The organism is Flavihumibacter sp. (assembly GCF_036676075.1).
Classification (GTDB): Bacteria; Bacteroidota; Bacteroidia; order Chitinophagales; family Chitinophagaceae; genus Flavihumibacter.
On sequence record NZ_JAKFDQ010000009.1, the window covers coordinates 519,042 to 576,712 of the forward strand.

42 protein-coding genes and 1 tRNA gene (2 of these 43 cut by a window edge) are annotated in these 57,671 nt (G+C 43.7%); 16 read left to right on the top strand and 27 right to left on the bottom strand.

Going from position 1 to position 57,671, the window contains the following annotated elements; genetic code table 11:
- Nucleotides 1-724 carry the 3' portion of a C1 family peptidase gene (locus tag V6M43_RS11020; RefSeq protein ID WP_332735194.1) on the top strand. The gene continues 434 nt to the left of window position 1, outside the view, so only the last 724 of its 1,158 coding nucleotides appear in the window; its start codon lies off the left edge, out of view; it ends in the stop codon at nt 722-724.
- A gap of 55 nt (nt 725-779) precedes the next feature.
- Here the strand turns inward: V6M43_RS11020 and V6M43_RS11025 are convergent, their stop codons facing one another.
- Complete coding sequence (locus V6M43_RS11025; RefSeq protein WP_332735195.1) at nt 780-3,857, bottom strand: hypothetical protein; 3,078 nt, start codon at nt 3,855-3,857, stop codon at nt 780-782.
- A 1,086-nt stretch (nt 3,858-4,943) separates the two neighbouring features.
- Here V6M43_RS11025 and V6M43_RS11030 point away from each other — a divergent pair.
- Nucleotides 4,944-6,206 carry a C1 family peptidase gene (locus V6M43_RS11030; RefSeq protein WP_332735197.1) on the top strand — a complete coding sequence of 421 codons (1,263 nt, stop codon included), beginning with the start codon at nt 4,944-4,946 and terminating at the stop codon, nt 6,204-6,206.
- A 61-nt stretch (nt 6,207-6,267) separates the two neighbouring features.
- Here the strand turns inward: V6M43_RS11030 and V6M43_RS11035 are convergent, their stop codons facing one another.
- Nucleotides 6,268-9,024, bottom strand: coding sequence for an Ig-like domain-containing protein (locus tag V6M43_RS11035; protein ID WP_332735199.1), 2,757 nt, complete (start codon nt 9,022-9,024; stop codon nt 6,268-6,270).
- 587 nt (nt 9,025-9,611) lie between these two features.
- On the opposite strand from V6M43_RS11035, the gene V6M43_RS11040 reads away from it, so the two are divergent.
- Genes V6M43_RS11040 through V6M43_RS11050 form a run of 3 tightly spaced genes read left to right on the top strand, consistent with a single transcriptional unit; the run spans nt 9,612 to nt 14,115 of the window.
- On the top strand, nt 9,612-11,375 hold the full coding sequence (locus V6M43_RS11040) for a thiamine pyrophosphate-binding protein (RefSeq protein ID WP_332735201.1): 1,764 nt from the start codon (nt 9,612-9,614) through the stop codon (nt 11,373-11,375).
- A 9-nt stretch (nt 11,376-11,384) separates the two neighbouring features.
- Entirely contained in the window at nt 11,385-13,115 is a 1,731-nt protein-coding gene (locus tag V6M43_RS11045; RefSeq protein WP_332735203.1) for a flavin monoamine oxidase family protein, read from the top strand.
- The gene (locus tag V6M43_RS11050; protein ID WP_332735205.1) at nt 13,108-14,115 is read left to right on the top strand and encodes a 3-oxoacyl-ACP synthase III family protein; all 1,008 of its coding nucleotides are present in this window, start codon (nt 13,108-13,110) and stop codon (nt 14,113-14,115) included. The genes V6M43_RS11045 and V6M43_RS11050 overlap by 8 nt, the downstream gene beginning before the upstream one ends.
- On the opposite strand, the gene V6M43_RS11055 is transcribed toward V6M43_RS11050, so the two are convergent.
- Nucleotides 14,095-18,030: an AAA family ATPase gene (locus V6M43_RS11055; protein WP_332735207.1), complete on the bottom strand. Its 3,936-nt coding sequence runs from the start codon at nt 18,028-18,030 to the stop codon at nt 14,095-14,097. The genes V6M43_RS11050 and V6M43_RS11055 overlap by 21 nt on opposite strands.
- A 123-nt stretch (nt 18,031-18,153) precedes the next feature.
- On the opposite strand from V6M43_RS11055, the gene V6M43_RS11060 reads away from it, so the two are divergent.
- Both V6M43_RS11060 and V6M43_RS11065 read left to right on the top strand, forming a co-directional pair.
- Nucleotides 18,154-18,738, top strand: a complete 585-nt coding sequence (locus tag V6M43_RS11060) for a PhnA domain-containing protein (RefSeq protein WP_332735209.1) — start codon at nt 18,154-18,156, stop codon at nt 18,736-18,738.
- A 28-nt stretch (nt 18,739-18,766) separates the two neighbouring features.
- On the top strand, nt 18,767-20,281 hold the full coding sequence (locus V6M43_RS11065; RefSeq protein WP_332735211.1) for a serine hydrolase domain-containing protein: 1,515 nt from the start codon (nt 18,767-18,769) through the stop codon (nt 20,279-20,281).
- Nucleotides 20,282-20,351: 70 nt separating this feature from the next.
- Here V6M43_RS11065 and V6M43_RS11070 read toward each other — a convergent pair whose 3' ends face one another.
- Nucleotides 20,352-20,921 carry a hypothetical protein gene (locus tag V6M43_RS11070; protein WP_332735213.1) on the bottom strand — a complete coding sequence of 190 codons (570 nt, stop codon included), beginning with the start codon at nt 20,919-20,921 and terminating at the stop codon, nt 20,352-20,354.
- A 412-nt stretch (nt 20,922-21,333) separates the two neighbouring features.
- Between V6M43_RS11070 and V6M43_RS11075 the strand changes: the two genes are divergently transcribed.
- A complete protein-coding gene (locus tag V6M43_RS11075; RefSeq protein WP_332735215.1) occupies nt 21,334-21,708 on the top strand; it encodes a LytTR family DNA-binding domain-containing protein in 375 nt (124 codons plus the stop codon).
- Nucleotides 21,709-21,838: 130 nt separating this feature from the next.
- The gene (locus tag V6M43_RS11080) at nt 21,839-23,605 is read left to right on the top strand and encodes a hypothetical protein (protein WP_332735217.1); all 1,767 of its coding nucleotides are present in this window, start codon (nt 21,839-21,841) and stop codon (nt 23,603-23,605) included.
- A 2-nt stretch (nt 23,606-23,607) separates the two neighbouring features.
- Here V6M43_RS11080 and V6M43_RS11085 read toward each other — a convergent pair whose 3' ends face one another.
- The 9 genes from V6M43_RS11085 to V6M43_RS11125 all read right to left on the bottom strand — a co-directional run bounded on the left by V6M43_RS11085 (nt 23,608) and on the right by V6M43_RS11125 (nt 32,782).
- Nucleotides 23,608-24,057 (bottom strand): RES family NAD+ phosphorylase, encoded by a 450-nt coding sequence (locus V6M43_RS11085; RefSeq protein ID WP_332735218.1) that lies wholly within the window; start codon nt 24,055-24,057, stop codon nt 23,608-23,610.
- Complete coding sequence (gene parS, locus V6M43_RS11090; protein WP_332735220.1) at nt 24,054-24,485, bottom strand: type II RES/Xre toxin-antitoxin system antitoxin; 432 nt, start codon at nt 24,483-24,485, stop codon at nt 24,054-24,056. The genes V6M43_RS11085 and parS overlap by 4 nt, the downstream gene beginning before the upstream one ends.
- Nucleotides 24,486-24,652: 167 nt before the next feature.
- Nucleotides 24,653-24,726: transfer RNA gene (locus V6M43_RS11095), tRNA-Pro, on the bottom strand.
- An 86-nt stretch (nt 24,727-24,812) separates the two neighbouring features.
- Nucleotides 24,813-26,054: a glycoside hydrolase family 172 protein gene (locus V6M43_RS11100; RefSeq protein ID WP_332735222.1), complete on the bottom strand. Its 1,242-nt coding sequence runs from the start codon at nt 26,052-26,054 to the stop codon at nt 24,813-24,815.
- An 18-nt stretch (nt 26,055-26,072) separates the two neighbouring features.
- Nucleotides 26,073-27,086 carry a dipeptide epimerase gene (locus V6M43_RS11105; protein ID WP_332735224.1) on the bottom strand — a complete coding sequence of 338 codons (1,014 nt, stop codon included), beginning with the start codon at nt 27,084-27,086 and terminating at the stop codon, nt 26,073-26,075.
- A 17-nt stretch (nt 27,087-27,103) separates the two neighbouring features.
- Complete coding sequence (locus V6M43_RS11110; protein ID WP_332735226.1) at nt 27,104-29,794, bottom strand: 4-alpha-glucanotransferase; 2,691 nt, start codon at nt 29,792-29,794, stop codon at nt 27,104-27,106.
- A 127-nt stretch (nt 29,795-29,921) separates the two neighbouring features.
- Nucleotides 29,922-30,077: a hypothetical protein gene (locus tag V6M43_RS11115; protein ID WP_332735228.1), complete on the bottom strand. Its 156-nt coding sequence runs from the start codon at nt 30,075-30,077 to the stop codon at nt 29,922-29,924.
- A 135-nt stretch (nt 30,078-30,212) separates the two neighbouring features.
- Nucleotides 30,213-32,108 carry a molecular chaperone DnaK gene (gene dnaK, locus V6M43_RS11120; protein WP_332735230.1) on the bottom strand — a complete coding sequence of 632 codons (1,896 nt, stop codon included), beginning with the start codon at nt 32,106-32,108 and terminating at the stop codon, nt 30,213-30,215.
- Nucleotides 32,109-32,272: 164 nt separating this feature from the next.
- Entirely contained in the window at nt 32,273-32,782 is a 510-nt protein-coding gene (locus V6M43_RS11125; protein ID WP_332735232.1) for a GtrA family protein, read from the bottom strand.
- 17 nt (nt 32,783-32,799) lie between these two features.
- Between V6M43_RS11125 and argS the strand changes: the two genes are divergently transcribed.
- Nucleotides 32,800-34,617 carry an arginine--tRNA ligase gene (gene argS, locus V6M43_RS11130; RefSeq protein WP_332735234.1) on the top strand — a complete coding sequence of 606 codons (1,818 nt, stop codon included), beginning with the start codon at nt 32,800-32,802 and terminating at the stop codon, nt 34,615-34,617.
- A 23-nt stretch (nt 34,618-34,640) separates the two neighbouring features.
- Here the strand turns inward: argS and V6M43_RS11135 are convergent, their stop codons facing one another.
- Nucleotides 34,641-35,666: a tetratricopeptide repeat protein gene (locus V6M43_RS11135; RefSeq protein WP_332735236.1), complete on the bottom strand. Its 1,026-nt coding sequence runs from the start codon at nt 35,664-35,666 to the stop codon at nt 34,641-34,643.
- A 5-nt stretch (nt 35,667-35,671) separates the two neighbouring features.
- Nucleotides 35,672-37,627 (bottom strand): 1,4-alpha-glucan branching protein GlgB, encoded by a 1,956-nt coding sequence (gene glgB / locus V6M43_RS11140; RefSeq protein WP_332735238.1) that lies wholly within the window; start codon nt 37,625-37,627, stop codon nt 35,672-35,674.
- Nucleotides 37,628-37,769: 142 nt separating this feature from the next.
- Here glgB and V6M43_RS11145 point away from each other — a divergent pair, with 142 nt between their 5' ends.
- Entirely contained in the window at nt 37,770-40,535 is a 2,766-nt protein-coding gene (locus V6M43_RS11145) for an outer membrane beta-barrel family protein (RefSeq protein ID WP_332735240.1), read from the top strand.
- Nucleotides 40,536-40,571: 36 nt separating this feature from the next.
- The gene (locus tag V6M43_RS11150; protein WP_332735242.1) at nt 40,572-41,315 is read left to right on the top strand and encodes a GLPGLI family protein; all 744 of its coding nucleotides are present in this window, start codon (nt 40,572-40,574) and stop codon (nt 41,313-41,315) included.
- 32 nt (nt 41,316-41,347) lie between these two features.
- On the opposite strand, the gene V6M43_RS11155 is transcribed toward V6M43_RS11150, so the two are convergent.
- The 4 genes from V6M43_RS11155 to V6M43_RS11170 form a co-directional block, all read right to left on the bottom strand.
- Complete coding sequence (locus tag V6M43_RS11155) at nt 41,348-43,198, bottom strand: glycoside hydrolase family 13 protein (protein ID WP_332735244.1); 1,851 nt, start codon at nt 43,196-43,198, stop codon at nt 41,348-41,350.
- 1 nt (nt 43,199) lies between these two features.
- The gene (locus V6M43_RS11160) at nt 43,200-44,606 is read right to left on the bottom strand and encodes an MFS transporter (protein ID WP_332735246.1); all 1,407 of its coding nucleotides are present in this window, start codon (nt 44,604-44,606) and stop codon (nt 43,200-43,202) included.
- A gap of 169 nt (nt 44,607-44,775) precedes the next feature.
- Complete coding sequence (locus tag V6M43_RS11165; RefSeq protein ID WP_039129320.1) at nt 44,776-46,053, bottom strand: glucose-1-phosphate adenylyltransferase; 1,278 nt, start codon at nt 46,051-46,053, stop codon at nt 44,776-44,778.
- A 23-nt stretch (nt 46,054-46,076) separates the two neighbouring features.
- Entirely contained in the window at nt 46,077-47,495 is a 1,419-nt protein-coding gene (locus V6M43_RS11170; protein ID WP_332735248.1) for a glycogen synthase, read from the bottom strand.
- Nucleotides 47,496-47,644: 149 nt separating this feature from the next.
- Here V6M43_RS11170 and V6M43_RS11175 point away from each other — a divergent pair, with 149 nt between their 5' ends.
- Both V6M43_RS11175 and V6M43_RS11180 read left to right on the top strand, forming a co-directional pair.
- The gene (locus V6M43_RS11175) at nt 47,645-49,252 is read left to right on the top strand and encodes an MFS transporter (RefSeq protein ID WP_332735250.1); all 1,608 of its coding nucleotides are present in this window, start codon (nt 47,645-47,647) and stop codon (nt 49,250-49,252) included.
- A 21-nt stretch (nt 49,253-49,273) separates the two neighbouring features.
- Entirely contained in the window at nt 49,274-50,263 is a 990-nt protein-coding gene (locus V6M43_RS11180) for an ROK family protein (protein ID WP_039129313.1), read from the top strand.
- A 115-nt stretch (nt 50,264-50,378) separates the two neighbouring features.
- Here V6M43_RS11180 and lipA read toward each other — a convergent pair whose 3' ends face one another.
- Nucleotides 50,379-51,308, bottom strand: a complete 930-nt coding sequence (gene lipA / locus V6M43_RS11185) for a lipoyl synthase (RefSeq protein WP_332735253.1) — start codon at nt 51,306-51,308, stop codon at nt 50,379-50,381.
- A gap of 16 nt (nt 51,309-51,324) precedes the next feature.
- On the bottom strand, nt 51,325-52,128 hold the full coding sequence (locus V6M43_RS11190) for a hypothetical protein (protein ID WP_332735255.1): 804 nt from the start codon (nt 52,126-52,128) through the stop codon (nt 51,325-51,327).
- Between the two features lie 50 nt (nt 52,129-52,178).
- Between V6M43_RS11190 and V6M43_RS11195 the strand changes: the two genes are divergently transcribed.
- On the top strand, nt 52,179-52,589 hold the full coding sequence (locus V6M43_RS11195) for an OsmC family protein (RefSeq protein ID WP_332735257.1): 411 nt from the start codon (nt 52,179-52,181) through the stop codon (nt 52,587-52,589).
- 28 nt (nt 52,590-52,617) lie between these two features.
- Here the strand turns inward: V6M43_RS11195 and V6M43_RS11200 are convergent, their stop codons facing one another.
- Genes V6M43_RS11200 through V6M43_RS11225 form a run of 6 tightly spaced genes read right to left on the bottom strand, consistent with a single transcriptional unit; the run spans nt 52,618 to nt 56,631 of the window.
- Nucleotides 52,618-53,877, bottom strand: a complete 1,260-nt coding sequence (locus tag V6M43_RS11200) for a DUF2851 family protein (protein WP_332735258.1) — start codon at nt 53,875-53,877, stop codon at nt 52,618-52,620.
- Between the two features lie 49 nt (nt 53,878-53,926).
- Nucleotides 53,927-54,490: a Maf family protein gene (locus V6M43_RS11205; protein ID WP_332735260.1), complete on the bottom strand. Its 564-nt coding sequence runs from the start codon at nt 54,488-54,490 to the stop codon at nt 53,927-53,929.
- Complete coding sequence (locus tag V6M43_RS11210) at nt 54,490-55,449, bottom strand: geranylgeranylglycerol-phosphate geranylgeranyltransferase (RefSeq protein ID WP_332735262.1); 960 nt, start codon at nt 55,447-55,449, stop codon at nt 54,490-54,492. The genes V6M43_RS11205 and V6M43_RS11210 overlap by 1 nt, the downstream gene beginning before the upstream one ends.
- A 57-nt stretch (nt 55,450-55,506) precedes the next feature.
- Entirely contained in the window at nt 55,507-56,052 is a 546-nt protein-coding gene (locus V6M43_RS11215) for a KdsC family phosphatase (protein ID WP_332735264.1), read from the bottom strand.
- On the bottom strand, nt 56,024-56,266 hold the full coding sequence (iscX, locus tag V6M43_RS11220; protein WP_039129291.1) for a Fe-S cluster assembly protein IscX: 243 nt from the start codon (nt 56,264-56,266) through the stop codon (nt 56,024-56,026). Before iscX ends, V6M43_RS11215 begins: the two co-directional genes overlap by 29 nt.
- Nucleotides 56,267-56,292: 26 nt before the next feature.
- On the bottom strand, nt 56,293-56,631 hold the full coding sequence (locus V6M43_RS11225) for a 2Fe-2S iron-sulfur cluster-binding protein (RefSeq protein ID WP_332735266.1): 339 nt from the start codon (nt 56,629-56,631) through the stop codon (nt 56,293-56,295).
- A gap of 75 nt (nt 56,632-56,706) precedes the next feature.
- Here V6M43_RS11225 and V6M43_RS11230 point away from each other — a divergent pair, with 75 nt between their 5' ends.
- Nucleotides 56,707-57,671 carry the 5' portion of an SRPBCC family protein gene (locus V6M43_RS11230; protein ID WP_332735268.1) on the top strand. It continues 52 nt past the right edge of the window, so only the first 965 of its 1,017 coding nucleotides appear in the window; it begins with the start codon at nt 56,707-56,709; its stop codon lies beyond the right edge, outside the window.

The following is a 57,671-nucleotide window of genomic DNA, read 5'->3' on the forward strand; positions in this document are numbered from 1 at the left end:
TTTTAATGGATATAATGATTCTGATGGTTGTCCGGATACAGTTCCTGAACCAATTGTTACTCCCCCAACAAATAATCCTACAAGTTTTACACTTGCAACCCCCATTGTGAGAACACAAGGAACGGAAGGTTCATGTGTTTCATTCGCCGTTGGATATTATGCAAGATCAATTGAACAATTCTATCGTAGTGGTAGCAGCTCTTATAGTGATGCAATAAATGTATTTAGTCCTGAGTTTATCTTTAACCAGGTAAGTAATAATAATTGTGCCGCTTCAGCAGTTGTTTCTACCCTTGATCTTATTAAAAGTATCGGCGTTTGTACTTTCCAATCAATGCCTTATAGTTATTCAAATGGATGTTCTCTTGCTCCCACATCTCAAGCAAAAAGTGAAGCCACCGGATTTAAGATTTCCTCCTATTCAAAATTGATTGAAACCGATGAGCAGGCAATAAAATCCATGATTGCAAAAAACCATCCTGTGATTGTTTCTTTAACGATTGATCAGAATTTTTATAATGCCAAACCTGGCTTTATCTGGAAAACTTCCGCTGGAAATTCCGGATCTCACACAGTTGCAATTGTGGGATATGATGATGCCAAAAATGCTTACAAGATCGTGAATTCATGGGGTAGTGGATGGGGTGATGCCGGTTATTCATGGATTGATTATGATTTCATGCCAACCGTCTCTTCTTATTATTTATATGTAATGAATTATTAGAATGAAAATGGCACCTGAAGACCAGGTGCCATTATTTTTTGGTTAATAAAAAGAGTTACTTATTATCAGTACTTAGCAAAATACCACCCTTGAAGGACTTATCACCAATTGCCAGTTTGTAAATCATTGGAACTCGCATTGTTGATGGAACTTTATAGTTCAAAGTTCTAACGCTATTAGCTTCAATGTTACCCTGGAATACAATGGCCAATCTCCTTCCAATAAGATCATAAACTTCAAGTGATGCCTTACCTGCTGTTGGTGAAGCGATTCTGAAATTGATCTCATTACTATATGGATTTGGAAATGCGTTTACTGATAATTCAGCAATCACTCCTTCTCCAATTGACGGAATATTGTTAGATCTGGTTATCAATGCATCGCCATCGCGCAGACTTCCACAAAGAGAATGACTAGCATTGTTATAACCATCCAAAGTAGAAGCAAGAGATGAACAGTTACCACTAACCAATGCATTTCTTATTGCAGTATAAAGTTGTGCAAATGTTCCAGCATATGGATAGTCTTCAAAACCAGCTTCATTGAGCAACGCGGCTACACCAGCTCTTGCAAGTGCCTTACAACCGCCGCCGCCGATATTAACTGCATCAAGCATAGTAAGCGTATTCGGCCAACCATTTGGCTTACTAATGTTGAAATACGTATAGAAGCTCGTACTGGTTATGAATTTTTCACCCGGAACACCAAGCGTTCCTGGCATTTGTTGTACAACCTGGTCAAGTGTGCTATTCCATTGTTCAGCATGATTTCTCCAGTATCCTGGTGTGCAACCATGGCCGCAACTATTTACCGTAACGGTATATTCACAATATGATGGACAACCATCTCTGGTAATATCATCTCTTAATGTGAAAGAACCGATAGCACCGGCAGTTACGGTTACAGAAGCAAGATTAGTTGCACTTGTGATGGTACCATTACCTGATATGCTCCAGCTATGAGTTACAGTACCACCTGCAGGAAGAACAGTTGAAGTATAGGTTAATCCTGTTGTGGCTTCACAAACAGAATTTAATCCAGCAATTGAACAAGTTGGGATTGGATCTACTGTGACAGTGTATTCACAATATGATGGACAACCATCCCTTGTTATATCATCACGAAGTGTGAATGATCCTGCTGCTCCTGCTGTTACGGTAACGGATGCAAGATTTGTAGCACTGGTGATTGTACCGTTGCCGGAAATGCTCCAGCTATGGGTTACAGTACCACCTGCCGGAAGCACAGTGGATGTGTAAACATTACCGGTAGAACCACTGCACACCTCATCATCACCTGCAATTGAACAGGTTGGGATCGGATTAACAGTTACTTCGTATGTACATGGTATTGTTGGTTGAGAAGGATTATCCGGAACCATGTTAAGTGTTACGGTAAAACTGCTTGCACCTGCGTCTACAGTAATAGATTTTCCTGTATGCGGCGCTGAGCCCTGGATGGATGCTCCATTGTTTACTGACCATGAGTAACTGAAGTTTGCCGGTGGATCAGCTGTTACAGAAAATACTAATCCAGTTGTATTTGCACATGTTGTTGCTGTACCTGAAATTTCCGGACAAGTTGGTGAACTTGATGTAACTCTTACAATTACTGAGCTGGCACAAGTTAGTCCTTCATCCGTTGCTTGTACAGTAAATGTGTAATCACCAGTTTCTGTTGCAGTGAATACAGGATTGTATATATTATTTGCACTCAGTGAACCTCCACTTGGCGGATCCTGGCTCCATAAGAATGTATAATCACCTACAACTCCAGGCCATACTGTTACACCTAATTGGGAAGTTGGACTAGCTGAATTAAGGTCTATTTCAGCTGGAGATTCGGGATTTGCAGTTGCATCAATATTTACAATCGAAACCACGCCTCCATTTTCACCTTCACCACTCAGATAACAAGTAGTTGTAAGTCCAAATCGTGTCACATCCAATCTAACCTGGAATGTTCCACCTGCAATGAAATCTGTACCAGCTGGAATGACGTTAATTGAATATAAATCCACTCCTGATTTTGTAAGTGGAGGTGTGCCTGTTCCATTTTCAATTACAGCACCTGCACTAGGGTTGCCAGGAATTATCGTCCAGGCATAAGTAGCACCTGCTGCTCTGATTGCATTTGGAACCGTATATGCCAATGAACCAGTTTCGGGGCATGCCCTTCTTGGGCCATCAAAACCACATGGTGGTGGTGGCGGAGCAATTTCTATTGCACCAGCCATAAGTTGATTATCGCGTTCGCCTAAAATCTCCTGCCCCTCACCATTTAAGCTAACAAAAATGTTATGGAAATTACCTCCACTAATTGAACCAGCACCTTTTCCGGCACCATATCCTGATTGTGCGAGAGGATCTCCACAATACTCACCCTCACCAACTGCAGCCCTGCTTGCATAACGTACCATGATTTGTGAAGAAGTTGAGGTCCAGGTTACAGTGAAATATGCAAAATCATCGGTGTACCCATCAAATTCAATATCCGCGTCAGTTATGGCTGCATTTCCACGGATTTCAATTTCCCTGTCACCATATATCGATTCAAAACAATCAATTTCATCCTGCACATTATCACCCAAATATAAAGCAGGCATATCCGGGGCTTGAAGCCTTACAATTCTGGTATCGGGTGCTGCTATTGCCGCCAGAGTTGCACAGGGCGCAATATTATCACTACATCCTTGTGTGAGCAATTTAGAAAGTTCATTCACCGTTCCACCAATATTTTCAGCAACCGCGATTGCCTGTTCGTGAGACATCAGGAAATCATAAGCATGAGTTCCATTATTACCGCCTTTTGAAAAACCCGCTTGAAATTTGAATCTAAGAGTGTATGTGCCGCCAGCTAAATTGGTGAACATCAATCTTTGGGGGATTCCAAATCCTTCATAGTATTGAGTATGCGTGGCATTCAGTATACCATTTGTCCATTCTATATCAAATGTTTTGGCACCATTCAAATCATTCTGTGCCTGTTTAAAATCAATCGTCTGGCCAGTTGCGCCTGGAATATTTAACAGACAAAGCATTATTAAAAGTGTGAAACATGTACTAATGCTCCTTACTGGCTTTCCGCAAAGCTTTGGTGTAAGAGCATCGATAAGGTTAAATTTCGTATCCATAATCTTGAGTTTTAAGGGGAATAAAACTTGCCATCACCTTCATCAACAGGTGATTAAAGCTGCGCACTTTATGGGTGGCTACAGCTCAATTATTTATATGGATAATAATTGGGAGGTCCAGAGTCAGAAACGGGTGAATAAGTACTGGTAACGGTCGGGACAAGGTCGGGTTTCAAAGCAAAATCACAAAGAGAACGATCAACAATTACCCAATCCTTGCGCCCGGCCAATAGGAATGCTGGCCGAACTGTATGGGAGTTCATGTTCAAAGGTTTAGTGGTATGACGGGATCAGGAATTGAACTTTGTCAATTGTTTTCAGGAGGTGCGAGTGAATGTTAAACCATAAAAGGACGAATAATATCGCCTTAATTAAATTACATAGAAGAAGCGGTTGGTAGGAAACGGGTCGGGTAAGGGTCAAACTTCATTAGTGTTATTAAAGTTAATTTTTTCCTTAGGAAAATGGAAATTTTACTACAGATATTTTTAATAAAAATCAATAAAATCCTAAGCATATCGGTGGATTATGATATAATAGTTTAAAACGTAAAATGCATAACCTTTTAATATAGCTTTTCCTTGCGGAATAGGCAATCTAGGCAATTGGCTGCAGTTTATTGCTGGACTATCTCCAGCTCTGTTTCCTTATTTTGCGATATTTATAAAATGATTCGTTAACAATTCTTTGCTGATAACCATGTGATTGTGATTTTTTGAAAATTATGTGGTAAAAATAATAGTCGAACATCACTTCGTTGGCACTAAATTTGGTGTGTTGAAAGCAATTAAACATCTGTCAATAGGTAATTCTATTGGTTGGAGTAAGAATCGTAGAAGAAAGTTAATCAGACAGGACATAATGCATAGTGTTGAAGTTGTTTAGTGAGTTCGTACCAGCTGTACCTGTTTGAAATATGCAATTCCTTACTTACGAGGAAGTAATATCATTAAACTAAGTTGGTATCAATTAAGAACATCTATTGTTCATTACTGTATTTGCATTTGCTGCAAATAAGGTAATGAATGTTAAGATTTAAGGTTGTGGTCAGCAGACATTATTGAAACCAATAAACTTGAAAAACCGATGAAACGTTTTACGTTAAGAAGAGAGCTATTGCTTCTCTTATGCGGAGCTTTAATTTTTTCCGCTTGTCAAAAGGAAATGGGCCACAATGAAAATCAACAGGTTGATGGTGGCTTGATTGAGCAGCGGTTGACCATTGGCGGTGTGATTGAAGATTCTCCGGAGCGTATTGCAGAAGTTCCAAAATTGATTTTTAGCCAGTCGGGCATTATTGCTGCTCCTGCCGGTAAAGGGGGTGGCGGTGGAAAAATCAAAGACTCAGATGGTGATGGAATACCTGATTCATCTGATAGTTGCCCCACCTCTAAGGAAACTATGAATGGATACCAGGATACGGATGGTTGTCCAGATACTGCTCCAGCACCAGTATCAACCGATTCAGATAGCGATGGAATTCCTGATACCACCGATGCATGTGATACACAAAAGGAAACATTTAATGGATACCAAGACGGTGATGGTTGTCCCGATACCATACCAGATTCTGATAATGATGGAATTGATGATCTCAAAGATGCATGCCCTGCTTCCCCTGAAACAATTAATGGTTATGAAGATACGGATGGTTGCCCTGATACCGCCCCCGTTATAGTACCTCCTGTTACTTTGCCGGTTAGTTATCGTTTACAGATGCCCGCTGCCGGAAGCCAGGGTCCAGAAGGAAATTGTGTGACTTTTGCTTTGGTTTATGGGATGCGTTCAGCTGAACAATATTATAAGTCGTCAGCCAGTGCGTATAGTTATGCGACGAATATTTTCAGTCCCGAGTTTGTCTATAACCAGGTCAAAATGGAAGGCAGTTGTGCAGCTGGATCATCAGTGATCATGACACTGGAGTTTTTGAAAAATACAGGTGTTCCTACCTGGGATATCATGCCTTATTCATCTTCAAATGGTTGTAGTTTATTACCATCTGCATCACAAACGGCAGCAGCAGCACCTTATAAGATCAACTCCTATAGTCGGGTTGCATCAAATGATCTTACCAGTATAAAAACACTGATCGTTAATAAACATCCTATGATTGCGACTTTTTCAATAGATGGGAATTTTGAAAAAGCAAGTGCAACATATGTCTGGAATTCTTATGCAGCTCCTACATATGCAAAACATGCTGTTGCTATCTGTGGATATGATGATATCAAGAAAGCTTTTCTCGCCTTGAACTCATGGGGACCATCTTGGGGTGATAATGGTTATATCTGGATCGGCTATGAATATTTGCCACAGCTGACTAATGATCTTTACGTAATGGGATTATAAATTTAAAAAAGGGTACTGAGAAGTACCCTTTTTCTTTGTTGTTTTAATTCTAACTTTCTAATTAACGCAGGTTAATAAGTTTGCCTGTTATTTGCTGATCACCAACTCTGAACACATAAACCAGGTTGGTTCTTTGTGAAGATGGCACATGATAATCACGATAGAAAGATTTGTTTGCTTCCACGTATCCATCAAATACAGTATGAACTTTTTGTCCTAGCATATTAAACAATTCCAATGTACCTCTTCCGGATACCCCAGATTGCAGGTTGAACCTTACTCTGTCTGAGAATGGATTTGGTGCTGCTGATACTTTCGTATTCGAAGGCAGTTTTATATCGAAATTTTCTGCACGTTGTGTTGTTGAGCCGGCAACACTCCGCAAGGTTTCCCCTTCAGGCAATACCGGAGTACAGGCTTCAGGTTGAGTAACACAGCTACCTATGGTTCCGATAACGCTGTAACCCTTTCCAAGCGCTAATCCTGTAAAAATAACTTCTTCACCTTGGTTACCCTGATACGTGTAATCCTCATCGTATGCCGCATTATGAGGCTGCGTAGCAGTATATGTTGTTCCCGCTACAGGGTTAGTTACCTTAATGGAGAAAGTCACATCAAGGCAGGTAATTGGAACCAGTTCTACTTCTGGCTTAGCAGCCTGGGCTAATACAGTAACTCTAACGATATCATAGTCAGGAGGACAAGCAGGTGCTGTGAAGCTGCTTGTTACAGTCATACGCAAATCCATATAGCCTCCACCAGAACCACTTACTACTGTTACATTTGTGCTGGCACTGGTTGAATTGCTAAACGTAGGTGCTGGCCAGCCTTGAGGATTGCTTTCAACTGTCCATGCTACTGTTCCATTGGCAGCAGTACCGCTTAATGCGAAAGTATTTCCGGCAGCAATATAGCACTGGCTTGCAGGGTTAGCTCCTGCATCTGCTTCAGGATCAGGGTTAACAGTTACATCGTATGTGCATCCTGGGCAAGTCTGACCATATGGTCCTTTACTTTGTAAGGTCACTTTGATCTTAAATGATCCCGGATCTGTTACATCCACATTTATTGACTGAACATCAACATTTGCTCCATCAATGGTTGCATTAGTTGCAGGGCCATTGTCAGCTGCATTTCTTAGAGTCCATGTATATGTGAACAATGGATCCAGCGCATCTGCCAATGAATAAGTGATGTTCTGTGTATTCTCACAAGGCGTAGTGAGTCCAGAAATACTACATGGTTGTGGACAACTTGCACCTGGAGATACGCAAACAATATCCTCACCAATGCATCCATTCGCATCAGTACCAATAACCTTGAAACGATAGAGTTCACTTGGTGGGTTTACAATTGGGAAAGTTGCAGTTGCATTTCCAGTACTTGTTGAAGTGAGTGGTGATAATGTATAGTCTACAGGGTTTGATACTGTTGTAAGTGCAGACCATATATATGTTCCATTGGTTCCTGCCCCCGAAGCAACCAGGTCAGCAGTGTTTGTGATATTCTGGTTCATATCATATAGTCCACCAGGACAATCAGTTGCTGGTGAGCCACCTGTAATTCCAGACTTAATGGTTATATCTCCTGTTATAGTTGGATTTCCATTAATAGTTGCAACAATTGGTTCCTTATCTCCCTCACAACCCAGATCAGTTCTTGTGCATGAGAAATAATAAGTTGTGGTAGTTGAAATAGAAGGTGTAGTGAAATTCATACCTGTATGAACTAATGTATACACACCATTGCTTAAAGTATACCACTTACCAGTTGCATCTCCAAATCCACTGCAATTACCAGTAAGCTGCACAGTACCCGGTCCACACCGTGAATTACCGGTTTGTTCAGGAGTATTAGGAGCCACTTCAAAACTACCGAACACCATGTCTTTGAGTGTTGCACTAATTTCATGGGAAGCTCTTGTTTCCATCAGGAAATTTGTAAAACAGAAATTTGCATTAGGGTCAGCTGCTTCCATTGCTGCCAGGTCAACATAACCTTCATAAAATGCATTATCTGGGTATTGTGTAAGAATTGTACCCTTGCTATCTGTAGAATAATACCAATCTGTTCTCACTTGATTTCCTTGTGCATCAAGGATAAAAAATGGCCAGTCTGCAGCACTCAATGGTATAGAGTTTGGTGCTGTAACCGCTGCCGCATTTGTTTTACCTGTTCCCAATGTATTAAGGAAAGATTGAAAAGTTGGTGTTCCATTTGCAGATACAGAAATCACTTTATAAACATCCACATCAGCCTGAACACCTCCATTAGTAAATTCACACAAAACCAGAAGGTCACCAACTGTATGTATAGCTGCCCCTCCATTTTCATTCTCAAATTTATTGGTGGTTGGGTTAATTCTTACCGGGCTCAGGAAGAACCATAATCCGATTTGTGCTGAACCACTAACAGATTTGCGGTCACCAAAGAAAAGCAATTTTTTATCTGTTGGTGAATTGATTACCAGCATTGAACCAGCGTTCAGAATATCATCTTTTGGGGGGGTACTATTTCCTCCACTTAGCCATCCCGACATTGGAAGATCATCTTTTGAACCCCCTCCCGTAAAAATAGAAACATCAACACCAGCTGAATTGAGGTCATGCTGGAAGGATTTGGCAATTATGTTTGGTGAAGTACTTCTTAAATGCGTAAACCAATCACTTGGATTTCCATCAATAGTAAATATGATCTGGCCAATGGAACTGATTGATAATAGCATTAATTGAAGGGATAATAAAACAGGAAAGAGATACTTCCTGTTTTCTTTGTTTCGCTTGACGCGAATTTCAGCGTTCGTTAAAAATTCTTTCATGATAATTGGTTTATATAGACAATAAAGGGTCCTTACCAGGTGAATACCTGGTTTCAGAGAGTGTCAATGAATAGAATAATTAACTAACAGGCGGACCTGAATCATTAGCGGGACATAAATAATAAGGAAAGGACGGGACAAGGTTGGGCTTAGAGCTAATACCTAAAAGCGAACGATCAACAAGTACCCAACTCTTGTGCCCGGCCAATAGTAGTGCTGGCCGAACTGTATGGGAGTTCATGTTCAAAGGTTTAGTGGTATGACGGGATCAGGAATTGAACTTTGTCAATTGTTTTCAGGAGGTGCCCGGGCTGCTAATTAGATATAAATAGTTTGCCTTAACAAAAATCGCATAGAAGAAACGGTAGGTAGGAAACGGGTCGGGTAAGGATCAAACTTTGGAGCTGCTAATAAAGTTAATTTTTTACTTTAGAAAATGGAAATATTACTAAATGTTTTTTTTAGGAAAAATCAATAAAACACTTAGTCTATCGATGGTTTAATTATTAATCCCTATAAAAACGTATATTCAATAACGTAATAAAACCCCTACCGGTCCGTCATCTAATTGCGGACCTTTTTTATTTATGCCAAACCCAGTAACCGTAGCAGATGCCCTGCTTCACTACCTGAGCCTTGAAAAAGTTGATCATGTATTTGGTATCCCCGGTGGCGGGCTTGCCAATTTACTAACTGCGTTCAAGGACAATCGTGACCGTTTCAATTTTATTATCTGTCGACATGAAACAGGTGCTGCCTACATCGCCGACGGATATCATCGCGCAACAGGAAAACTCGGCGTGGTAATGGTCACCACCGGCCCCGGCGCCACCAATGCACTCACCGGCGTCATGAATGCACAGAATGACGGATCTGCCCTGCTACTTGTAACAGGCGAAGTAAATGAGAGCTATTTTGGGATGGGATACCTCCAGGAAGGTACCGACGCCAAACTTAATATTAACGGCATCTATGCAGCCAGTATAGGTTATACCGCCATGGTGTCTGATAGCAGCAATCTCGAGACCATCATACGCCAGGCACTTCGTGACGCACTTTCCATTCCGCATAATGCCGTGCATATCAGTATGCCTAATAATGTTACAACAGAACAGATCGCAAAGCCTCAATTATTAGGCAATACAAGTAGTTATCGCTCTTTACCAAAAGGTGCTCCCATCGATGAAGTGAAAAAAGCAATGAAGTCATTGCTCAGTGCTAAAAGACCCGTTATATTACTTGGTAATGGTTGCCGCAATGCCTTAATGGATCAGCTACCAGCATTGGATAAATTTGCTTCACGCTACGGCATACCCATCATGACAACAGCCGATGGGAAAGGAATCTTTCCCGAGTCTCATCACCTCTCCCTTCGCGTGTATGGCATCGCCGATTGCCTCTGGCCTTATTACTGGCTTAGCGGCAGCGAGGGCCAGGATCCCTATGATGGCATTCTCGTACTCGGATCTTCCCTCAATGAACTGGCAACAAACAAATGGCTTCCACTTCTTGTACCGAAAAAAGGACCATTCATCCAGGTTGATATGGACCAGGCAAGCATAGGAAGAGCTTTCCCTGTTACACAGGGTATTGTTGGTGAAGCAGGTGCATTTATTCAGGACATGGAAAAACTGATGGCATCCTTCCCGCCCGATAAAGAAATAGTGAAGAAGAGAAAGGCTGCACTCTCTGCTATCAAGAAAAAATATTCTCCTTTCGCCGAACCACTTCAATATAACTCAAACGCGAAGCCTATCGAACCCGCAGCCCTGATGCGTTGCCTTCAGGAGAACCTTCCCGCTGATGCTGAAACCAAAATTTTCCTGGATGCCGGTAACTGCGTTGGCTGGGGTGTACATTATCTCGAAGTAAGCAGTCCATGGGCCATTCACAGCGCACTGGCAATGGGTCCCATGGGATTTGGCGTTGGTGCCGTGCTGGGGGCTAAATTCGGACGCCCTAACGCCACTTGTATCGGTATTGTAGGCGACGGCGCATTCCTCATGCATAGCGGCGAAGTATCAACCGCCAGCCAGTACAATGCAGGGGCTATATGGATCGTATTGAACGATAACAATCTTAATATGGTAACACAGGGACAGGAACAATATTTCCCCGATAAAAAAGACCCCGATATCTGGGAGAAATTGTATTCACTGGGCAACCCTGATATTGCTAAGATCGCGGAAGGGTTGGGTGCAGATGCTTACACCATCAACAGCACCGCTGAATTGAAAAAGCTACTTCCCAGAATATTGAAAGCTGCCAATAAAGGCAGGAAGCCCCAGGTGATCGTCGCCAATATTAATACCACCCGTGTTCCTCCATATTATAATCCACTTTACAGTTAATCAACCGTCATGAAGAAAAAAACAAATACAACCCCTGAATATGATATCGCTGTAGTTGGAGGTGGTGTTGGTGGAGTATATACTGCGTGGAGACTTCTAACTGATCAGCAATCTTCTCCCCTGCTTAAAAAGTGGCGGGGTAAGAACAGCAATCTTAAAGTGGCGTTGTTTGAAGGCAGCGACCGTATTGGCGGGCGACTGCTCACTGCCCGACCTCCCGGCTTCCCCAATATGAATTGTGAGATCGGTGGTATGCGCTATGTTTCATCCCAACGAATTGTTGCCAGCCTGGTGGAGAATGAACTTAAACTCCCGCGACATGAACAAACCGTTGACCAACCTATCAATATTGTTTATACAAGGGGACATCGTTTGCGGAATTACCAGCTGTCTGACCCTGATCTTCTTCCCTATAAATTATCCGATAAAGAAAGAGCCTTCCTGCAGCAGGGAAATACTGCAAGCGATTTAATTGGCTGGGCCGTGGAGCAGCTGTTTCCCCAGGTAAAAAAACTCAGTGGTGAGAAGCTCGAGAAATTCCTCCAATCTGCTACCCTCGATGGAACTCCGCTCTATGAACACGGATTCTGGAATATCCTCGCAAAGGTTATGAGTGAAGAAGCTTACCAGATCGCAAAAACAACTGTTGGATATGATTCTCTTGGTATGAATGCCAACGCCGTTAATTCAATTGCCGAATATTTCAACTTTACCCCAGAAGTTAAATATTATCTGTTCGACCAGGGATATGATTCTGTGCCGTGGACGCTCCAGCAACAATTTGAAGCAGCCGGCGGTGAAGTGCATCTCAACAACTGGTTGCAATACTTTGATACAACTACCTTATCAGATGGCTCCCAGGGTGTATCGTTGCAATTTATGGATGGTGAATCATCATTCACTATCAACGCCCGCGCCATCGTTCTCGCGATGCCCCGTCGGTCACTGGAACTACTCCTGCCCAAAGGACCTGTCCTCGATCCTGAACAGGCCCCACAGTTTCGTTATATGATGAACGCCGTGGAACCGGTTGACCTTTATAAAATGTTCCTCGCATATAAAGAACCCTGGTGGGAAAAAGCTTTCGTTACACAGGGCAGGTCATTGACCGACATACCCGTGAGACAATGTTATTACTGGGGTGTGGAAGGAAGGCAGCCAGGCGCTGATCCTAAAAATACAAACGCACTCCTGATGGCCTATAATGATATGAGCAGTTCTGAATTCTGGGGTGGACTCCGGGGACTGCCACTTGGTCCGGGTAATGCCATCCACTGGTCTCTTCCCGGCAATAAACGCATGAAAGGTAAATCGTCATCCAATAATATATTCACAAGGAAAAAAATGCCCCATGCGCAGAAAGACGAGAAAAATGATTGGGCTCAACGGCTTCGCAATAACTGGGATGCGCATACTGCTCCCCGTAAGATGGTGGAAGAGATGCATCGCCAGATCATGGAAATGCACAATATCAAAGATGCCCCCGAACCTATGGAGGCAGCATTTGTGGATTGGTCGGATGATCCCTATGGTGGTGCAGTTCATTTCTGGAACTCGGGTTATAAATCATGGGAGATACTTCAGCAGATGACAAAGCCGGTAAACAGTTTCCCCTGCTATGTTTGCGGTGAGGCCTATTCAACCAACCAGACCTGGGTGGAAGGCGCCTTACAAACAGCAGAGATCGTATTGCAGCAGCATTTCAAATTAACCTCCCCTAAATGGTTAACCAATGGGTAAGCTATTGCCAAGGATCACCGGACTGGGATATGCACTACCTGAATCTATCAGACGTAACGATGATCCTATATTCGACTGGCTGAAAAAGCATATCACTGATAGTGAAAAATTATTCACCGGCTATCATACAAGACATGTTCTCAAGGATGAAGAAGAACTCGTTTCCATTATGGTACATGCTTCAAAAAAAGCAATGGATCATGCTGGTATTGTTGCGGCAGATGTTGATATATTAATAGGTACCGGCTCTATGGGACAATATACCAATCCCAATGAGCTGAACGCCCTGCATAAGGAACTGGGGTTGCCATCCTCCACCTGGGTAATACCTACCAATTGTGAATTCAGCCATTATAATGCAGCTCTTCTTTTTGCGGATTCGCTGTTAAAAGCCGGAAGGGTAAAAAATGTATTGATTTGTGTGGGCGGCAGCTGGACGCGAAACGTTAGTTATCACACCCAGCAATCAGTGAGTGCCGCAGACGGTGCGGGCGCTGCGGTTATGCGTATGAGTGAGGATGCAGCTTGCTGGTCGGTAACAGATTACAATACTATTACTGATTCAAAATATTATGGTACTATGTTCACTAAGAATGAAGCAGTATCATGGTACGATCCGCATTTAAGAGAGCAGCAGCTATGGACGGCACCTTATTTCCAGATCACAGATGAAGGTTTAGAGGGATTTAAAACATTCGGCTTGAATACCACGCCCCTGGCGGCAACAGCTCTAATGGAAAAGCATGGTCTGAAGGGATCAGATATATGCCTGATAAGTCACCAGGCTTCGGAATTTTTGATGGGTAACTGGAATAAGGTTATTGGTCCATCGCAATACATCAATACGATTGCAACATTTGCCAATATGGCTCCTGCCAATATCCCGGTTAATCTGGCATGGGCAACCGAACATGAGCATTTTTTGCATGATAGCCTGGTGCTGCTGGCTATTGGTCCCGACATGCATGCTAATGCCCTTCTATTGCAAAGAGGGTACTGAGGCTCCCCATCTTTCATATGCATTTTTCATTTCTTCCTCTTTGCCAGAAGCTGCACCGTTAGTGTTAGACAGCAGGTGACGGTATTTCTGGATCAATGCAATATCATGCAGGAAGGATGCTTTTTCTGCCAACGCCAGTGCACTTCTAAGCCTCTCTTCAGCCTGCATCTTATCTCCTGTAGCACCTGCCAGTATTCCTTCCAGTAATTGGGCTTTGTGTTCGAAATTGGTGGAACATAAACCAGCCCAATGACGCATGGTGCTGATGCCTGCAAGGCTCTTCTCCATCAACTCCGCCGATGAACCATTATTCAATAATCCGGTAAGCGCGGCAAGGGTCTCAAATTGAACCAGGTCAACTTCTGCAATTTGTCCCTCAATTGCCGGCCGCAGTGGTATTGCTTTTTCTGCCCAATCCAGAGCGCCTTTCCAATCGTTATTATGAAGATGCAGTTTAACCCTTGCCACCAGGTAATAGCCTATCTGGTTGCCCAGCTCAGTCTGGAAGATCGATGCGAGGTCTGTAGCTTCATTGTATTCTTCGTCTGTCAATGAAAGCGGATGCTCTGTTTCTCCCGCCAAAGCTTTTGCAAATTGAAGTTCCAGTATCAGGTGAAAGGCTGCATTCATGACTCTTCGCTGGTTGATTTCCATATGCTCTCTCGCTTTCTCCTTGATCTCCTGCAGCGGTCTTCCGCAGGCTGTCATATAAACAACATGACCCGATAAATTAAAACAGGCAAAGAGTATATCACCGGATGCAAATCCCTGCTGCGCTGCCTCCAAAGAAAGTGGAAGACTGTTATTGAATGGATGCGACCAATGATTATGGAACCAGGTATGCACGAATGCTACCCTTGCAAATAAACTCTGCTGATTTTTCTTGTCCATATCCAGTGCCAGCTGGCTCCATGCATAGGCCCCTGCCCTGTCGCCCGTCATGCCCCTGTAGATCGGGGAGTACATAGAATATACATCTGCGGCAGAACTACCACTACCATGCTCAAGTGTAATACGCAGGCAGGTCACCGATATCAGCGCAAAGAGTTCGATCTGCTGACTCTGGAAGGCAAGTGGCCCAATGCGTAACAGCTTCGATATGGTCATGTCAATTGCCGGGTCTTCCAATGATTTAAGGGAGATAAGATCCGAAGGCTTCCTGTCACCCATAAGCGCCATTATCTTTCCCATGTTCATGCCGATAGAGGGACCAATTACTGCCGGATCCCTTTCTATTTTCACTCCCAGAAGCTCCACTCCTTTCAACCCTACATCAACCGACTGCCGGGCAAAACCATTGCTGAATAAATGGATGGATTCTTTCTCGAGATAATCCGCTGCTTTCGCATTGTTGCCGGCTTTTTCCCAATGATAAGCTAATCGCGCATAGATCGCATTCAGGTTCTGGTGGAAATTTGTTTCATACCAGTTGGCTATTTCTTGGTGTAATTTTTTCTTCTGCTCCGAGAGTATCATTTCATAGGCAACCTCACGCGTAATGCCGTTATGAAATGAATATCCATTGCCACCATCAATGCGTTCATGTAATATCAATCCGGCCCTGTTGTTCTCTTTCAGAAAAGCAGGCACCATTGTTTTTTCCTGCGTTATCGGGAAGATATCCTGAACCAATTCTGTGGCAAATCGCATCCCGGTAACACTAGCCACCTTCAATGCAAGCTTAGGTCCCTGTTCAATAGTATCGAGTCGCATCCTGATCATGCCCTGTATGGTTTCAGGCAGGGGCAGGTTCTCGAGCGAGCCTGCATTTGTTGCAGTACAGGTTTTATCCTTGATAAGTATGGCACCTTCGTGATGAAGTGCCTGGATTATCTCAACACAATAAAACGGACTTCCCTTTGAAAGCTGCGCGATTATATTGGTAACAGAAGAATCTACATGGTCTACTGCAAGTATTGCTTTAATAAGTGCTTCCTGTTCCTCGGCGGTTAATGGTTCCAGCATGTGTATGATGGCTCCCGCATGATGAAACTTTTCTACCTGCTGACTTCGACCAGGTTCTAGGGCAAGGATCAGTAAACAGTTCTTTACCTGTTGCGAAACAGCAGATGCCAGTTGCCAGGAGGCCTCATCCATCCAGTGGGCATCATCAATGATCAGTACCATTGGTTTCTCCGAAGCCGCTCTCTGCAGTATGGTCAATAAAAGCTTACGTGTTTCTTCTTCCCTTTGCTGGGTGGTGAGTGAGCGGATAAAGTCACTGTCGTTAATGTCAAGCGCCAGCACAGCATTCAGCAGACCCGCTTTCTCTTTCATTTCTTCGTCCAGGTATTCACTCACTCTCTGCTGCATGGCCTCTTCGCCAATGATGGAGGCAGTACCTGTCATTTTACCAATGATAGATCGCCATGAATAATAAGGAGTTGTTTGTTCAACCGGGTCGCCGCTGCCGGAAAACTGTTGCACCTCAAGCCCTATCATCCTGCTCCTGAAATCGGATAGCAATCTCGATTTTCCGGAACCACTTTCACCCATCAGTGCAAGGGCTGCTGAGCCTCCGCTCATCGCCATATTGAACAGTTCTTCAAGCAAGAATTTTTCCTTGTGCCTGCCTACCAGGGGATGGCCCTCGATCTTATTGCCCGACCTGCTTTCAATAGAAACAGGATTCCATACTTTAACTTTATCACCATGCCCTTTTATAGGAAGCACCAGTGGATCGGCATAGAAAAAATCATCCCTTGTAGCCTTCATGGTTGCCTCATCACAAGTGATCTGTCCCAGTTGTAACTGTGCAAGTCTGGCCGCGAAATTCACCACATCGCCTATGACGGTATATTGTCGCAGATCATCATTTCCCAGTATTCCACAGAATGCTTTTCCTGTGGCAACACCAACGCAGGCATCAAATCCCGCAGCCGACAGAACCTCCTTGATCTGGAAGGCTGTGAGTACACCACGCTGTGGATTGTCTTTGTGCGCAGCGGGCGGCGGACCAAATACGATCAGTATATTGGCGGCCTTTTCATCAAACCAGGTTTGGCTGAGAATGCCGTTATGACGGATAAGTATAGGCGCAATACAGTTCACTGCTTTTTGCATGCTCTGTGATGCCAGCGCAGTATCAGGATCAATATGATAGAGCTGGGTAAAAACTATAGTAACCGGTCTTAATTCGTCTATCCATTGCAGGTGGGCGGCATCCAGGTTAAAGGATACCGGTAAGGGTATAAAAAGTTCCAGTGTTTTTTTCGCATTGCCATCAAACAGGATGGACGCCGGGTCATGAGAATGGTCATTTCCCGGCTGTACTCTGAGGATGCCGGCACTGCCGGTTATTTCGTCAATTTCATGATCATGCCGGAGTGATTCCATCACATTTGCCGATACAAGTAATTCTGCCGGCCTTCTTGTGCCAGCGCATGACCTGAGGTCGCGCAGCGCATCCCCCATAACCGTATAATGCCATCGGCCATGCATACCGGCGATCTCCAGCAACTGGCAGGCACCGGCGGCAGCCACTACATGTAATCGCAGTCGGTCTCCCCTGTCGTCAGTAGCACCGGGAGACTTGAGAATGGCATTTCCACAGGCCGTTGCCCGCAAAGCCGCCTCCCGAGAGGATCCCAGGCTGCAGGGCCAGGCTGCCAGCACACCATCACCCGCAAACAGAACCGGCTGACCCCCGAATTTCCTGATAAGCGCAAGGACAGGATCGTAATGGTTTTTAAGTATCGTGGAGATCTGTTCCACCCCGTTCTCATGATCCTGTAAGAGCCGGTTTGATAAAGGGGAAAAATCACAGATATCGATCCATAAAAGTGCAGCTTCTTCCCCCAGTAATTCACCCGGAATTCTGCCAGGCAACTGGCTGAATGCTTCCCGCAACATTTTGGGAACAAAACTGGCGATGATCAGTTCGGGCTGATCATCGGTAAGGATCTTATGCTGCATGTTCAGGGTTTGTTGTAAGAATCAGGTGCCTTGTAAAGCCGCATATAAGATACATATATTTTAAGCATAAAGGGAATACTTACCTTTCCGCTTTATTCACCCATTTTTCCACCAAACAATAATATGACAGGCGATAAAGAAATACTGGTTAGAAGTGATAACAAATGTGAGTTGTGTAAATCAACATCGGCTTTGAGTTTTTACAATGTTGCTCCCGAATCTGCTTCGGGTCACGACAGCCGCGTTTATCTCTGTGCCAAATGCCAGGCACAACTGGAGAAGAAAGAACCTTTGGATAGCGGATACTGGAAGTTTCTCCCTGAAGCCATGTGGAGTGAGGTGCCCGCCATCCAGGTGATTGCATGGCGTATGCTCAACAGGCTTCGCCAGGAAAGCTGGGCAGCAGAAAACCTTGATATGATGTACCTCGATGAGGATACCCTTGCCTGGGCCAAAGCAAGTGGTGATCATGATAACGACTCCGCTCCGGAATTTCATAAGGATGCCAATGGAAATATCCTCAGCGAAGGCGATTCAATTGTAATCACCAAATCATTGGATGTTAAGGGCAGTAACCTGAATGCAAAGATGGGAACCATCGTCAAAAATATCAGGCTGGTAAAAGATAATACAGAACAGATCGAGGGAAAGATCGAAGGACAAACCATCGTCATCCTCACCAAATATGTGCGTAAGCAGGGAAGCTGATCTTCTTCACTAATCATTGAATTCTTTTATGACAATAAAGGTTAACCGTTTCATTGTTGCATTGGTAATGATGCTATCCATCCATCATAACGCCAATGCCCAAACCCCCGATAAGAAACTGGAGCAGGTGTACCCCGTTGTGGATTCGATTTTCAGGGCGGCTGCACAGCGTAATCATTTTCCGGGATTGGTATATGGTATTGTTGCCAATGGTAAGCTGATCCATACAGGAAATATGGGATATGCCAATATTGAAACCAGATTGGCAGCATCGCCTCAATCCGCTTTCAGGATCGCTTCCATGACAAAAAGTTTCGCTTCCGTTGCCATCCTTATTTTACGCGATGAGGGCAAGCTGAAACTCGATGATCCTGTTGCTGATTATATAGTTGAAATGAAGCAGCAGAAGATGCTCACTACTGATGCCCCACCACCAACCATCCGGCATCTGCTTACGCATGCGGCGGGGTTTCCGGAAGACAATCCATGGGGCGACAGGCAGCTGGATATTTCAGAAGAGGAAATGCTGGCCATGTTTCGCAAAGGGATCTCGTTTTCAACCGTGCCGGGTACCAATTATGAATACAGCAATATGGGATTTGCCATGCTTGGTTATATCATTAAAAAAGTTTCGGGAATGCCTTACCAGCAGTTTATTAATACCCGGATCCTTCAACCGCTCGGTATGAATAATACCTACTGGGAATATGAAGAAGTGCCGGCAGGTAAATTGGCCATAGGCTATCGCTGGGTTAATGGAAACTGGGTGAAACAGCCTATGGAGCATGATGGCGCTTATGGTATCATGGGGGGAATGATCACTACCATGGACGACTATGCGAAATATGTTGCTTTTCAATTATCAGCATTGCCGGCGCGTGATGGAAAAGAAGATGGTCCGCTGAAAAGAAGCTCCCTCCGCGAGATGCAACAGCCCTGGAATTTCAGTTCGCTGCAGGCCAATTATCGCTACCCCTCGGGAAGGCCTTGTGCTTCGGTGTCGGCTTATGGGTATGGGCTGCGTTGGACAAATGATTGCAGTGGACGTATTTCGGTTGGGCATAGTGGTGGTTTACCCGGCTTTGGATCTAACTGGACAATGCTTCCCGAATATGGGATTGCTGTCATCAGCTTTATCAATCTCACCTATGCCCCTGCCTCCTCCTTGAACACGATGGTATTGGATACGATGCTGCAACTGACGGGAATGAAACCCCTTGCATTACCGGTTTCCGCGATACTTAAAACAAGACAGCAACAACTGGTTGAGATCCTCCCACACTGGAAAAAGGAAAAGATCGAGGGGGTGTTTGCAGAGAATTTTTTCCTGGATTATTTTATTGATTCACTCCGGAAAGAGTCAACCGAAATATTCTCTAAAGCAGGTAAAATAATAAGCGTGGAAGAGATGGTTCCGGATAATAACCTTCGTGGTCATTTCCTGATGAAGGGGGAAAAGGGAGATGTGAGGGTTTACTTCACTTTATCGCCCGAAAATCCTGCACTGGTACAGGAGTATAATATCCGGTTCCTGCCAAAATAATAAAGATCCCCCGGTAAAAACCGGGGGATGAAAAAGCGTCCCGCAGATTTATGCGGGGAACTTTTCTCTTTTAAATGATCATTTCGAGTCTCCCTTCATTTCCAGGGATATCCCGGGCTGAGGCTACGATTGTGCTACCGATCAGGGTAGGATTTTGCTGGACGGCAGTATAGATCCAGTTATTTCTATTGATCTGGTGCATCACTGCATTGCCTGATTCCAGTAGTTCCCCAGTGGGGCTGTAAATACTGACCGTAACATCGATTACCCTGAAATCATCTTTAGCGCTTATAACGATTAAAGATCCAGGTGTGCCGTTGTATTTTCCAGCCTCTACTTTTTTCACTACCGGAGCTTTCAGGAAATCCCTGAAAGCAAGGTTATAACCTGTTTTTCCCGAAGGAGCCTTTCGGTCGTACTCAAACTTCAGTTCAGGATTTTCAATGGCACCCTTTGCATAATTGGCTGCCATAGTAAATCGGTCACGGGCCAATTCCTGTCCCTCCGTTGGTACGAAGTCCTTGTTTTTTGAAGGCATACGGGCGATAATTGTGTCATCGCCTCTTTGCTTGTAGACAAACTGATTGCCTAATTTTCCTCTTGCGCCTTTTACAAGAAGATTGTTGGTGATTTTACTCATACAAAATGAAATTTAATTTTTTAAAAAATATTGGTTTATGTTTCACTGTTCCGGAAGAAAGCCTCTTGGGGCACTCCTCCCATTTGGCTTGAGTGGCGCTTCCGGATCAGATCAACAATACAAACATACTGTCAGAGATAGGGGTGTTTCCGGTAAATGTGATGGCGCTATAACTTTTGCTGGGACGGAGTATAACTAAAACTGGGACGAATGCACTCATATTTTTCTAATAAAGTGCTAGCCACCTTCTCTTCCCCAAGTCCAAACCATGTGTGAAACAAGTGCCTGACAAGCTAAAACAGGCCATTTTACACATGGTTGACACTATAACTGCACATCTATTGCACTTAGGCCGGACTTTCCTGACCCGAAAAATTCATTAATTTAATTCCCTAAACCAATACTAACTGCTATGAGTACCCCTTATTACTTTTACCGAACCAATGGCATCCTTATGCAAATGCACATGGAAGCGATTGATCTCATGGAAGTAAATAAAAATTATGTGCGATTCGTTAATAAGAATGGTTATGTAGATATCAGGACAACATTGGAAAATGCATTGGCACAATTCCCAAAAAACTATTTCATACAGGTGCATCGATCTTATGCAGTTGCTTTTAATCAAATCGACAAGCTCGGGAAGGATTCGCTTTTTATACTTTCTCGCCCTGAACTTGAAATTCCTGTATCAAGAAAGTATTATAAAGAATTGCTTAAGCATATCAAAATTATCGGTCCTGATTTACAGGAACCTGACCAGGAAGATAAAAAAATTGAATCATAGGTAATTTAAAGAGGCGGAATAATAAAAGACAATGTTGTCCTAATATATTATCTTTGCCGGAATTATTGTCTAAATAAGTTCCGCAAGCAACATGTATTCTTCCTCTTCCCACAGCTTCCATATCCCTGTAATGGGATTGGCATATACCATTGATAGTCCCATTAAAGTAGCCCGGTTTGGCATCTCCTCTGTCATCAGCATTGTAGAAGACCGCCTGATCGAGATGATGCGACAACACTACTATCCCACCATCGGAATTGATTATCAGCCCATCCCCGCTTCTGAACCTGATTATAAGGCGAAGCGGATCACTGATTATTTAAATCTGGTCAATACCATTGTTCAGCAACAGGTGGAAAAAATGAAGTCGGCAGCTTTTGAAGCAGGATCTGATATCGTGCAGTACTTTGAAATGCTGCCTGATAATCATGTTTTGAAACAGCTATACCAGCAGTTAATGCAAACAACAGATAATGCAGAGAAAGAAAAAATCGCATCCCGATTGAGATCGGCCATTCATCCCGGAAGTATTGACGTCAATATCATGACCAAGGTTGATCGCGAGGTTTATAAAGCGGATGGAACAACGGTGGAGAATGGCTCTGAAGCAATTTCATCCTTAAGAGGATATGCAAACAGTGACCTGAGAAATTCTTCTGTGGTATTCTCTGCAGGCATGAACCCGCGACTATATAATTTCCTTGAAAATTGTGATGCCTTTGATGTTAATGAGGATAATGATTTTACAAAAAAGGTCATCGTAAAAGTGAGTGATTACCGCTCGGCGCTGATACAGGGAAAATACCTTGCAAAAAAAGGGATCTGGGTAAGTGAGTACAGGATTGAATCGGGATTGAATTGCGGTGGACATGCATTCGCAACCGAAGGATATCTGCTGGGCCCCATCCTGGAAGAATTTAAAACAAAGCGGCAGGAACTTATCGATACGATTTTCGAAGTATATAATGCAACGCTTATTAAAAAGAATAAGAAACATTTTCTCTATCCCCCTAAATTGAAACTCTCCGTTCAGGGTGGCATCGGAACGCACGAGGAAGATGCGTTTTTAGTTAACTATTATAATCTGGATAGCACCGGTTGGGGTACTCCATTCCTCCTGGTTCCGGAAGCTACAACGGTTGATGACGATACATTGAAACAGCTTAGCAGTGCTACTGAAAAAGATCTTGAACTGAGTCACAATTCTCCCCTGGGTGTAAGGTTTCATTACCTGAAAGGCACCAGTTCCGACAAAGAAAAGGCAGGCAGAATTATGAATGGAAAACCCGGTAGTCCCTGTACTGAAAAGCATCTTGCTTTCAACACAGAGTTTACCAAAGAACCCATTTGTACAGCCTCCCATAAATACCAGAAACTAAAAATTGCAGAGCTGCAATCGCTTAACCTCCCGGAATCCCAATACAAAAAGCAATTGAAAAATGTGTTGGATAAAGAGTGCTTATGCGTGGGACTCAGTAATGCTGCTTCCATCAGTTATGAGCAGCCATTTATCAAAACGTTGAAAGCAGTTACCATTTGTCCCGGACCGAATATTGCCAATTTTTCTAAGATAGTATCACTAAAAACAATGACGGATCATATCTATGGCAGAACAAACATTTTAACCAATGCCGACCGTCCGCACATGTTTATTGCCGAGTTGCATTTGTATATCGATTACCTGAAAGAAGAACTGGAAAATGATTTCCAGAGTGATAATATTCTTCCACGGAAAAAATATTATACAAGTTTCTATAATAACCTGTTGAGCGGGATAGCATACTATAGAAATCTGGATCAGGTAGCCGCAGAACCAGGCCGGTCTGGGTTTTTAAAGGCACTTGACAATGCATTGCTGGAATTGAATGCATTGAATTATCACTTTGAGATAGTATAATTCTATTTCAACAATCTTTCATCAAAAGCGAATTTCTCAATAGAATGTGTTTTGATGCGTGCAAAATCGGGATGCCGGGGGTTGATCAGGTAGTTATGTTCTTCTGAAATGATGGCGGAAGGCACTTGTAAAACGGCGGTGTTATTTTCTTTTAACCACTCATCTCCAATGGCCTGGCAGGAAGTATAATTGATATAGTCTTGCCATCTGGCTGGCAGCTTGCTTTTAATAATCTTTTTTATTTTGACATCATCGGGAAATTGTATCAGCGTAACCCGGAAGAGATCATCAGATCCAATGCTGCGTCGGTGGACCATATTTTCAAGGCATGCCAATGCCCTGGTACTGGCAGCATACAGCATAAAATGCCCATTGCTGTTCCATCGGGCAGCACGACCCGACGCGGTAAGCTTACCTGCCCATTGTGCGAGGGTAATGCGATAAACGATCATGCCAGTGCACCGTATTCAATCCTGAGTAGTTCTTCCATCACGAGGTTGATACCGCCCTGGGTATAGAGAAGTTCAAAAGGAACAATGCCTCCTAATCCTGAAGCGGGTTGCTTCAGCCAGAGATTGAAATCTTCTGAATTACCAAAAATCTCCTGTCCCTTTTTGTAGAGTGCCATCAGCTGTAAAAGCTGTTCGCTCTCTGTGCGGCCCAGCTTATGTCGCCGTATGCGGTAATTGTCAATCGTTTTGGGTGTAACATCAATAAAGGCGGCTAACTGGTTTTTATTCAGGGCTGTGATCTGGATGATCTTATAAAATACGGATACAGCTAACCCCTCAGCAGCCCTCATTACCATCGCTACGGGATTTGATAGCTCTTTTTCGTATTGGCGAAAAAGAGAAGTCTTTGCATTTAGTGTTGCACCCATGGGAGAATTATTTCCTTACAAAGGTAAGGAATAATTACGTTAGGGGAAAGGTAAAAATTCTTAATGACTTTGAATATTAATGTCGGGCATTGCCCGACGAAGCCCGCCGGACTGAGTAATGGCTAAATTGATAAAGCCCGCCTGCGCTAAAGCTTCGGCGGGCGAAGTCGGGATGACTGGATTCGAACCAGCGGCCTCTTCGTCCCGAACGAAGCGCGCTACCGGGCTGCGCTACATCCCGAAATTTGTAGCAATAACTGTTGATCAAATGTAAAAATTGCTATTAATTCAGGCAAGTACAGCCTAAAAAATATCAGTGCAGTTTTCCTATCGCGAACCGGTAGTGCGAAGATTAACCGGTTGCAATGGTGGTAAATCATTGGATGGCCGGTCAAGATAAAAGTAGACTGTTGATGAATAATCATCGGAGCGATAGAAGTTTGTCCAGCTGTCCTTTCGCGTACTGTCCAATACAACCAGACTATCTTTTTTATAGAATCGATGAAAGCCATCAGGGGCATCGGTTGTTACAGGCAGCAAGGGTACACCGGCCGACTGGTAACCCGCCACCACATTGGTCATATCTCCCCCCATGGTTTGGATGGTTACCCTGCAATCGGTACTGAAATATATAGGATCGGGTATATGGTAGCGATAAAAGGCCCATTGCAATAATGAATCATCACTGATGGTGCATCCCGTATAATCATTGATGAATTTCCCCTGTCCCCATGCAGTGCCTATATAATCTTCAGTACCCGTTCCGTTAAGCGTGGGATAGTTGGTATCGCCATCAAGGTAGATCTTAACCTCACCTTCGCCAAACCATGATTTTTTATAAAGGGGATTGGCATTCACCCCGATATTAACCCCAAGAAACCTCCCCTTCCCTTCTACTCGTGGAAGCATTACAAAATCAACCGAAGGTGTTGTTGCTGTATCACGGGTGAAGAATGCATGGAAATAGAGATAATCATCGCTCCAGTTTTTTACGAGTGAATAATCAACGTCGAAAAATATATTCGGCTGCGACTTCGTCGATTCATTGGTCACGGTAATCCTGGCGCCTTTCCTGAATGGCATCGGTATAAAACAGTTAAATGACCTTCCTTCGGCATTGGCAAAAAGATGGTTTTGGAATACGGCTGTTTTACCTAGTCCCACACCAAAAAAATCACCGAATGGCACCGATACAGCAGGCTTCTCCTCTCCGTCCCAATACATTTCAATTTTAAGTGAGCGTAACATTTCTGGCGATCGGTCGCGCACGGTAACCCATATACGCTGAATGATCCCCTGCTCCTTTATATCCAGTAATGTAAGTGTAGCACCAGGCGGAATTGAATCAAAGGGATGGCCCTTGGCACCATTGTTCTCCTTACCACCAGCGCCTTTTATGCCATTCAGGTTTTCCGGGCTGCTCCAGCGCGGCTGCAGGTTATCATCATACTGAAAAAGATTTTTGGCATCAGCACCTCCCCCAGCTCCCGACTGTTTGCAGGCATAAAGAATCACCAGGCTAAGAATCATGATTGCAGGCAATGATCTGCCAGGAAGGCTTATTCGCATATATGTAGGTGTTATTGACTAAAGCTGCACCGTAATTCCCAATCCCGGCGCCGATGGTAAACTAACTTTACCGAAATCATAGGTCAACCCGGTTGCCAGGTCCTCCGAAAGCAAAAGCGGACCATCCATATCAAGCCAGTCGGCCAATGGACCAAGATGCGCCAAAGCAGCAGAACCAATGGTACTTTCATTCATACATCCCAACATGATCTTCATCCCACGTTTCCTTGCATCCGCTATCATGCGAAGCGCAGGCGTTATGCCCGTGCACTTCGTGAGCTTGATATTGATGCCATGGAAATGACCCTCACATTTTGCGAGGTCCTGCTCATAAACACAACTTTCATCTGCCACTAGTGGCAATGGACTTCTTTCATATAACCAGGCCATCCCTTCCCAATCATCCTTGGCAAGAGGTTGTTCTATGAACTCCACATTCATTGCAGCAAAAGCGGTGATTTTCTCGAGGGCCTCCTCTTTTGTCCAGCCTGCATTAGCATCTATACGCAAAGGAGTATCCGTATGCCGGCGAAGTGATTCCATGATCTCGATATCACGGTCGGTTCCCAGTTTGATCTTGTACACCGGCCATGGCGTTTCCTTCATCTTCTCTATCATCTTTTCTGTGCTGTCGATACCGATGGTATAATCCGTAACCGGCATATTTGCAGGATCAGCCCCAAAGAGTTTGTACAGCGGCTGTCGCCTGATCTTACCGAAGAGATCCCAGGCCGCCATATCAAGGGCACTCACGAGGAAACCATTCAGCGGGAGCAGGTGGTGGAGATAATGCCAGTAACGGTCGGGAGTGGTAAAGGCAAACTTCTCAACAAAGGTTTGTTTGGCCAGGAGATCAGCCTGCATCTTCTCCACGGGAATATTATAATAGGCAATGGCCGGCGCCTCACCATATCCAACAATACCATTCAATTCCAGTTCAACAATAAAAGTTGGCTGGTGTGTTTTTGTTCCTTTTGAAATGGTAAAAGGATGGGTGAAAGGGAGCGCCTTGATGAAGGATCTTACACGCATGGTGCAAACCTATCAAATTATGCTCTACCGCCCGCTTTAATGTATTCTTTCAATGAGTGGTTGAAGTCTTTTTCTTTGAGGAGCTCCTCCAGCGTCATATGCATACGGTATCGCCAGTAATGTTTTGGATTGGAAGGAATATTTATCCTTTCTGCAGATGGATCGCTGCGGCGCAGGTCTGCATCCACTCCCATCAGGTCCTGTAACTGGAATACTGCCCACATTGCCGGCGAATATAAATGCTGAATAACGATCGCTTTATTGATCCAGGCTTCGCAGAAAGCGGGGGCCTCTCCCCATTGGCCAAGGTCATTGTTAAAGAAGCGCTGGGTCTTCTCCCTGTCCTCTTCCCACCAGCCCCTGATGGTACTCATGTCGTGCGTGGATGGTGTTACCACTGAAAGGTATGGGGCATCATTGGGATGAAAGAATTCATGTTCAGGGTTCTTCGGCATACGCTGGATCTCCAGGCTCAGGATGCCGAGGTGCTTCATTACATCGGGCACACAGGCAGGCACCATACCAAGGTCTTCGCCGCAGATAAGCATATTGGTTGAAGCTTTGAGGGCGGGTAATTTATTCATGGCTTCCTGCTCCCAGAAATCATCCTGGCGACGATAAAAATAATCTACGTACAGGGCTTTCAGTTGTTCTTTTGTATTCCATTCAAGATCCTGGAAAGAACTGGTCTGCTCCATGGCAAAACGAAAATGAAATCTCTTCCCCTCTGATCCCGCTTCTTCAAATAATATCACATTGGTATGCAGGTCAAGTAGTCCCTGCTTTAATCCCTGCAGATGATCCTTGTCTTCGCGCGCAAGGAACCACTGCTCTATTTTTCTTTGAGTGTCAAACGGAGGTTTAAAATCAAATTGTCCGAAACCCCTGTCCTCAAGGAATTCTTCTTTAACGAAAGTTGCCGATTCACCAAATCGTTCTCCAAGTATCTTTTCTGTAATGAAAGGCTTGGTATAACGGTAATGGTTAAACCATATTTGCCGTTCACCAAATTCTTTTACATCAACCGGAATAGCCGGAACAAAATGGCCCATGATTCCTTCCACTGCGTCAAAGGGGATTGACCAGATCCGGAAGAACCCGAGTATATGATCAATCCGGAATGCGTCAAAGTATTCACTCATCTGGCTGAACCGTTGTTTCCACCAGGTGAAACCATTCTCCTGCATCTTCTGCCAGTTATAAGTGGGGAAGCCCCAGTTTTGCCCCTTAATGGCAAAATCATCTGGAGGCGCACCAGCCTGCTGGTCCATATTGTAAAGCTCGGGACTCATCCACGCATCACAGCTATGGCGATATATGCCTATTGGAATATCGCCCTTAACGATGATGCCATGTTTATGTGCATAGGCAGTGGCGCTCTTTAATTGCAGGTGAAGATGATACTGAATAAAGTAGTGGAAACCGATCTGGTTATAATGTTTTTGCTTTGGGGATACAAACTTTTCTATGGCTGATGCGTCATAAGTATTATGTTGTTTCCACTGCGAGAAGTCGGCCGTATCATGTTTGTCGCGAAGGAAACAAAATGCAGCATAAGGTACCAGCCAGTGTTTATTATGTTCAAAGAATGCCAGGTAGTCTTTGTCTTCGGCCCAGCTTTCTTTCTGTGATTCATACAGCTCGGTGAGTACGGCGATCTTGAACTTCATCACTTCTTCATAATCAACCTCAGGTAGCTCATTGAGTTCTTTTTGTTTTTTCCGGAAAGGCTTAAGTATGGAAGCGTCTTTCTTACCAGCAACCTCTTCGAGGTTTACAAACAGGGGATGAAGGGCAAATGCAGAGATGGCTGCATATGGGTAAGAGTCGAGCCAGCTGCGGGTAGCAGTGGTATCATTGATGGGAAGAAGTTGCAGCATTTTCATGCCTGTCGCGCTTGCCCAGTCAACCAATAAATGCAGGTCGGTAAATTCACCCACACCAAAGCTGTTTTTGGAACGCAGACTAAAAACGGGGATGGCTACCCCGGTACCTTTCCAGGTGTTATTGGGAAGATGTACAAATCCGTCATGAACAAGCGTGATCTTTTTTTCGAGTGCGTCTCCGAAAAGTGATCTGTTTTCTCCATCCTCAAAACGAATCATGGTCTTCTCCCGGGTATCATAAACCCCATATTTATAATGGAGCGGAAATCCTTCTTTGGGCAGGTCGAGGGTAATAGTCCACCAATTTCCTTCTGTATGCATCTGCAGTGGCTTTATTTCATCCCACTCTCCCAATGCCGGAATACTTCCAACTATGCAAATTACTTCGTGTTTATTCAGCAGTGGTGCTTTTACTTTAAAAATATGCGTGAAGTGCTTTGGGCTTTTTATCTTTTTATGGTCATGCTTCTCCAGTAAGGTCTGTTGAAAGGGTGCTGTATAAAAAGCATTTTCAAACTCACCGGCATAATTCCAGGTATCTACAACCTGTAATTCATCGGCTTTGAGATCATGAAGGGAAATTACCTTGTCGTTGCCCCATTCTGTTACGATCTTACCATCTTCAGCAACCAGTTGGTATTGATAGCGTATTTCGCGGTTGGCTGATCCATCCACAACAACTGTTGCATGCCAGAATTCCTCGTTGAGGTAGTTCATGCTAATGGTATTGCCGGTTTCGCTGGAAGAGGAACTGAAATTGGAAATGATCTGCAAGTGCTGCCCAATACGGGTGCTATACCGAAGGAAAAAATGAATCTTCATACTGGTTGTTTGGCAAGACAAATAAAAGTAAAATTAAGAAGATTTGTGTATAATATACACATTTGGTTTTGATACCAATGAAAAAGGCCCCACAGAAGTGGAGCCCATTAATATTTTCAGTATTCCGTCAAATAATATCCATGGCTTTTACAAAGCTGGTGAGGGCGAAGGGAATGATCATTGTCAGGTACTCCCAGTGCAGAAAAATGGCTGCAAGTAACGCAGCTGTGGATACGAAAAAACCGATCCACCATAATCCTCTATTCTTTTTTTGTGTTTCCATGCTTCAAAAAAATTTATGCTGCGAAAATAGCGCAAACATTTAAGAGGTAAGAGGTAAGATGTAAGATTTGGAAAAAAAAATGGACTCCGGTAAAAAACCGAAGTCCATCCACTATGTAATTCTTACCTCTTACCTCTATTTGACTTCTTCGAATTCTGCATCGGTCACATTCTCGCCGCTGGCGCCCTGCTGAGCTCCAGCATCGGCACCGGGTTGTTCTCCACCCGATTGCTGTGCCTTGTAGATCTCCTCGGAAGCGGCCGTCCAGGCAGTATTCATTTCAGCAACAGCTGCATCAATGGCTGCGATATCCTGGCTCTTATGCGCGTCTTTCAGTTTAGTGAGGGCAGTTTCTATAGGCGCTTTCTTGTCGGCCGGGATCTTTTCACCGAACTCCTTCAACTGCTTCTCTGTCTGGAATATCAGGCTATCGGCCTGGTTGATCTTCTCCACACGCTCTCTTGCTTCCTTATCAGTTGATTCATTGGCCTTAGCCTCTGCCTTCATCTTTTCGATCTCTTCTTTGGTAAGTCCGGATCCAGCTTCAATGCGGATCTTCTGCTCTTTACCAGTTCCCTTGTCCTTAGCCGTTACATGGAGGATACCATTGGCATCGATATCGAATATTACTTCAATTTGTGGGACGCCGCGTGGGGCCGGTGGAATTCCATCGAGGTTGAACATACCCAGGCTCTTGTTCTGGGATGACATCGGGCGCTCACCCTGAAGAACATGAATCTGAACGCCTGGCTGGTTATCGCTGGCTGTAGAGAAGACCTCTGATTTCTTGGTCGGGATGGTCGTGTTTGATTCAATGAGCCTGGTCATTACACCGCCCATTGTTTCGATACCCAGGCTAAGCGGGGTAACGTCAAGCAGGAGTACATCTTTCACCTCACCGGTGAGTACTGCGCCCTGGATGGCGGCACCTACTGCAACAACTTCGTCGGGGTTAACGCCCTTGTTAGGCTTTCTTCCAAAGAACTTCTCAACGATCTCCTGAACTTTAGGGATACGGGTAGAACCACCTACCAGGATCACTTCGTCGATCTGGCTGGTACTCATACCGGCATCTTTCAATGCAAGCTCACAAGGCTTAAGGCAACGCTCAAATAATGTATCAGCGATGGCTTCAAATTTAGCGCGGGTAAGCTTTTTAACGAGGTGCTTGGGCACACCGTCAACCGCAGTAATATATGGAAGGTTGATTTCTGTTTCGGAAGAAGAAGATAATTCAACTTTAGCTTTTTCAGCAGCTTCTTTCAGACGCTGAAGGGCCATAGGATCCTTGCGCAGGTCGATGCTTTCATCTTTCTTGAATTCTTCTGCAAGCCAGTCCATGATCACTTTATCAAAGTCATCACCACCGAGGTGGGTATCACCATTGGTTGACTTCACTTCAAACACGCCATCACCGAGTTCGAGGATGGAAATATCGAATGTACCACCACCAAGGTCAAATACCGCGATCTTCTGGTCCTTGCCTTTCTTGTCCATGCCATAAGCCAGTGCTGCTGCAGTTGGCTCGTTAACGATACGACGCACATTAAGACCAGCAATTTCACCAGCTTCTTTGGTAGCCTGGCGCTGGGCATCATTGAAGTAAGCAGGAACGGTAATAACCGCCTCAGTTACTTCCTGGCCCAGGTAATCTTCTGCAGTTTTCTTCATCTTCTGCAAAACCATTGCACTGATTTCCTGTGGCGTATAAAGTCTGCCGTCGATATCTATGCGCACTGTATTATTATCGCCTTTGGCAACTTTATAACTCCAGTGGCTGATCTCTTCGGTTACTTCGTCAAAACGACGGCCCATGAATCGCTTCACAGACGTAATAGTGTTATGCGGGTTAGTGATCGCCTGGCGTTTGGCCGGGTCACCCACCTTACGTTCTCCGTTCTTCAGGAAGGCTACCACCGAAGGCGTTGTTCTACGTCCTTCATCGTTAGCGATCACGACGGGCTCATTGCCCTCCATAACCGATACACAACTGTTGGTAGTTCCCAGGTCAATACCAATGATCTTTCCCATATGTTTATTTTTCCTTTTATGAATGTGTTACGCTTATGATTGTCAATAGATATGCCAATGGGGAGAACTGTGCAAAAATGGCAGAAATGTCAGCGATTTAGCCTTTATACTGACAAATTACCCCTCATTATAGCGAGCGTGTGGCGCCGGGGGGACAAATTGCCTTATTTATCCAGCCGCTTGCGGAAGGTGTAATTGCGCTGGGCCAGGTAACTGAATGTCACAACAATGAGTGTGGTCAACATTTTGGCAATCGTTGGGAAAATGCTGAATACCTCAACAAATAGTTTAATGAAGGCATAGTTGAGCAGGATATTCACCATTACCAGTAACATATACCTGAAAAGCTGGACCCTTCCCCTTAGGTCGGAATCGTGGAAAACAACTTTCCTGTTCAGGTAAAATCCAAGTGGGAAGCTCACAAAAAATGCCATGAAGAATGCCATGATATGCGGACTTACTGCCAGTTCCTGCCCTCCCACCATTATCCCCAGTGACACTACCTGCTTTTGAAGGATGAAATTATAGGAGATAAAATAAATGAGGATATCCAATAATGTATTACCACCACCACAGGCTATATAGCGAAAGGTTTGTACGGGTATATACCGCCTGAAGGGCGGATAAAAAAAGTCAATGATGGAACTGACATTGCGTACAAACCAATTGGACATGGGCGCAAAAATAGTATATGCGTTCGATGTTTAGGGCTTCACCCTATATCTTTGCCCTTATGGCAATCACTCAACAGCTTCAGACCATTGTTAGCAACGCTATTAACAATTTATTCCCGCAGGTTACTGACCCCGGCGCTTTCCAGGTGAACCAGACCAAACCTGAATTTGAGGGCGATTATACGATCGTTTTATTCGGGCTGGTGAAAGCTTTAAAAAGCTCCCCGGAAGCCATCGGCAATACACTTGGTGAATACCTGGTAAAAGAAAGCAATGGTTTTTTTACTTCCTATAACCTTATCAAAGGATTTCTTAACCTGGTTGTTGCAGATAACTACTGGACAGAATTACTGGAAGAACATTATAATAACGAGTCCTTTGGAAAGGCTGCTCCTACTGGACAAAAAGTGATGGTGGAATACAGCTCTCCCAATACCAACAAACCGCTGCATCTTGGACACTTGCGTAATAATTTCCTGGGATGGAGTATAGCAGAAATCCTTAAAGCTAATGGCTACGAGGTTATCAAGAGTTGTATTGTAAATGACAGGGGCATCCATATCTGTAAGAGCATGATTGCCTGGCAACGTTTCTCTGATGGAGAAACGCCTGCGTTGGCCCAGATGAAAGGGGATCATTTTGTGGGCGACTATTATGTAAAGTTCAATGATGTTTACAAAGCAGAAGTTGAGTCTCTTGTTGCGACCGGAATGACCAAAGAGATGGCAGAAAAAGAGGCGCCGCTTATGAAGGAAGCGCAACAGATGCTTGTTGACTGGGAAGCTGGAAAGCCCGAGGTTACCGATCTCTGGAAAATGATGAATGGCTGGGTGTATGAAGGTTTTGACCAAACATATAAGAGGATAGGCAGTGACTTTGATATTGTGTATTATGAAAGTGAAACCTACCTGCTGGGCAAGAAGATCGTGCAGGAAGGTTTGGAAAAAGGAATTTTTTATCGCAAGGAAGATGGAAGTGTGTGGATTGACCTGGTTGCTGATGGTTTGGATGAGAAACTTGTTCAGCGCAGGGATGGCACTTCTGTTTATATGACACAGGATATTGGATTGGCTGAGCAGAAATATGAAGAATACCAGATAAGCCAGAGCATTTATGTGGTGGGTGATGAGCAGAATTATCACTTCAAGGTATTGAAACTTATTGCACAGAAACTGGGGCTTCCCAATGCAGATGGGATTTTTCATTTGTCGTATGGAATGGTTGAACTACCCACCGGAAAAATGAAGAGTCGGGAAGGAACTGTTGTTGATGCCGATGACCTGGTGGCAGAGATGGTTAAGATTGCTGAGGAGCATACACTTGAGCTGGGTAAGGTTAAGGATTTCAATGAGGATGAACTCTCGGAACTCTATGATACGATTGGGTTGGGGGCACTGAAATTTTACCTGCTGAGGGTTGATCCCAAAAAGAAAATGATCTTCAATCCGGAAGAGTCTATAGATATCCATGGCTATACCGGACCATTTATCCAGTACACCCATGCAAGGATCAAATCAATTCTGCGTAAGGAAATGCCGGAAGATGACCAATCATTCACTTCTCCCCTTCTGCCGCTGGAAAAGAGTCTGCTGGTAAGTCTGGAGCAATTCCCGACAGTGATAGAACAGGCAGCATTAGAGCATAATCCTTCTGCAGTGGCCAACTATATTTATCATCTTGCCAAAACATTCAATTCATTTTATACAGAACTATCTGTAAGCAGGGCCGAAACAGAGGAGAAAAAACAACTTCGTTTGCGGATTTCAGTTATGACAGCAAATGTGATCGCACAGGGAATGGCATTACTGGGTATCAGGGTGCCGGAGAAAATGTAGTTTGTAATATTTTAGTGCTTTACTCAGAGCCCGAACATCGAACGTTTTTCCCGGTATTTTGCCAATGAGGGATCCATTTTAATGGCCTTTTCACAGAGGTCTTTGCCTTTGGCATCATCGCCTTTTTTAATATAGGCAACGCCAATCATATACACTGCACGTGCCTGGGTTTTATCATGCGCCAGAACCTGGTCCCAGTTGTTGATGGCGTCCTGGTAAGCGCCTGCTTTGTAATAGGCATCACCTATGGAGTATAATAATTCAATGTCGCCCGGCTTTCTTTCTTTTAATTCATCATACAGTTTTATTGCTTTGTCAAAAGCTTTGATCCCAACATAGGAGTTAGCGAGGTTCTCCAGGAAATCATTGCTGCGAGTGTAACCATGGGAGGCTGCCGCTTCAAACCATTGAACGGCTCTTGAATCATCAGGAATGGCGGCATAGCTCATGCCTGCTTCATACATCCAGCGCGCATTTTTAGGTTCCAGTGCAAGTGCCTGTTCGTAACAACCTGCCGCCCTGCGGTAATTGCTCATTTCAATATAACTACGACCTGCCATATAAGGGAGTTCGGCATTGGTCTTGTTGTTAACCCAGGCTTTTTCTATGGCCTTAAGAGCATTTCCATAATGTTCCTGTTCATACCATGATTTGGCTATAATGAGGTCATGATCTTTTCCTACTCCAAGTTTCTTTGCTTTAGTGGCCATCTCAATAGCTTCCTTCCAATGACGGGTATTATAATTTAACTCCATCAGTTTACTGATGGCATTGGTGTCATTGGGCTGGAGGGCATGTATTTTGGAATAGGCTGTTCGCGCAACATCATATTTCCTGAGTTCGTAGGAGCTGTTGGCGAGACCGTTCAATGCAGTTGCGTCAAGTGAATCAATGGAAACTGCTGCGCGGTAGTGCTCGTAGGCCGGAAGGAACCTCAATTGTGAGAAGGCATCTTCTCCCTTTTTAATATGATAATCAAGACTGTCTGTCTGTCCATTTACAACTCCCAAAGTCCAGCAGCACAGTACGGTCAGGTACAGTGTTTTCATTTTTCTTATTTCAGCACGAGGGCACCCAGAGGTGGCAGGTGCAGGTTAATTTCAAAGAGGTCATCATCCCCCTCTGTTGGTGTAACTGCAATATCAGGATTAAAGACGTCACCTGTACCCCAATAAATTGCATTGTTACTGTTAAATATTTCCTTCCATTTTGTTTTACCCGATGCATACACTTTCCAATCCCGTCTTACCGTGGGTGTCATATTTAATATTATTAAAAGATCATCAGTAGGTTCCAGTCCCTTTCTTCTGAAAACGATCACCGATTCAGCCCGGTGATTGAGATCAATCCATTCAAATCCATCCTTGTCGAACTGCTTCTCATACATTGCCGGTTCATTTCTTAGCAGTGCACAAAGATCTTTTACACATTCCTTCATTCCCTTGTGACCATCAAACTGCAGCAGGTGCCAGGGTAACTCGCTTTTATAATTCCATTCTAATGTTGTGCCAAATTCGTCACCCATGAAAAGAAGTTTGCCGCCCGGGTGAGTGAACATATAAGAATAGAGTAATCGGAGATTGGCAAATTTCTGCCATTCATCACCTGGCATCTTATAGAGCATAGGGCTCTTGCCATGAACAACTTCATCGTGGCTCAGTGGCAACATGAAATTTTCATCATAATAATACATCATGCTGAAGGTGAAAGAATCCTGTTGAAATTGGCGGTAGAGCGGATCCTGTTTGAAATATCGAAGGGTATCATGCATCCAGCCCATCATCCACTTCATACCAAAGCCAAGTCCGTCATCAAAGGTGGGCTTAGATATTCCGGGCCAGTCTGTAGCTTCTTCTGCTATGGTCTGTACATCAGGGAAATCGCGGAAGATGGTCTCGTTAAGATCTTTGATAAATGCGATGGCTTCAAGGTTGCCATCCCCTCCATATTCATTGGGTTCCCACTGCCCTTCCTTACGGCTATAGTTGAGTTTGAGCATGGAAGAAACTGCGTCTACACGGATGCCATCAACATGAAAATGCTGAAGCCAGAAGTGTGCACTACTTATCAGGAAAGATTTTACTTCTCCCCTTTTGTAATTGAAAATATAGGAGTTCCAATCGGGATGGAAACCTTTTCGCATATCGGCATATTCATAGGTATGGGTACCGTCGAACATAAACAGTCCATGTGAATCATAAGGAAAATGGGAAGGCACCCAGTCCAGAATTACACCAATACCAGCCTGGTGAAATGCATCTACCATGGCTTTGAAATCCTGTGGTGATCCAAACCTCGAAGTTGGTGCGAAATATCCTGTGCCCTGGTATCCCCAGCTGCCGTCAAAAGGATGCTCCATAATAGGCATGAATTCTACATGCGTGAATCCCATCTCTTTTACATATGGAACCATTCTTTCCGTGATCTGGGCATAGCTGTTATATGTCTCTTCATCATTTGGATCGGGCCTCATCCAGCTGGCGAGGTGCACTTCGTAAACACTCCATGGCGCATTGAGCGAGTTGTGTTTTTTACGAACCTTCATCCAGTCCTTGTCCTGCCAATCATAGCTGAGGTCCCAGGTTATGGAAGCAGTAAGTGGTCGCTTCTCCCAGAAATTAGCGAAAGGATCACCTTTATCAAGCTCAGCACCCATAAAGCCCTTGATATGATACTTATATACTTCTCCTAAACCGAGTGCGGGAATGAAGCCTTCCCATACCCCGCTATTATCCCAGCGGGGATATAATTCATAGTCGAAATTTTTCCAGTCATTGAAGTTTCCTTTAACGGATACACTGGTGGCATTGGGTGCCCATACGGCGAAATACATCCCCCATTTTTCCTGTACCTGTATGGAATGCGAACCAAATTTTTCATAAAGCCTGTAATTGGTGCCGGCCTGAAAATTTCGAATATCCTCATCCGTTAGGATGGAGTAGTTCCAGACCTTTTTAGTGGTATCTATAAAGTTGGTTGCTTCATATGGTGTATGAGGAGGTATTGACATAAGCATTGCAGTTGTTCTAAAATTAAGGAAAAGAGGGGCTACTTGAACACTCAGTGATTAAAGGCTTTAACTATTTATTAATTATAATAGCTATTGGTATTCAAATAATAATGCCAATTTTTGGCTGGACTTTAACCTGCTTATGAGAAAACTGCTATTCCTATTTTGTAGCCTGCTGTTTGCAGGTGCCAGTCAATCGCAATCATTAACCATAAAAGGGCTGATTGCTGATACCTCCGAGAAAAAGCCTTTGTCAAATGCTGTTGTGGCGATCCTTTCAAAAGATTCAGTATTACTGAAGCATACCCGCACCGGTGCAGATGGCAGCTTCACATTAACTACAACTGGCGAGGGACCATTTATCATGCTAGTGACCTATCCCAAATTTGCTGATTTCATGGACCAGCTTGCACCGAAGGAACCGGTGCTGGATCTTGGCCGGATCAACCTCATTAAAAAATCGGTGCTTTTAGAAGAAGTGATCGTTTCCCGAAAAATCGGGGCGATAAGGATGCGGGGTGATACCCTGGAATTCAAGGCCGACAGTTTTGCTGTAAGGGAGGGAGCTAATGTTGAGGAGTTGCTGAAAAAATTACCCGGTCTCCAGGTTAATAAAAATGGCGAGATAACAGCCCAGGGAGAAAAGGTGCAGAAGGTTCTGGTGGATGGCGAAGAATTCTTTAGTGATGATCCCGCGGTGGTGACGCAGAACCTTAGGGCTGATGCTATCGATAATGTGCAGGTATTTGATAAGAAAAGTGACCAGGCTGCTTTTACCGGAATTGATGATGGTGAGAAAACCAAAACGATCAATTTAACGCTGAAAGAAGACCGGAAAAAAGGTTTATTTGGACGAGCAAAAATTGCAGGCGGTATACCGGGTTATTTTGAGAATGAAGCAATGATCAATCTATTTAAGGGCAAACGTAAAATGGCTGCCTATGGTACAATGTCAAACACAGGCAAGGCCGGATTGAATTGGGAGGACCAGGAAAAATTTGGGGGTGGATCTGATATGGAGTTCAATGAAGACGAGGGCTATTTCTTTTCTTATAATGAAGGTGATGAGTTTAATACCTGGGGAGGCAGATACAACGGTGAGGGTCTGCCTAAGGCCTGGAATGCCGGTGCTCACTATTCTAATAAGTGGGATAATGACAAAAAGAATCTTAATGGTAGTTACCAGTTTTACAAGCAGGATGTTTTGAATGAGGGAACCACTACCAGTCAGTTTATACTACCAGATACACTTTATTACAATGACCAGCAGCGCAAAACATTTTCACAGAATATCCGCCACCAGGCTGGAGGCTTCTATGATCTTAAGCTGGATTCATTAAGCAATATAAAGATCACTGTTAAGGCTAACCGAACCAATGCGATTAACCAGTCCGGTTATCTTTCAAGATCGCTTTCTGAAGAACGTGAGCTGGTAAATGAACAGCAAAGGCAACTCTTCTCAAAAGGTCAGAAGGATTTTTTAAACGCCAAGGCTATCTGGCGGAAACAATTTGCGAAGAAAGGAAGAACCTTATCGGTAAACTTCGATCAAACATTTAATGCCAATGAAACGGATGGGCAATTACTTGCAGTAAATGATTTTTTTAATAATGGCGGTGTAAAGTACAGGACCGATACCACGGACCAATTCAAGGAGAATTATCAGCAGAGTAATGCTCTTGGTGGAAAATTGACTTATACTGAACCGATTTCTAAAAAATGGTTCATAGTTGCTGATTATGGTTACAGGGTAAACAACAGCAAATCATTGCGAAGTTCATTCAATAAGGATAATGCCGGCAAATATGCTGAGCTGGACAGCCTCTTTAGTAGCAATTATGCATTTGATTTCAATACCCATAGTGCAGGTTTGAATTTCAGGCATAATGGAACTAAACTGGTAGCTAGTTTTGGTTCGGGTATTTCCTTTGCAGACTTCAGACAAACGGATCTGGTAACTGATACTGCTTATAAATACAATTTCACCAACTTCTTCCCGCGGGCTAATATCCGTTTTAAGATGGGAGCACAACGCAGCCTTTCCCTTAATTATAATGGAAACACACGTCAGCCAAATCTCCAACAGTTACAGCCTATCAGAGAGAACACAGACCCTTTAAATATCCAGGTTGGTAATCCCGACCTTAAGCAGGAATTCAGGCATAATCTCAACTTTAATTTCAATGATTATAAGGTTTTGTCGGGTCGCTACATGTATATAAATTCTGGTATCAACCTGGTTGATAATGCCATTAGTTCCAGCACGAATCTGGATAATGAGGGGAAGCGTACTTCCATGTTTATAAATATGGACGGGAATTATAATTATTATTCAAGTGCAGGATTTTGGATGCAGTTCAAGAAGATCAGTATGAATGTGAATTCATATCTTTTTTACAATGGCGGAAAAAATAATAACCTGGTGAACGGCATTAAGAATACCAATAATTATTCTAACCTGGGACTGAGATTGGGTGTGGGCAAATCAAAGGAGAAAAAGTATAATGTGAACCTGGAATTCGGACCCCAGCTAACCCAGAGCAAATCATCCGTTAGGCCTGATGTGATAACAAGGTTCTGGACCGCCAGCACTGAGCTTAATGGAATGATATTCCTGCCCCATGAATTCGAAATTTCCAATGAACTCAGCTATAACTACCGTCAGAAAACCGATGTATTTGGTGAAGACAGGAATGTGTGGTTATGGAATGCATATGTGGCAAAGAAGTTCTGGAAGAATAAGAATGGGGAGCTTAGGTTCAGCATGAATGATATCCTGAACCAGAATATTGGTTTCCAACGAAATGCCAGTAGTAATTTTATTTCGGAGAATACTTATCTCAGTCTGCGGCGATATTGGCTGATGAGTTTTATCTGGAATTTTAATCGCAGTCCGGGTGGAAAATAGAGGAGAATAATTTTATTTATCTATCAGTATAAAAGCATGAAAAATATAATCTCTATACTTGTTCTTGTTGTTTTCGGCGTGCAGGCGCAGGGGCAGCAACTGTTTCTTTACAGCGGTAAAATTGAATATGAGCGAAAGATTAATGTTCACCGTCAATTTGAAACCGACGATGAAGGGAGCGACTGGTGGCAGGATTTCATCAAGCGTCAGCCAAGGTTCATGGACAACTATTTTGATCTCAGCTTCAATAAAGATAAATCCATTTACAAGCCAGGCAGGGAAACCGATGTTAAGGTAGAACCCTGGATGGTGGGACCGGCAAAAGATAATATTGTGCTCACTGATTTCGCCGGACTGAAATATACCAGCAGAAGAAAGGTGTTTGAAGAAACATTCATAATAACTGACAGCACCAATAAACTAGAATGGAAACTCAGTAATGAGCTTAGAACTATTGCCGGGTTTGAATGTCGGAAAGCCGTGGGTATTATTAGTGATTCAGTTTATGTGGTAGCATTTTATACGGAAGAAATTCCTGTAAGCGGCGGTCCTGAATCATTCGGGGGACTGCCCGGAATGATCTTAGGCCTCGCGGTACCACGGCTCTATACCACCTGGTTTGCCACGAAGGTGGAATTGATAGAACCTCCCGCTGCCGTTTTCACGATCAATGAAAAAGGTAAAAAGCTTGCACCTCCCGCGTTGGCCCCACTACTTAAAACTTCCTTCAAAGATTGGGGTAAGCGCGGTGAGAAATTCATCTGGTGGTCGCTCCTCTGATAATACCCGTCTGACGCCTGTCAGGACAGGCGTCAGACGCCCAGGTTTAAGACCAACATACTCATCGGGCGAAGTTTAAGTGATCCTCCAAGTTCGTAGGCTTTACCGGTAGGTATATCGATACCTTTTTTGAAACCATTGGTGCGTTCGCTAAAGCGATTGGTGTCAATGGTTTTTTCGGTGGTATTGGTATTCATCACACACATGACGGTTTGGTTGCCATCATACCGGAAGTAAACATATACACCGTCCTCCGGAATGTATTGCATTAATTTCCCCGTTTTAATGGCGCTTGATGTTTTACGGAAATTAGCAAGGGTTCGGAGGTGGTTGAATATATCATTCTCTTTCGGGCTACGACCTGTTGATATGAATTTGTTTTCTTTATCGCCAGGCCATCCGCCTTTGAAATCGAGACGAACCCATCCATCCGGATTGGTAAAACCTGTCATCAGATTCTCATTTCCATAATATAGTTGTGGAACACCGCGGAATGTAAGCAACCACGACAATGCAACTTTATACTTTGCAGTGTCTTCACCTATTACGGAATAAAAACGGGGAAGGTCATGGTTATCTAAAAAAATAACCTGCTTCATTGGATCGAGGTAAAGATAATCCTGCGCCGTAGTGGTATAAAGTTTATTCACCCCATCGGTCCAGCCGAAAGGTTTGGTCAATGCTTCCTGAATACCATAAAATAATGTCTGGAAATCAGTTGTTGCGGGAAGGTTGCTTTTGAATGGAATATTTCCCATTGTATTGGCAGTAAAAAAACTCTGGTTTGGAACACCATGCACCCAGGTTTCACCGAAGATGGAAATATTGGGGTATTCGTCGAGCAATGCTTTGTTACAACGATTCATGAAATCGAGATCATTGTATATATAGGTGTCGATCCTCCAGCCGTCAACGCCGAATTGTTCAACGCTCCATATGGCATGCTGTATGAGGAAATTTGCCACAAAGGGATTTTTCTGGTTGAGATCGGGCATCATCGGTGTGAACCAACCATCCACCAGTTTTTTCTTGTCAGCTTCACTGGCGTAAGGATCAAACAATGCCTGGTCTTTGTAGTTGGTTTGCGTGTAAGAAGGCCATTCGTGCAACCAGTCTTTCATGGGTTTATCCTGAACGAAAAAATGGTACAATCCAGTATGGTTATAAATAACATCCTGCACCAGCTTCATACCCCGCTTATGGAGTTCTTCACCCAATGTTTCATAATCTTCGTTTGTGCCTAAACGGGGTTCAACCTTGTAATGGTTAGTGATTGCATAACCATGTTCAGTTCTATCAGGCATATTGTTTTGCCATACCGGCAATAACCAAAGGGCAGTAATACCCATGTCTTGCAGGTAATCAAGATTGTTGATGATACCTTTCAGGTCGCCACCATGGCGATGATAAATTGAATCACGGTTAAGTGTCTGGTCTAAAAGTCCCGCCATTTTATCATTTGACGGATCGCCATTACTAAAGCGATCGGGAATGAGGAGGTAGATCAGGTCTTCTGAATTAACTCCCTTAGCGAAACTCTTCCCCTTACCTTCTCTCCTGGCACCCAATGCGAATGAATATTTCTTTGTTGCTTTGCCCTGCTTCCAACTGATCTGCAGGTTACCTGGTTTAGCCGCTGCATTAACAAGCAGGTCGATAAAAACATAATTGGGATTTTCTGCTTTATGCACTGAATCAAGCACTACACCCGGATAATCCATAATACTGATCTCTCCCTTACCGATATCTTTACCATGTATCATTACCTGCACTTTTGGATTGGTCATCCCAACCCACCAATTGGATGGATAAAAATTCACCTCCTGTGCGAAAGCGGACGCGGCAAGTAGCAGCATCACTATCGTAATTCTGAAATGTTTCATTTCAATTTCTATTTAAATTGATCAGTTTTTCCTGTTTCATTTTAACCCATCCTTCATCATAAACAAACAACACGCTTACCGCTGCACATAACATCAGAAAGCCGGCAAGTACAATGGCATAAATGGTTTGACCTTCGTAAATATTTTTAACGATCCATCCACCAAAAAGGCCGTTTACTATCTGAGGCATGGTGATAAAGAAATTAAATATCCCCATGTAAATACCCAGTTTGCCGGGTGGTATAGAGCTTGACAGTATGACGTAAGGCATTGCCAGGATACTGGCCCAGGCAAGACCAACGCCTACCATCGAAAATTTCAGCATAGCGGGGTCTTTGATAAAATAGATTGAGATCAGACCGATGCCACCTGCCACCAATGAAAATGCATGGGTAAGCTTACGGCCGAAATTGCGTGCAATCAATGGCAGGAATAACGCATATATCATGGCTACGAAATTGTAAACACCAAACGCTGAGCTAACTTTATTTCCTGCCTCGTTATACTCTACCGATGTGGAGTAGTCGCCGCTCAATCCATATACATGGGTGGCCACGGCATCTGTTGTAAATACCCACATACTGAATAGAGCGAACCAACTGAAAAATTGCACCAATCCAAGTTGTTTCATGGTACGGGGCATTTTTCTGAAATCCTTAAAGATCTCAGACAAGCCGGCGGTAGTATGCGATTCCTGTTTACCATGGTAAAGTTCATACTCTTTAGGTGGATATTCTTTTGAGTAGAACACTGTAACAAGAATTGCAGCTATGAAGACGGCTGCTCCTATGTAGAAAGAATACTTAATATTATCTGCCACCCCGTCTGCGCCAGCCTCCATACTAAAGCCGGTTTGAGCAAGTAATTCAGGCAGTATAGAGCCTGCAACTGCGCCTAATCCTATCAGGAAGGTCTGGATACTAAAGCCCATGGTTCTCTGGTTGTCGGACAAATTATCTGCAACAAGTGCCCGAAAAGGTTCCATGGCAATATTAAATGATGCATCCATTACCATCACCATCCCAGCGCCTATCCATAAGGCCGGCAAGATACCCGCCAGGGCACCTGAATTGGGAAGGAAAATGAGGGCGATCGAAGATAGTATTGCCCCTGTAAGGAAGTAGGGTTTTCTCCTCCCTAACCTGTTCCAGGTTCTATCACTATAATGTCCGATGATGGGTTGCACGATCATCCCGATCACTGGTGCCACCAGCCAAAACAAAGGCAGGTGTTCTATATCGGCGCCAAATGATCGGAGAATACGGCTTGTATTACCGTTCTGTAATGCAAAGCCGAATTGTATTCCCATAAAGCCAAAGCTCATGGTGAATATCTGTGCAACAGTTAGTCTGGGTTTGGGTATGAGGCCGGCATTTTGCTGGCCACCCGTGTTTGCTGAAACAGCCATAGCAATCGTTATTTAATGTGTAGGAAATACACAGAAGCTAAGATAAGGGAAACTATGACAGGTAAGAGGTAAGAGGGAAGATTTTAGATTTAAAAGAAAAGCTACCGGTTAGTACCGATAGCTTTCTATTATCTTTTGCAAATTGCCTGTTCACAATTGTCTGTTGCCTTTAAATCACAAATCCATTCGGAATCACGGCACCCTTCTTGACTACAACGATACCATCTTTTACAGTATATAGTGGATGGTCACTATTTTCGAGGTGAGGCCCACCATTAATGCGTACATCATTGCCGATGCGTACGTTCTTGTCAACGATAGCATTTTTGATATAACATCTATCACCAATTCCCAGGATTGGAATTCCGGCTTCTTTGGCCTGGTTCATTTCAGGAATGGTTTCAAAATAATCATTACCCATCAGGTAAGAACTCACAACAGTTGTTCCATGGCCAATCCTGGTCCTGATACCAACTACAGTGTTCTCTACGCGGGAGGCATTGATTATTGAACCTTCAGCGATCACTGTTTTCTCGAGCGTGGAACCGCTTATCTTAGCCGGAGGTAACATTCGCGCACGTGTATATATCGCGTTTTTATTATCGAAGAGGTTGAATTCCGGAATATCCTGTGTGAGTCCGAGGTTGGCTTCAAAAAACGAATAGATGTTACCGATATCAGTCCAGTAACCCTCATACTGGTAGCTGCATACTTTGTATTTGTCAATGGATTCGGGGATGATCTCCTTACCAAAGTCGGTGGCGTCTTTCTTTTCATTCTCGAGGAGATCAAAGAGAAGTTTCCTGTTGAAAATATAAATACCCATGGAGGCAAGATAGTTGCGGCCCTGGGTCTTCATATGGTCACCAGTATCACTAACCCAGTCGGGCAGCACTTCTTTTTTAGGCTTCTCAATAAATGATGTAATATATATGCCATCACTTTTAAGGATTCCAAATTCCGGAGCCTCACGATCACCAACAGGGATGGTTGCAATAGAAATATCGGCTCCATGTTTTTTATGGTTATCGAGCATTTCACTAAAGTCCATCTGGTAAAGCTGGTCGCCGGAAAGTATCAGTACATACTCACTTTCGAAGGGGTTGATATGCCTAAGACTCTGTCTTACTGCATCGGCTGTTCCCTGGAACCATGTTGGGTTATCGGGTGTTTGTTCAGCAGCAAGGATGTCAACAAATGCTGAGCTGAAATTGCTGAAATGGTAGGTGTTCTTAATATGCCTGTTAAGTGAAGCAGAGTTGAACTGTGTGAGTACGAACATCCTGTTGATGCTGGAGTTCATACAATTTGAAATGGGAATATCCACCAGTCGGTATTTACCGGCAATTGGTACAGCGGGTTTGCTTCTGCTTGCTGTAAGGGGATAAAGTCTGGAACCGGCACCTCCTCCAAGGATCACTGCAAGCATCTCTTTGCTTATTGACATATCGTGGCTTTTATGAATGGTTATTAAGTTAATAAAGATTTATAAAGATCAATGTATTGCTGTGCACTAATATCCCAACTGAAATCTTTCTCCATCAGTTGTCGGCGGATATTATCAAAACGCATCTGGTCTTCATATAAAACCAAAGAACGATACACGGCATTAGTGATATCACCCACAGTGGCATGGTTGAAAGATACACCATAACCTTCCGGCTCTCCATAATCAATTACCGTATCACGTAGTCCGCCGGTTCTACGTACTACAGGTACAGTACCATATCGCATGGCATAAAGCTGGTTAAGTCCACAGGGTTCAACCCTGCTGGGCATTAGAAGGAAATCGGCACCAGCATACATCTGGTGACTTAATTTTTCATTATAGCCGATTTTTGAATTGTAATATCCCATCCAATATCCGCGCATGTCACTCAGTTGTGCTTCAACTTCTGGTTCTCCACTTCCAAGGATCAGGAAATTCATTCTCTGGTCCATATAGTGTAAGGAATCACCAATGGCTCCAGGCAATACGTCGGCTGCCTTCTCTCCCACCAACCGGCCTATGAACACAAATAAAGGTTTATCGGGATTGAGGTCAAACTCCTGGCAGAGCTTTTCTTTATTGGCACGTTTACCTTTTGCAAGTGTCTCAATTGAATAGTGGTCATCAAGGTAGGAATCAGTTTCCGGGTTCCATACATCCACATCTATACCATTTAGTATACCCACGCATTTACCCCTCTCATATTCAAATAGTGCTTCCAGTCCATTGCTTTCCTGACGCATCTCGTGGAGGTAACTCCAGCTTACCGTTGTCACTTTCCAGGCACTGCGAATGCCTGCAGCCAGCGGGTTGATCATCCTGTTCCAGTCCAGCACACCCCATCTCCATCCATCCCAATGCGGAATATAATCTGCCTTGTCCCATCCCATCCATCCCTGGTACTGGGCATTATGAATGGTTAGAACTGTAGGTATATTTTCCATATGCTGGTACTGGTAGCAGTGCTTCAGCATAAAAGGGATGAGTGCTGTGTGATGATCGTGTACGTGGATAAGATCGGGCTTATCTACCCAATGGCTAACCCAGTCAACAACCGCAATCTGGAAGGAAGTGAACCTTTCGGTGTCATCATCGTAAGAGTAGATCTTTTCCCTGTCGAGCAGTCCGTTTATATCAACCAGGTATAAGTCGAAGCCGAGTTTATTGGTAGCTTCTTTGATAACAGTATAGTCGAACCAGGTATTACCGAGGTAGGAACTGCCTTTATGTACAACTTCCCATTTATTCTCATACAGAAATTTAGTTCTGTACATGGGCATCACCACTTTGGCGATATGGCCGGCAGCATTCAGATATTTAGGCAGAGCACCTACAACATCCCCCAATCCCCCAGCTTTGGCAACGGGATAACATTCAGCAGAAACATGTAAAATTTCCATAGAAATAATTGCAGATGAATATAATAAGAAAATACGTAGCGGGGCATTACGCACTAAAAAATTTAAATCAAATAAAATTCTTCCTATTTTCACTCTTCAAGCGAACGGCCGAATGACTACCATTCGGTGACTAAAAACTCTGATTGCTTATGTCGCAAACTAAACAACCAACCAACACCGGAGCTCTTGCCACACTTGTTATTGTATTTTTCTTCTGGGGCTTTATAGCCGCCTCCAATAGTATTCTGATTCCTTTTTGTAAGACACATTTCAGCCTCAACCAATTCCAGAGCCAGCTTATAGGTTCTGCATTTTATGGGGCTTATTTCATCGGATCATTGTTATTATTTATTGTTTCCAATGTATTCGGGTATGATATCCTGAATAAGATCGGTTATAAGAAAGGTATCATCTACGGACTTTGGATCTCTGTTGCTGGTGCATTATTGATCATCCCCTCTGCCAATGCGAACTCTTTCCCTGCCCTGCTGGGATCACTTTTCGTAGTGGCGTTAGGTTTCTCACTTCAGCAGACATCAGCCCAGCCATTTGCCATTGCGCTTGGGGATCCTGCAACAGGCTCACACCGTCTCAATCTGGCGGGTGGGGTAAATTCCCTGGGAACAACGCTGGGTCCCATCATTGTGAGTTTCTTCCTCTTTGGCAGCGTAGGCGCTGAAGTAGCGGAAGTTACCATAACGAATATTAATACGCTTTACCTCATCGTTGCCGGGGTATTCGCTGCTGTGGCTCTGTTTTTTGCCTTCTCAAAACTTCCTGAGGGAAAGAATGATGAAAGATTTGAAAAAGCCAATAAAGCTGCCGGTAGCCTCTTACTAATGACCGGTGTGATTTTAGCAATTATACTTGTTGGACAATTCACAGATATCGCCAAACTCCCTCTCCTGCTGTTAGTTCTTGTATCGGTAGTGGCCATATTGTTCTGGTCAAATGCTTCCGCAACCCGTAATAGTGAAGGCTGGGGTGCCATGCGTTACCAGCAGCTGATATATGGTATGCTTGGGATTTTTGTTTATGTAGGTGTTGAAGTTACAATCGATAATAATTTCGGTGCCTTACTCAAAACACCCGGATATCTGACTGAGGCCGGACTTGATGAAAGTGAAATATCCCATTATATCTCCCTATACTGGGGAAGTCTTATGATCGGAAGGTGGACTGGTGCAATTGGCGTTTTCAACCTATCAACGATGGGTAAACGAATTGCCACCATTGTGGTTCCTTTCATTGCATTTGCAGTGGTTCTTTTTGCCAACTATCTGAAGGGTAATGATGTTTCTGATCTCTACGCTTATTCATTCGTGGTGATATTGATGATCATTGCATTCTTCTATGGCCAGGAAAAACCTGTGAAGACGTTGCTTACCGTTGCTACTCTTGGTACAGTGGCTATGCTAATAGGAGTTTTCACCAAAGGGATTGTTTCGGTATATGCTTTTATGGCCGGCGGACTTTGTTGTTCTGTAATGTGGCCAAGCATTTTTGCGCTAAGCGTTGCCGGATTGGGTAAATATACCAGCCAGGGTTCTGCATTCCTGATCATGATGATATTAGGAGGTGCTGTTATTCCTCCTTTACAAGGCGCTGTTGGGGATATGGATGCCATTGGCATGCAGTACTCATACCTCGTAGCAGCAGCCTGTTTCGCTTTCCTGGCTTATCTTGCCATCAAGCAGAGAAGTGTATTGAAAGCACAGGGATTAGATTTTGATAGCCAGGTAGGTGGTGGACATTAAAATAATTTTCATTTTATAATCATGAGCAAGATTCCTCTTGAATATGCGATAGGCGTAGATATTGGTGGTACAAATACCAAGTGCGGCATAGTTAACCGCCGGGGTGAAGTATTACAATATGAGCAGTTGAGTACACCTGAATATGAAACACCTCAGGACTTTGTGGATGCCCTATGTGTTCGTTTAACCCTTATGACAGATAAAGTAGGTGGTCCTGAAGTCATTAAAGGGATAGGTATTGGAGCACCTAACGGCAACTATTATACGGGAACAATTGAGTACGCACCAAATCTTCGCTGGGAAGGTGTGGTGCCCCTGGCTGATATGGTTTCAGAAAAGATGAATCTGCCAACAGCACTAACAAATGATGCAAATGCTGCCGCAGTTGGTGAGATGCAGTATGGTGCTGCTAAGGGGATGCGTGATTTTATTACCATCACACTTGGTACAGGAGTAGGAAGTGGAATCGTAGCCAATGGACAACTGATCTATGGTCATGATGGCTTTGCCGGTGAACTGGGGCATACCATAATTCGTCCGGGTGGTCGGAAACACTGGTCCACAGAGCTTTATGGCTCATTGGAAGCCTATGCATCTGCAACCGGGGTTGTATTGACGGCAAAAGAAATGCTGGCCTCCAAACCCGATACGCCAAGTTTACTAAGGAAGTATGCATTGGAAGATCTCACCAGTAAGCAGATTTTCGACTGTGCCATGCAGGGAGATGAAATTTCACAGGAAGTATATCGATTCACCGGCCAGATTCTGGGTGAATCACTTGCAAATTTTGTTATGTTCTCATCACCTGAGGCAATCATATTATTTGGCGGACTTATCAAAGCTGGAAAGCTGATCTTTGATCCTACCATTGAACATATGGAAAGAAACCTGCTGCCGATTTTCAAGAATAAAGTAAAAGTAATCAAGAGCGATCTTCATGAAGCAGATGCTGCCATTCTCGGTGCCAGTGCACTCGTTTGGGAAATGAAGCAGAGCCATGCTTCATTGTGAGGGGGAGTAAGGCAATAGGCTATAGTGAATAGATGAAGCGTTTAATTAGCAATAATTATAAAAATAAAAGCTACCGAAATACGGTAGCTTTTTTAATTCTTTCTATTCGCTATTCTCAAATGCCTATTTTTTCCTGTTTCCACTTTTCGCGGCCATAGCCAGGAATTACGTGGCGCTCGCTGTGGTAGGAAGATCTTACCAGCGGCCCGCTCTCAACATAATCAAGTCCGATCTCGTAACCAATTTCACGATACTCGGCAAATTCATCGGGATGAACAAAACGGTCTACCGGAAGATGCTTTTTTGTTGGCTGTAAATATTGACCAATAGTAACTACATCCACGCCGTTATCATAAAGATCATGCAGTGTTTGAATAACTTCTTCTTTCTTCTCCCCCAGCCCAAGCATAATACCGCTCTTAACCCTCATTCCCCCCTCTTTAAGGGTTCTTAATACATCCATACTGCGCCAGTATTTTGCCTGAATCCGAACTCTTCGGGTGAGCGTCTCCACTGTTTCGATATTGTGAGACACCACCTCAGGGGCAGCATCAATTACCCGCTGGATCTGGTCTTTAAATCCCCTGAAATCCGGGATTAATGTTTCAATGGTAGTATCAGGATTTAATTGTTTAACGGCTTTTATGGTGTTATACCAGATGGTAGAACCACCATCTTTTAATTCATCTCTGTCTACGGAAGTTAAGACGGCATGTTTCACTTTCATCAGATAGATAGCTTCGGCAACACGTTGTGGTTCATCCCAATCTACCGGGTCGGGCCTGCCGGTGGCAACCGCACAGAATCCACAGCTTCGGGTGCAGGTATTTCCAAGAATCATGAATGTGGCGGTTCCTTCCCCCCAGCATTCGCCCATATTTGGACAGTTTCCGCTTTCACAGATGGTGTGAAGCTTATGTGTGTCAACCAATCCGCGAACATGCTTATAGCTTTCGCCTATAGGTAATTTAACACGTAACCAATTGGGTTTCTGTATCTTGGATTCTGACTCTCTGACTGCTGATACTACTGGTAATTCCTGCATAATCTACAAAATTACATTACTTCCGCTTACCAAACAGCACTGTTACATATGCATTGAAAAACATCCTTTTGGGGTCATTCTGTATCATTTGTACAACTTCCCTGGAATAAAACTCTACGTTCAAACCGGCTTCGATGGCAGCGACAGCTTCATTAAACCGGCCATAATCGAATCGCAGTGCGGTTTTGAGGTGTGCACCCGGATTTAATTCCACCTCATCCCAACCCACTGTGAAACCCGATGCACCCAGGTATTGATATTGAAAAAGGTCTTCCACATCTTCAAATTTTACACGGGTTCGCTCCTGTGTTACCAGGTCTTCCACGTCTACATAATAGGGTTTTTCAAATCCCAGCGAAACACCACCAGCCCAGAGTGCCGTTACTGCCACGCCATTCTTATTTGATTTTCCCCCAATAAGGTATTGTTGTCCATATCCTCCCTTCAATTGATAAAAGTTATTCGTTTTACCGAAGATGAACTGGTTTACATTACCGGTGAAAAGATCGATGCTGCCAGCATCTTTATCTTCCTTTGGATGCTTTTTTTCATTGAATTCAAATTGCAATAATCTCGTTTTGCGTGGAGTCTGGAATTTTCCTTTCTCAAAGGAAATACCCCATCCATCGGTATTGAGTTTGATCCCGAAAATATTATGCTTATTGAATATCATTTCACCCTCTTCTTCCATTTTGAGGAGTGCATTTATACGATCTCTCTTCTCAGACTTTTTATCTTTCTTACCTGATGCCGGCTGCGTTTGCGACCAGGCAAGGGTTGTAAGAATAATTCCGAGCGACAATAACAGTATTTTTTTCACGGTAATGATTTTAGATACCAGCTGGCGTAAATTTATGCAAAAATAACAGCATGACAGCATCCGTTGTTTACGAAGGCAATCTCCGTTGCAGAGCAATTCATACCCAGAGTGGATCAGTAATCGAAACAGATGCACCTACAGATAACCGTGGGAAAGGCGAAAGGTTTTCTCCCACTGATATGCTTTGCCTGGCTCTTGGTACCTGCGCCGTAACCACCATGGGTATCAAGGCCCAGGATATGGAAATTGACCTTACGGGCACAACTATCGATATACAGAAACATATGCTGAGTGATCCCAGGCGTGTGGGTAAAGTGGATGTAATGATCCGTTTTCCTAAAACGTTAAACCTTAGTGAAAAAGACAGGACCATATTGGAAAGGGTTGGAAATACCTGCCCGGTTGCGAGAAGTTTGTCTCCTGAACTAGAGATGAATTTGCAGTATGTATGGGGGGAATAGGCAATAGCAATAGGGAATAGTGGAAGTGCTATAATTTGATTATGGTTTGGCCGATTTTGCAATCGAGGCATCGTTGTGCACTACAATAACATTTCCTTAATTCGGTCAGGCTCTGGCTATCGGCTGCATTAAGGGAAGCAACGCCTGTATTTTTCCAACTCCTCAATATACTGTTATGTTCAGGATCGAGGTTTTCCAGCCATTTGACTGATCGTTGCTGGAAATGTGGTTGCTGCTGTTTAGTTCCAAATGCAAAAACCAACGGTGCAATGGCATTTATGATCAGGTGCTGTTGCATATCCTTTCCCAGATGCTTGGGCTGAAAAGGAGTTGGCTCCTCAAGGGTATAATGATAGTGCCAGAAATCATTGGCAGTTATCTCTAATAACTTTTCCAGTTCCGCCAGTGAGGTGGCCTCCAGAATATTGAAATGTAATCTACCCGATTGCTTCACCAGCATGGCCAGCTGAGCAAGTCGTATTGCGGGAAAGCCGGCGGGTCGCATTCTTAACAACTGGGCACGGCCATGTACATTCTTTAACTGGTATTTGTTCCGGAGGAAGAGGTATTCTCTCTGCAGTAACTGTACATAGGGATCAACGTTAGATTCCTGCAGCAGGTTGGCTTGTCCAAGTAAGAGAGCTTCAAGCTGGATCAAATTATTGCGATGTCGTGCAAGTATTCTGGTACTAATGCTTCGGGCTACCTGTTCAAAGAAGGCAGCATTCACAGGGCCGCCAAAATGCCTGGCTATCCACCACCATGTAGCTTCTTCCCAACTATTTTTTGTGTCGTGGAGAATGTTCAATATTAAGGATGCTTTTCGTCTCAGCCTTTCCTGCAGCAAAACCTCCTTCCATTCATCCCAGGTTTCTGTGTTAACCAGATGCAGCAAATCCTGACAGGGTATGCTATGCGGTTGTTGCATCAATTTATTATACTTATCCAGCATTATGGATGAAACCCGATGCTGCAATACGAGCGTAGGCATATGTGAGGAAAGTAAACTGTCATCATCTTCCCATACAACATGTAGTATCACGTTCCGATAATGTGGGTCATCAGCATGATTATGCTGGTACCATTGGGAGCTTTTTATATGTATCTCTATATTTCCTGCCCAAAGTGTACCATTCAGACGAATTCTCGCGTCAAGGAAATCAGGGCCCTGGTGTTTGTTCCACTGACCTGTATCAATAACCACAAGTTCCTCCCCGCTTTCTGTAACAAGCTCTGTATACCGGTAATATTTCTCCTTCCAGATATATTGTAATAAATTTTCTTTCATTTATTACAATATAGAGAGAGCAAACAGCCTTGTCAACCGTTAAATCACCCTATTGCCAGTTTTGTAATGCATGAACAACCCGGCTTACGGGAAGGCCCATAACGTTATAAAAATCACCGCTGATGCTCTTTATTCCGGTTACCCCAATCCATTCCTGGATGGCATACGCGCCGGCTTTATCATAAGGCATGTATTTGTCAACATAGAAAGTGACCTGCTCAGTTGTTAAAGGATGGAATAAAACAGTTGTTGTATCAGAAAAAGAAATTTCTTTCTTTCCTTTTCGCATAACCACTCCTGTTATTACCTGGTGCTCCTGGCCCGACAATCGCTGAAGTATCCGGATCGCATCATTCCTGTCGGTTGGTTTGCCAATTATTTCACCATGGAGTACCACCACTGTATCTGCAGCCAGAATGAGGTGGTCATGGCTTAGTTCTTCCTCTACCAACATGGCTTTTTTGCGGGCAATATATATTGGTATCTCGGCTGTGGACAGGCCTTCCGGAAATGTTTCTTCTGTTGGCCGAACAATAATGTCAAATTCTATCTCAGCCCATTCAAGAAGTTGCTTTCTTCGAGGTGACTGAGAAGCGAGTATAATTCTTTCCATCAGAGGTACCATTTAAAGAAGATCATTGATAATATACCGGCAAACATTATCCATTTTATTTTCTGGCTCAGGCGATGATAATCGGCCGTACCAGAAGCTTTTCTAAGATCAATAAAGGTTTGGCCAAGAGGAATCACCACTGCAAAGGTGCAATACAATGCCCCTATCCACCATCCCTGCAGCAATCCATACAGCTGCATGATTACCAGAGCGGCGCAAAGCACAAATAACCAGATGGAGGCAAACATTTTTGTTGCGGGAATACCCCAAACTATGGGCATGGTCCTGCATCCATATTTTGCATCTCCATCCCGGTCCTCCACATCTTTTATCACCTCTCTGATCAGGGAGATAATAAATGCAAAGCTGCTATAAATAACCGTGAATTTAAATACGGAACGAATAATGTTACGATAATTTGCTTCATCAAACCGGCTCACGCTCAGCTCCGCAAAATATATCACCAGTATAACCCAGGCCGTTAGAAGTGAGATGAGGATATTTCCAATCAGCAACTGCTTCTTAAAAGATGTAGAATATAACCACAATAACAACACACAACCGGTATTAGCGAAACCGATCACAGGGTTCTTTAATTTCCATGAAAGCCAGAAGGCTATGGCAATTCCTGCGGCAGACAGTAAAAGGTGCAAAAGAATTGCCCATCTGCGGCTGATGATCCGTTGTATAACAATATTACCCGGCTTATTCACTTGGTCTATATTGAGGTCGAAATAATCATTAATGATATATCCCGCTGCAGCTATCAATACGGAAGATATTACCAGTAGGGTAAAATAATAGTAATTTAACTTGAGGGGAAGATCAGATTGAAACAGACTATTATCATTACTTGCTGCGGGTAACAAAATACAGGAGTAGAACAACACCTGTGTAATGATGATGAAGAATAAGTTAGGCCACCTGATTAACCGGAAAAAAGCAGCGATAAGTTTCAAGCCAGTAGTTTGAGCCGCTAAAATATAAATAAAGAACCGCTTTACTGAATCCCATATCTATTTGCTGGAAACGCTGCTGTCTATACTCCAATGGCCCCGAAGCTTCATTACCTTTTCAATAACATCACGAACACAGCCCTCTCCTCCCCGCGCGGGACTGATATAAGTTGATATATGTTTGATTTCGGGAACTGCGTCTGAGGGAGAACATGGCATGCCAACCATCTCCATTACACTATAATCAGGGATATCATCGCCCATGAACAAAATTTCCTGCCAGTGAAGGTTATGTTCGATGCGGTATTGCTCCAGAACCTCAACTTTGTTATCAACTTTGAGGAAAACATCATGAATACCTAATTTATTAAGTCGCTGGCGAACTGCATCAGAAGTCCCCCCGGAGATAACAACTACTCTATACCCTTTTTTTATGGCCAGCTGGAGCGCATATCCATCTTTGATATTCATCTTGCGTACCTGCTGACCGTCATCAAACAAAATGATAGAGCCATCGGTCAATACTCCATCAACATCGAAGGCAAATGTGGTTATTTGTTTGAACTTATTAAGCATACTAAGATTTCTGGTTATCTCTCCATTCATAAACCCAGCTGCTTTGAATCATTTCAAGGTGTCCCTCATTAGATTCTTCACGTTTGCCGGTGAAGTTAGGGATTTGAAGTACCCATTCAAGCAAATCTGTAAAGCGGATCCGATAGATCTTGCCTTCATTGAATTCATCACCAAAGCGCTCATACAATTTGAGCGCGATATCTTCATAATCGTTCCAGTGTATGGGCGGTTCAAAGTGTGACATAGATCTTTAATGTTTTGTTGTGGGTTTTATTCTCCGAGAAATTGGGTTTGATCAGGAAGGGTTACTGAAAGAGCTCCTGATTTCCCGGGTAAAAGTATGCATTGACAACCCAGCCTGGAATTTAATCGTGGATTCACGGCCCGATCAATAAAATCTTCTTCTTTATCGGATAGTTCTTCAACCAGGTCTTCCCCTTGAGTTATGTATAGATGACAGGTGCTACAGGCGCATACCCCGCCGCAGTTATGATGCAATTCAATATTATTATCAAGTGCTATTTCGAGCAGGCTCTGATCTGGCACAACATTATCCAGGGTTACGGAAGGAATACCTTTCTGCTCAAAAGAAAAAGTGATTGAATACATCTAAGTCCTTTTAGGGGTGCAAAAATATTGGTTCTGCGAAGAATTTCCTACTTTAATGTTCTCTAACCAACCGATATGAAATCAATCACCCGGATCCTGCTTTGGATCGCAGCAATTGTGGCCTTGCTGGTTCTCATTGGCGCCATCTTACCAGGAACTGTTACCGTTCAACGCTCCATAGATATAAATGCCCCAGCCTCTACAGTTTATGGCGTGGTAAATGATCTTAAAACATATAATGACTGGATGCCATGGAATCAGAAAGATCCGGATATGAAACAGGAATATGGTCCTCTTACAGAGGGTAAGGGCGCCTGGTATACATGGCAAAGCGAAAATGACCAGGTGGGAAATGGAAAACTTTCAATCATAGAATCTATTCCGGATAAGAAAGTATCGACAAGCCTGGAGTTCGAAGGTTTTGATGAACCCTCAATTGGTGGTTGGGATATAAAGCAAGTGGGTGAAAAAACAAATATTACCTGGAGCATGAACGCTGTACTGGGACATAATCCCATAAACCGGTGGTTCGGATTATTTTTTGACAGGATGATGGGACCTGATTTTGATAATGGCCTCAGTCAGTTAAAGCAGAAAATTGAATCGGGTAAGTTTAAATCAAAACAGGTCAGTATGACCATTGAACCTATCCGCACTGATGCCATGCAGGTATTAACAATTATGGATACAGCACGTACTATGGGGGATATTGGTCCTTTATTACAGAAAGCATATGGTGAGATCGATCTGCTAATGAAAGATCATGCATTAGAGTATGCCGGAATGCCGATGGCCTGGTATTATTCTGAATCAGAGCCATTTCTTATAGAGGCGGCCATACCTGTAAAATCTGCCCCCGCAGTAACATCAGGAAGAGTAAAATTCAGGAAACTCCCTCCCGGAAATGCAGTGGCAGTGCACTATTATGGCCCCTATGAACAATCGAGCCAGGCCTATGACAGAATCAAAGAGTGGCTTAAGGCCAATAACAAAAGGGCAGTTGGCTCCCCTTATGATATTTATGTTGATGATCCTTCAAA

Excerpts from the sequence above, each read along its gene's own strand:
- V6M43_RS11025 (WP_332735195.1), bottom strand. The coding sequence starts at position 3,857 with ATGGATACGAAATTTAACCTTATCGATGCTCTTACACCAAAGCTTTGC.
- V6M43_RS11030 (WP_332735197.1), top strand. The coding sequence starts at position 4,944 with ATGAAACGTTTTACGTTAAGAAGAGAGCTATTGCTTCTCTTATGCGGA.
- V6M43_RS11035 (WP_332735199.1), bottom strand. The coding sequence starts at position 9,024 with ATGAAAGAATTTTTAACGAACGCTGAAATTCGCGTCAAGCGAAACAAA.
- V6M43_RS11040 (WP_332735201.1), top strand. The coding sequence starts at position 9,612 with ATGCCAAACCCAGTAACCGTAGCAGATGCCCTGCTTCACTACCTGAGC.
- V6M43_RS11045 (WP_332735203.1), top strand. The coding sequence starts at position 11,385 with ATGAAGAAAAAAACAAATACAACCCCTGAATATGATATCGCTGTAGTT.
- V6M43_RS11050 (WP_332735205.1), top strand. The coding sequence starts at position 13,108 with ATGGGTAAGCTATTGCCAAGGATCACCGGACTGGGATATGCACTACCT.
- V6M43_RS11055 (WP_332735207.1), bottom strand. The coding sequence starts at position 18,030 with ATGCAGCATAAGATCCTTACCGATGATCAGCCCGAACTGATCATCGCC.
- V6M43_RS11060 (WP_332735209.1), top strand. The coding sequence starts at position 18,154 with ATGACAGGCGATAAAGAAATACTGGTTAGAAGTGATAACAAATGTGAG.
- V6M43_RS11065 (WP_332735211.1), top strand. The coding sequence starts at position 18,767 with ATGACAATAAAGGTTAACCGTTTCATTGTTGCATTGGTAATGATGCTA.
- V6M43_RS11070 (WP_332735213.1), bottom strand. The coding sequence starts at position 20,921 with ATGAGTAAAATCACCAACAATCTTCTTGTAAAAGGCGCAAGAGGAAAA.
- V6M43_RS11075 (WP_332735215.1), top strand. The coding sequence starts at position 21,334 with ATGAGTACCCCTTATTACTTTTACCGAACCAATGGCATCCTTATGCAA.
- V6M43_RS11080 (WP_332735217.1), top strand. The coding sequence starts at position 21,839 with ATGGGATTGGCATATACCATTGATAGTCCCATTAAAGTAGCCCGGTTT.
- V6M43_RS11085 (WP_332735218.1), bottom strand. The coding sequence starts at position 24,057 with ATGATCGTTTATCGCATTACCCTCGCACAATGGGCAGGTAAGCTTACC.
- parS (WP_332735220.1), bottom strand. The coding sequence starts at position 24,485 with ATGGGTGCAACACTAAATGCAAAGACTTCTCTTTTTCGCCAATACGAA.
- V6M43_RS11100 (WP_332735222.1), bottom strand. The coding sequence starts at position 26,054 with ATGCGAATAAGCCTTCCTGGCAGATCATTGCCTGCAATCATGATTCTT.
- V6M43_RS11105 (WP_332735224.1), bottom strand. The coding sequence starts at position 27,086 with ATGCGTGTAAGATCCTTCATCAAGGCGCTCCCTTTCACCCATCCTTTT.
- V6M43_RS11110 (WP_332735226.1), bottom strand. The coding sequence starts at position 29,794 with ATGAAGATTCATTTTTTCCTTCGGTATAGCACCCGTATTGGGCAGCAC.
- V6M43_RS11115 (WP_332735228.1), bottom strand. The coding sequence starts at position 30,077 with ATGGAAACACAAAAAAAGAATAGAGGATTATGGTGGATCGGTTTTTTC.
- dnaK (WP_332735230.1), bottom strand. The coding sequence starts at position 32,108 with ATGGGAAAGATCATTGGTATTGACCTGGGAACTACCAACAGTTGTGTA.
- V6M43_RS11125 (WP_332735232.1), bottom strand. The coding sequence starts at position 32,782 with ATGTCCAATTGGTTTGTACGCAATGTCAGTTCCATCATTGACTTTTTT.
- argS (WP_332735234.1), top strand. The coding sequence starts at position 32,800 with ATGCGTTCGATGTTTAGGGCTTCACCCTATATCTTTGCCCTTATGGCA.
- V6M43_RS11135 (WP_332735236.1), bottom strand. The coding sequence starts at position 35,666 with ATGAAAACACTGTACCTGACCGTACTGTGCTGCTGGACTTTGGGAGTT.
- glgB (WP_332735238.1), bottom strand. The coding sequence starts at position 37,627 with ATGTCAATACCTCCTCATACACCATATGAAGCAACCAACTTTATAGAT.
- V6M43_RS11145 (WP_332735240.1), top strand. The coding sequence starts at position 37,770 with ATGAGAAAACTGCTATTCCTATTTTGTAGCCTGCTGTTTGCAGGTGCC.
- V6M43_RS11150 (WP_332735242.1), top strand. The coding sequence starts at position 40,572 with ATGAAAAATATAATCTCTATACTTGTTCTTGTTGTTTTCGGCGTGCAG.
- V6M43_RS11155 (WP_332735244.1), bottom strand. The coding sequence starts at position 43,198 with ATGAAACATTTCAGAATTACGATAGTGATGCTGCTACTTGCCGCGTCC.
- V6M43_RS11160 (WP_332735246.1), bottom strand. The coding sequence starts at position 44,606 with ATGGCTGTTTCAGCAAACACGGGTGGCCAGCAAAATGCCGGCCTCATA.
- V6M43_RS11165 (WP_039129320.1), bottom strand. The coding sequence starts at position 46,053 with ATGTCAATAAGCAAAGAGATGCTTGCAGTGATCCTTGGAGGAGGTGCC.
- V6M43_RS11170 (WP_332735248.1), bottom strand. The coding sequence starts at position 47,495 with ATGGAAATTTTACATGTTTCTGCTGAATGTTATCCCGTTGCCAAAGCT.
- V6M43_RS11175 (WP_332735250.1), top strand. The coding sequence starts at position 47,645 with ATGTCGCAAACTAAACAACCAACCAACACCGGAGCTCTTGCCACACTT.
- V6M43_RS11180 (WP_039129313.1), top strand. The coding sequence starts at position 49,274 with ATGAGCAAGATTCCTCTTGAATATGCGATAGGCGTAGATATTGGTGGT.
- lipA (WP_332735253.1), bottom strand. The coding sequence starts at position 51,308 with ATGCAGGAATTACCAGTAGTATCAGCAGTCAGAGAGTCAGAATCCAAG.
- V6M43_RS11195 (WP_332735257.1), top strand. The coding sequence starts at position 52,179 with ATGACAGCATCCGTTGTTTACGAAGGCAATCTCCGTTGCAGAGCAATT.
- V6M43_RS11200 (WP_332735258.1), bottom strand. The coding sequence starts at position 53,877 with ATGAAAGAAAATTTATTACAATATATCTGGAAGGAGAAATATTACCGG.
- V6M43_RS11205 (WP_332735260.1), bottom strand. The coding sequence starts at position 54,490 with ATGGAAAGAATTATACTCGCTTCTCAGTCACCTCGAAGAAAGCAACTT.
- V6M43_RS11215 (WP_332735264.1), bottom strand. The coding sequence starts at position 56,052 with ATGAATGGAGAGATAACCAGAAATCTTAGTATGCTTAATAAGTTCAAA.
- iscX (WP_039129291.1), bottom strand. The coding sequence starts at position 56,266 with ATGTCACACTTTGAACCGCCCATACACTGGAACGATTATGAAGATATC.
- V6M43_RS11225 (WP_332735266.1), bottom strand. The coding sequence starts at position 56,631 with ATGTATTCAATCACTTTTTCTTTTGAGCAGAAAGGTATTCCTTCCGTA.